The following is a 56,346-nucleotide window of genomic DNA, read 5'->3' on the forward strand; positions in this document are numbered from 1 at the left end:
GCCTGTGCGCGTCCAATGTAGGAGCGGGTTTACCCGCGAATACGGTAGCGGCGGCAACGCTGAACGGCTGGTGAAATTGGCCAGCAGGGCCGGCCCTTTCGCGGGTGAACCCGCTCCTACGGGGGGCGCGCCAACCCTTGAGGAACGGCAGAGCTGTTGCTTCTCAAGGGATTAATAGCGGCGATCTTCGATTACAAACGGTTTGGCTGTCGGCCTGTTGCGCACTGCCGCCGGTGTACCATCCAGCACCAGCGCATAATCGTTCTGCTTGTCCATCCCCTCCGGATCGGTCCATTGCTCGTCTCTGGCCGCAACCTGGGCAACCACATGGCCGTTCTTGATGATGGTCAGATAACCCTTGGCGTTACTGTTCCAGCGTAGCCGTCCTTTGTTTTCGTCGGCCCGCGCCTTGCGCACGCCGGTATCACCCACTAAAGGCGTGCCGTCCAATAGCCATTCCGGCTGCAGCTTGAGGCCCATGTGGCGCAACACCGTGGGCGCTACGGAGGTCTGCGCGGGAAGCCCGTACAGACCTCCGGGCCCAGGCATTTCCACAGGAATGCTCAGCTCGGTCAGTTCCTGATTCAACGGTTTGTTGCTGGCTATGAAGATGCTCTTTTCCTGCTCCGAAGCGCCACCATGGCCTTTTCCCCAATAGTCCCGGCCATGGTTGGTACTGACGAGTACCAGCCAGTCTTCCTGTGGGAACATGCGACGCCGCTGGTCGACCTTGTCCAATAGCCGCCCGATCTCATTGTCGGCCTTGCGTAACGACTGCGCATAGTGCTCACCATAACCCCTTTGATGTCCGATCTGGTCAGGTTCGTCCAGTTGAATGAACGTGAAGTCAGCGGGTGTGTCACCAAGGGTCTGCAACGTACGCTCAATCACCTGTTCATCTGGCAAACCACTTTCGCGTACATCGGCGTCATGAGCGTCCTCCAGCAGAAACGCCGTGTTGATGGGCGACCAGCTGACGATGCTGGAGAGGTAGGCATTGGGGTAGGCCAGGCGTAGCCGCTTGAACAGGCTAGGAAACGCCCGGTTGACCCGTTGGGAGTCGTCGTCCGATTCAACGCCATGCTTGTCGCTCCACACGCCAGTCAGCAAAGTGATCCAGCCAGGGCCTTTCAAGGTGGGTTGCTCGCTGGCTTTACCATTGATCCCCCCGGCGTAAGCCCTTCCATAGTGCAGCCGCTGTTTCAGGTTGGTCGCATCGCCCAGTTGCAGGTACTGCTGCAATTGCACGCCATCAAGGCCGATGAGCAAGGTCTTAGGGCGGCTCGGGTGTCGGGCCGGGTCACAGCCCGGCTGAAGGGCCAGGAACAGCAATAACAGCAAACTTGCCAGTCGCATGGGGGCGCATCCTTGAAAGCACGCAACGAGCGTTGCAACAAAGTGGCATGCCCACAACTGGCAGAAATACCAGGTGGTTTACCTCTTTGCCTGCAATCCAGTAAGCTGCAGCAATTCGTCGGATGATTGGTTGAGTGGCATGAATACTGAGCTGACCAAGCGCTCCCTGGTGGAGTTGGCGGTAGAGCGCATGCGCGAATGCATCGTGCTGGGCGATTGGCAGGTCGGTCAGCGCCTGCCTACCGAGCCAGAGCTTGCCTTGCAGCTGGGCATCAGCCGCAACACCGTGCGTGAGGCCATGCGCGTGCTGGCGTTCAGTGGCCTGGTGGAAATTCGCCAGGGCGACGGCAGCTACCTGCGCACTGCCCAGGACCCGCTGCAGGCGGTGCACGCGATGTCCCGGTGTACGCCCGAGCAGGCCCGTGAAACCCGCCATATCCTCGAGGCGGAGGCCGTCGGGCTGGCGGCCTTGCGCCGTACCGATGCCGACCTGCAAGCGCTACGGGATGCCCTGGAAGGCAGTGCCGGGCATTTTCACGGCGATGTCGATGCCTATGTGGCCTGCGACCTGGTGTTTCATCAGCGGTTGGTCGATGCCGCCCATAATCCGGCATTAAGCGAACTGTACCGTTACTTTTCCGGGGTCGTGGCTGCCGCTCTGCAACACAATATGGCCACCGTTCCGCGCTGCCAGGCCACGTTCGACTTGCACGGGCAAATCCTCGACGCCATCGAGCAACGTGACGCTGAACGGGCCAAGCGCCTGAGCCGTACCCTCATTGAATCCTGACACCGAGAAGGCCATGGCTGAATCCATCACCCGTAATACCCCATCGAACGAGCGGGATCTCGATGAGCTGCTGATCGACGCTGAAGCTGACGACGAACAGGTCCAGCAGCAGGCTGTGGTGTTGCGGCGGCCCTGGCTGTTGCTGCTGGGCCTGGTGCTGGTGGCCTTGAACCTGCGCCCGGCATTATCGAGCATGGCGCCGGTGCTGGGCCAAGTATCTGAAGGCTTGGGGCTGAATGCTTCACAGGCTGGCTTGCTGACCACCTTGCCGGTGCTCTGCCTGGGCCTGTTTGCGCCCTTGGCGCCGTTGCTGGCTCGGCGCTTTGGCAGCGAGCGGGTGATTCTTGGCATCCTCCTCACCCTGGCACTTGGCCTCGTGGTACGAAGTACTTTTGGGGCTATCGGGGTGTTCCTCGGCAGCCTGATGGCGGGGGCCAGCATCGGCATTATCGGCGTATTGTTGCCAGGTATCGTCAAGCGCGACTTTCCACAGCATGCTGGCACGCTCACCGGTGTATACACCATGGCATTATGCCTGGGCGCGGCCATGGCCGCAGGTGCCACCGTACCTTTGGCCCAGCATTTCGACGGCAGCTGGGCACTGGGGTTGGGCTTCTGGGTGCTGCCGGCTTTGCTGGCCATGCTGGTGTGGCTGCCACAGGCCCGTCAGGGGCATGGCCTGCACAAGGTGGCCTATCGCGTGCGAGGCTTGTGGCGTGACCCACTGGCCTGGCAGGTGACCCTGTATATGGGCCTGCAGTCATCACTGGCTTACATCGTGTTCGGTTGGTTGCCATCGATCCTGATCGGCCGCGGCCTCACCCCGACCGAGGCAGGGTTGGTGCTGTCAGGGTCGGTAATCGTGCAGTTGATCAGCTCGCTCAGCGCCCCCTGGCTGGCCACCCGCGGCAAGGACCAGCGGCTGGCAATCGTGGTGGTCATGTCGGGTACGCTGGCGGGGCTGTTCGGTTGCCTGTATGCGCCACTTTCCGGACTGTGGGGGTGGGCCATTGTGCTGGGCCTGGGGCAGGGCGGTACCTTTGCCCTGGCGCTGACCTTGATCGTGCTGCGCTCGAAGGACGCCCACGTGGCGGCGAACTTGTCGAGCATGGCCCAAGGGGTGGGTTATACCCTGGCCTCGATGGGGCCTTTTGCGGTGGGGCTGGTGCATGACCTGACCGGCGGCTGGGCGGCACTGGGTTGGATTTTTGCGGTGCTGGGCGTTGGTGCCGTCGTATTTGGGCTGGGTGCCGGGCGGGCGCTGCATGTGCAGGCGACCTGCGAAAAAGTCTGAGGCCTGTTTTAGCAGTCCTGTCCTCGTGCCTGCCAAGAGGGCGGGACTGGCATAAGCCACCGGGGCAGATTATCGTGCAGTTTTCGAACCTAGGACGGACCAGCCCCCAATGAGCGATGCCAACCGCGCCCTGATTACCCGTTTCTACCAGGCTTTCCAGCGCCTGGATGCCGACGCCATGCTGGCCTGCTACAGCAACGATATCGTTTTCAGCGACCCGGTGTTCGGCACCCTGCGCGGCAAGGACGCAGGCGATATGTGGCGGATGCTCACCACCCGCGCCAAGAACTTCACCCTGACATTCGACAGCATACGCGCAGATGAGCACAGTGGCAGCGCGCACTGGGTGGCTACCTACCTGTTCAGCCAGACCGGCCGTGTTGTGGTCAACGATATCCAGGCACGCTTTGTCATTCGTGATGGCCTGATTTGCCAGCATGACGACACCTTTGACCTGTGGCGCTGGTCGCGGCAAGCGTTGGGTGTTCCTGGAATGCTGCTGGGGTGGTCGCCGCTGATGCAGAACAAGGTCCGCCTGCAGGCATTCAAGGGGTTGCGCGCATTCCAGCAGGCCCAGGGTGAGTGAAGTCGTCGAACCTGCCGTTGGTAAGCCCTGGTTTGTCTATCTGGTAAGGGCAGCCAATGGCTCGTTGTATTGCGGCATCAGCGATGACCCGCAGCGTCGGTTCGCCGCGCATCAGAAAGGGCAGGGCGCCCGCTATTTCAAGACCAGCCCGGCCCAGGCGCTGGTGTATGTGGAGCAGTGGCCGGACAAGGGCGCGGCGCTGCGCCAGGAGCGGTTGGTGAAGCGGCTGCGCAAGTCGGCGAAGGAGGCACTGGTGGCCTCCTTTGGCGGCTTGGGGGAAATCAGTCCTTGCGGCGCTTCAGCTGATCCACCAAGGTTGTCGGCAGCCCCTTGATGATCAAGGTCCCCGCTGCTTCGTCATACTCTACCTTGTCCCCCAGCAGATGTGCCTCGAAGCTGATCGACAGCCCCTCGGCACGCCCGGTGAAACGGCGGAACTGATTGAGGGTGCGTTTGTCAGCAGGAATTTCCGGCGACAGGCCGTAGTCCTTGTTGCGGATGTGGTCGTAGAACGCTTTGGGGCGGTCCTCGTCGATCAGGCTGGACAGCTCTTCGAGCGTCACCGGCTCGCCCAGCTTGGTCTGGGTGGTGGCGTACTCGACCAGGGTCTGGGTCTTTTCGCGGGCGGATTCTTCCGGCAGGTCTTCGCTTTCGACGAAATCGCTGAAGGCCTTGAGCAGGGTGCGGGTTTCGCCCGGGCCGTCGACGCCTTCCTGGCAGCCGATGAAGTCGCGGAAGTAATCCGACACCTTCTTGCCGTTCTTGCCCTTGATGAACGAAATATACTGCCTGGAGTTCTGGTTGTTCTTCCACTCCGACAGGTTGATGCGTGCTGCCAGGTGCAGCTGGCCAAGGTCGAGGTGACGGGAAGGGGTCACGTCGAGCTGGGCATTCACCGCCACGCCTTCGCTATGGTGCAGCAGGGCGATTGCCAGGTACTCGGTCATGCCTTGCTGATAGTGGGCAAACAGGATGTGGCCGCCGGTGGACAGGTTGGACTCTTCCATCAGCTTCTGCAGATGCTCGACAGCCACGCGGCTGAAGGCGGTGAAGTCTTTTTCTTCATCCAGGTACTGCTTCAGCCAGCCGCTCAGCGGGTAGGCGCCCGATTCGCCGTGGAAAAAGCCCCAGGCCTTGCCTTGCTTGGCGTTGTAGCTGTCATTGAGGTCGGCCAGGAGGTTTTCGATGGCATCGGAGGCAGCCAGTTCGGAGTCGCGAGCATGCAGCACGGCGGGGCTGCCATCGGGCTTTTTGTCGATCAGGTGAACGATGCAATGACGGATTGGCATGGAATTCTCGGCGAGCTGCAAAAGTTGCCAAGTTTAACCTAGACCTGAGGTGATGCAGTGGCCGTATGTTGGCAGATATGTCGGTTGTTCGTTTTTTGTTCAATTTTGTGTGTTTTCAGCTGAAACCCCCGAAAAACCTGCATTTAATCAAAGTGCGAAGCGGATATTTATCCATTCATGTGGTAGTTTTGCGCGGTCTTGCGCCCCTCGTGTGGCGCATTGCTGGCAGCATGCTTTCGTCGTGTCGAACCAAACGCCGATTTTCGTATCTACATACGCAATTGGCGCGGCCCTCCATTTCAAGGGGCTGGCCCGATAACGTCGTAGTCCGCTGCTTAACCATCGAATTTGATAGGGAAGGAACACCACCATGGCATTGACCAAAGACCAACTGATTGCCGACATCGCCGAATCGATCGCCGCGCCAAAAGCCACCGCCAAGAACGCTCTGGAGCAACTGGGCCAGATCGTTGCTGACCAACTGGAAAACGGCGCTGAAATCACTCTGCCAGGCATCGGCAAGCTGAAAGTCTCCGAGCGTCCTGCCCGTACCGGCCGCAACCCTTCGACTGGCGCTGCCATCGAAATCGCTGCCAAGAAAGTCGTCAAGTTCGTTCCAGCCAAAGTGCTGACCGACGCCATCAACAAGTAATTGTTGCTTTGACGAAACCGCGCCCGGCTTGCCTGGGCGCGGTTTTTTCATGCCTGTGATTTACGCTGGGCGTGCCAGGCCTGGCGTGCGGCGTCGTCATGGAAGCTCCAGGCGACCATGCGGCTCTGTTTCTGCCCCTGGCCCATCTCAATGATGCGTACGGCCTTGGCGCCGGACTTCTTCAACGCGGCCTCGATGCCCGGCAGGTTGCTGGCCTTGGATACCAGGCTGGTGAACCAAAGTACCCGTTCGGCGTACTGCACGCTTTCGCCAATCAGCTGGGTGACAAAGCGGATTTCGCCACCTTCGCACCACAGTTCATTGTTCTGACCACCGAAGTTCAGCACGGGCAGCTTGCGTTTGGGGTCCTGTTTGCCGAGGTTCTTCCATTTGCGCTGGCTGCCGCGGGTGGCTTCGTCGCGTGAGGCGTGGAAGGGCGGGTTGCACAGGGTCAGGTCGAAGCGTTCGCCCTCCTGCAGCAGGCCGCTGAGGATGTGCGCTCGGTTGGCCTGCTGGCGCAGGTTAATGGCTTTGCCCAGGCCATTGGCCTGGACGATAGCCTTGGCCGAGGCCAGAGCCACCGGGTCGATGTCCGAGCCGAGGAAGCGCCAGCGGTAGTCGCTGTAGCCCAGCAGTGGATAGATGCAGTTGGCCCCCACGCCGATGTCCAGCGCGCGCACTTGGGCGCCCCTTGGGACGTCGCCGGCATTGTCATCGGCCAACAGATCGGCGGCTACGTGGATGTAGTCGGCACGGCCAGGAATGGGCGGGCACAGGTAATCGGCCGGGATGTCCCAATGCTGGATGCCGTACTGGGCCTTGAGCAGTGCACGGTTGAACACGCGGACGGCTTCGGGGTTGGCAAAGTCGATGCTGGGCTTGCCGTGGGGGTTGGTGATGGTGAAACGGGCCAGATCAGGGTGTGCCTTGATCAGGCTGGGGAAGTCGTAGCGACCCTGGTGGCGGTTGCGAGGGTGCAGGGTGGGTTTGTTCGGGGTCATGGCAGTGTCCAGCCCTATACGAGCGGTGGCTTGAAGAACCTGGGGCTGCTACGCAGCCCTTTCGCAACACAAGGCCGCTCCCACAGGGTGGTGGCGCCTTGAAGGTTGGCGCCGTCCTGTGGGAGCGGCCTTGTGTCGCGAAAGGGCCGTGCAGCGACCCCAACGGTCTCTCTAGTGATTACAGCGCTGCAATCCGCGCATGCTGCTCGGTGAAGTTGGCCAGGGCCTGTTCGGACTCGGCCAGCTTGGCGCGTTCCTTCTCGATCACCGCAGGCGGGGCCTTGTCGACGAAGGCTGCGTTGGACAGCTTGCCGCCAACACGTTGCACTTCACCTTGCAGACGCTGGATTTCCTTGTTCAGGCGCGCCAGCTCGGCATCCTTGTCGATCAGCCCGGCCATTGGCACCAGCACCTGCAGGTCACCGACCAGGGCGGTAGCGGACAGCGGCGCTTCGTCGGCATCACCCAGTACGGTGAACGACTCGACCTTGGCCAGCTTCTTCAGCAGCGCTTCGTTTTCCTGCAGGCGGCGCTGGTCGTCGGCGTTGGCGTTCTTCAGGAACAGCGGCAGCGGCTTGCCCGGGCCGATGTTCATTTCGGCGCGGATATTGCGCAGGCCGACCATCAACTCTTTCAGCCACTCGATGTCGCCTTCGGCAGCGGCGTCAATGCGTGCTTCGTTGGCCACTGGCCATGGCTGCAGCATGATGGTCTTGCCGTCGATGCCGGCCAGCGGCGCGATGCGCTGCCAGATTTCTTCGGTGATGAACGGCATGAACGGATGTGCAAGACGCAGTGCCACTTCCAGTACGCGCACCAGGGTGCGGCGAGTGCCGCGAGCGCGCTCTACCGGGGCATTTTCGTCCCACAGTACCGGTTTGGACAGCTCCAGGTACCAGTCGCAGTACTGGTTCCAGATGAATTCGTACAGCGCCTGGCTGGCCAGGTCGAAGCGGAACTGCTCCAGCTGGCGGGTTACTTCAGCTTCGGTACGCTGAAGCTGCGAGATGATCCAGCGGTCGGCCAGCGACAGCTCGTAAGCTTCGCCGTTCTGGCCGCAGTCTTCGCCCTTGTCCAGGACGTAGCGGGCAGCGTTCCAGATCTTGTTGCAGAAGTTGCGGTAGCCTTCGACGCGGCCCATGTCGAACTTGATGTCGCGGCCTGTCGAAGCCAGCGAGCAGAAGGTGAAGCGCAGGGCGTCGGTGCCGTAGCTGGCAATACCTTCGGGGAACTCGGCCTTGGTCTGCTTGGCGATCTTCTCGGCAAGCTTGGGCTGCATCATGCCGCTGGTGCGTTTTTCCAGCAGGGCGTCGAGGGTAATACCGTCGACGATGTCCAGCGGGTCCAGCACGTTGCCTTTGGACTTGGACATCTTCTGGCCCTGGCCGTCCCGTACCAGGCCGTGTACGTACACGGTCTTGAACGGTACCTGCGGGGTGCCGTCTTCGTTCTTGATCAGGTGCATGGTCAGCATGATCATGCGCGCAACCCAGAAGAAGATGATGTCGAAGCCAGTCACCAGCACGTCGGTGGAGTGGAACTTCTTGAGGAATTCGGTCTGTTCCGGCCAGCCCAGGGTGGAGAATGTCCACAGGCCCGAGCTGAACCAGGTGTCGAGTACGTCGTCATCCTGACGCAGGACCACGTCGGCGCCCAGCTTGTGTTTGGCGCGCACTTCTTCCTCGTTGCGGCCAACGTAGACCTGGCCGGCCTCGTCGTACCACGCTGGAATGCGGTGGCCCCACCACAGTTGGCGGCTGATGCACCAGTCCTGGATATCGCGCATCCAGGAGAAGTACATGTTCTCGTATTGCTTGGGCACGAACTGGATGCGGCCATCTTCTACGGCGGCGATGGCAGGCTCTGCCAGCGGCTTGGTGGAAACGTACCACTGGTCGGTCAGCCACGGCTCGATGACCGTGCCGGAGCGGTCGCCTTTCGGCACTTTCAGGGCGTGGTCGTCGATGCTGACCAGCAGGCCCTGGGCGTCCAGGTCGGCGACGATCTGCTTGCGCGCGACAAAGCGGTCAAGGTTGGCGTACTGGGCCGGCAGTTGGGTGTCGACCTGCTCGTTAACGCTGCCGTCGAGGTTGAAGGCCTGGGCGCTGGCCAGCACGAAGGCGTTCTTGTCGAAGATGTTCAGCAGCGGCAGGTTGTGACGCTTGCCGACTTCGTAGTCGTTGAAGTCGTGGGCCGGGGTGATCTTCACGCAACCGGTACCGAACTCGGGGTCGCAGTAGTCATCGGCGATGATCGGGATGCGGCGGCCGACCAATGGCAGTTCGACGAATTTGCCAATCAGTGCCTGATAGCGTTCGTCGTTCGGGTTGACGGCCACGGCAGCGTCACCCAGCAGGGTTTCCGGGCGCGTGGTGGCAACTACCAGGTAGTCCTGGCCTTCGGCGGTCTTGGCGCCGTCGGCCAGCGGGTAGCGCAGGTTCCACAGGTGGCCTTTCTCATCGTGGTTTTCCACTTCGAGGTCGGAGATGGCTGTGTGCAGCTTGGTGTCCCAGTTGACCAGGCGCTTGCCACGGTAGATAAGGCCGTCTTCATGCAGGCGCACGAACGCTTCCTTTACCGCTTCGGAGAGGCCGTCGTCCATCGTGAAGCGCTCGCGGCTCCAGTCTACTGACGAGCCCAGGCGGCGAATCTGGCGGCTGATGTTGCCACCGGACTGATCCTTCCATTCCCAGACTTTTTCCAGGAACTTTTCGCGGCCCAGGTCATGACGGTTCTGGCCTTTGGCTTCAAGTTGGCGCTCGACCAGCATCTGCGTGGCGATACCCGCGTGATCGGTACCCGGCTGCCACAGGGTGTCGCGGCCTTGCATGCGGCGGAAACGGATCAGGGCGTCCATGATCGCGTTGTTGAACCCGTGGCCCATGTGCAGGCTGCCGGTTACGTTCGGCGGCGGGATCATGATGGTGTAGGACTCGCCTGCACCTTGTGGAGCGAAATAGTTCTCGGACTCCCAGGTGTTGTACCAGGAAGTTTCGATTGCGTGCGGCTGGTAGGTCTTATCCATGCGCGGCGGGACCCTGTGCATTTATTCGGGAAAGCCGGGAAGTATAACCAAGCTGGGGGCCGCAGGCGACAAGCTGCTGACAACTGTCGGAACAGAGTCGCCTGCTTCGCGGGCAAAGCGCAGGCTTCGAACCTGTGGGAGCGGGCGCGCCCGCGAAGCAGGCGACACCGTTGCCGGTTCTACTCGGAACGCTTGATCAGCCGCTCGATCCGCGCATCCAGCCGGCGCTTGATTTCGTTCTCGATATGCGGGGTAAAGTCGTTGATCACGTCCTGCATGATCATCTGTGCTGCGGCGCGCAGCTCGCTTTCCAGGTGCAGCAGGGTGTCCTGGCGGCGGGTCTGCGGGTCGTCCTCGGGCTCGGCAGCTACCGGCTCGGCGGGCGCCGCGGGGTCGCTGGCGGCTTCGTCCAGCAGCAACGGAATCTGCTCTACCGTCTCGGTGAGCAGTGGCGGTTGCAGGTCGGCGTCGCCAAGCAGCTGACGGATCGACTCGAGGTCATCGAGCAGATGGGCGGAATCGGGCAAAGGGGAGGGCTTGTCCATCGTCGTCAAAGTCGCTGTAAGCGGTGGTCTTGCAGAGCATAGCCCTGTTCGCGGTAGAAACGGAATCGCTCACGGGCTGATTGGCGGATAGCCGGCTCTTCAACAACGATTTCGGCCACCCGCTCGAACTGCCCGACAAAGCCCGGCACGCTGGCGCCGAGGTTGATCAGCAGACCGTGGTGCTCGCCGGCGTTGTCAGTCAGGCCCAGAACCACGTCAGCATCGGCATGCACCTCGGCGAGGTCGTGGGGCACGAAGGCCTCGCCCTTGAAGCGCCACAAGCGTTGGTCCAGTTCAATGCGCTGTTCTGCATCCTGGCAGTGCAGATAGACCCGGTGGCCGAGGCGCCAGGCCTTCTCGCACAGCTTGCAGGCGAAATCGAGCCGCGCCGATAGCGAGTCGGTGGGCAGAATGTAGAAGTCGACTTTGCTCATGGTGGGAATCGCCGGCCGGTGGCGCGCAAGGCACCACCGGCTTCACGGCTTCAGGCGCCAGCGCGGTCCAGCAGGTACTGGGTCAGCAGAGGTACCGGGCGGCCAGTGGCGCCTTTGTCCTTGCCGCCACTGACCCAGGCGGTACCGGCAATGTCCATGTGCGCCCAGTTGTACGCTTTGGCGAAGCGCGACAGGAAGCAACCCGCGGTGATCGTACCGGCCTTCGGCCCACCGATGTTGCCCATGTCGGCGAACGGGCTGTCCAGTTGCTCCTGGTATTCCTCGAACAGCGGCAATTGCCAGGCACGGTCGTCGGCGCGCTTGCCGGCATCGAGCAACTGCCCGACCAGGTCGTCGTTATTGCCCATCAGGCCGGAGGTGTGGCTGCCCAGGGCGACGATGCATGCGCCCGTCAGGGTGGCGATGTCGATGACCGCCTGCGGCTTGAAGCGCTCGGCGTAGGTCAGGGTGTCGCACAGCACCAGACGGCCTTCAGCGTCGGTGTTGAGGATTTCCACGGTCTGGCCGCTCATGGTGGTGACGATGTCACCTGGGCGGGTGGCACCGCCGCTTGGCATGTTCTCGGCGCAGGCCAGCAGGCACACCAGGTTGATCGGCAGTTGCAGCTCGAGCACTGCACGCAGGGTGCCGAACACGCTGGCGGCGCCGCACATGTCGTACTTCATTTCATCCATGCCGGCGCCTGGCTTGAGGCTGATGCCGCCGGTGTCGAAGGTAATGCCTTTACCCACCAGCACGAATGGCTTGTCGGCCTTTTTGCCGCCCTGGTAATTGAGCACGATCAGGCGTGGCGGCTGGTCGCTGCCCTGGCCCACGGCGTAGAACGCGCCCATGCCCAGGTCCTTGATCTTTTTCTCGTCCAGTACTTCAACCTTGAGGGCCTTGTGCGCCTTGCCCAGCTCTCTCGCCTGTTCGGCCAGGAAGCTTGGGTGGCAAAGGTTGGGCGGCAGGTTGCCGAGGTCGCGGGTGAAGGCCATACCGCTGGCGATGGCGCTGGCATGCTTGACCGCACGCTCGACTTCGGCCTGGCCGGCTTTGTCGGCCAGCAGGGTGACCTTTTTCAGCGCACGCGGCTCGGCTTTCTGGCTTTTGAAACGGTCGAACACATATTCGCCGTCCAGCAGGGTTTCGGCCAGCAGGCGGTACTTGCCGTAATGGGCGTCGCGGTTGCTGACCGCGATATCGTCCAGGGCCAGTACTGCGTCAGCGCCGTTCAGGCCCTTGAGCACGCCAGCGACACTGGCCACCAGTTTGCGCCAGGCGCGGTCGCCAAGGGCTTCTTCCTTGCCGCTGCCCACCAGCAGCACGCGCTCGGCCTTCAGGCCCGGAAGGTTCTGTAGCAGCAGGGTCTGGCCCGGTTTGCCGGCCAGGTCGCCGCGTTTGAGCACGGCGCTGATGGCGCCTTCGCAGGCCTGGTCGACAGCCTGGGCAACAGCGCCGAGCTTGCGTTTTTCACCGATTGGAAGGACCAGGGTGGCGGTTTTTACAGATGCAGCAGCTACGCTTTTTACAACCAGTTCCATGTCAGGATCCCCGAATGATCGATACGAATGGCGCTGTGTGTTCCAGCGCTCTGGACGGGCCTGGCCGCGTCGTCGCGCACCAGCGGAAAAGCTGCCAGTTTGAGCCTGTGGCAAGCGTGCTGACAACCCCGATGTGCGCCTTCGTACGCGGCCAAGTGACAGGGGCGGTCAATCACAGGATAATGCGCGCACTTTACATGGAGGTTCGCCTTTGGCGAACCGGCATTGGTCTTGGATGTACTAAGTCATTGTTTGGCGCCATTGCATGGCAGTCCGCCCTGACAACCCAGGAGTGTCTGGTTTGATCGTCTTTCGTTATCTGTCCCGCGAGGTCCTGGTCACCTTGAGCGCCGTCAGCGCTGTGCTGTTGGTGATCATCATGAGCGGGCGCTTCATCAAGTACCTGGCCCAGGCTGCCCAGGGCGTGCTCGACCCTGGCGTGTTGTTCCTGATCATGGGCTTCCGCTTGCCAGGCTTCCTGCAACTGATCCTGCCTCTGGGGCTGTTCCTCGGCATCCTCCTGGCTTACGGGCGCCTGTACCTGGAAAGCGAGATGACCGTGCTGTCGGCCACTGGCATGAGCCAGCAGCGCCTGCTGGGCATGACCATGGCGCCGGCTGCCCTGGTTGCCCTGCTGGTGGCCTGGCTGAGCCTGAGCCTGGCCCCCCTGGGCGTTGCCCAGGTGCAGCAGATCATCAGCCAGCAGGATGCCCTGACCGAGTTCGACACCTTGGTCCCGGGCCGCTTCCAGACCTTGCGTGATGGCTCGCGGGTAACCTATACCGAGCAACTGTCGGATGACCGCATCAACCTGGGCGGGGTGTTCATCTCCGAGAAGCGCTTCAACCAGGACAAGACCAAGGATCGCGCCCCGTCGGTGTTGGTCGCCGAGAAAGGCCACCAGGAAATCCAGGCCGACGGCAACCGCTACCTGGTGCTGGAAAACGGTTACCGCTACGACGGTAACCCGGGCCAGGCCGACTATCGCGCCATCAAGTACGACACCTACGGTGTGCTGCTGCCCAAGCCGGAAGTCGCCGAGGAAGTGACCGAGCGCGAAGCGCTTCCCACCTCCGAACTGATCGGCAAGGAGGGCCTGCGTGAGCGCGCCGAGCTGCAATGGCGGCTGTCGCTGCCGATCCTGGTGTTCGTCGTCACCCTGCTGGCGGTGCCACTGTCGCGGGTCAACCCGCGCCAGGGCCGCTTCCTCAAGCTGCTGCCGGCAATTCTTCTGTACATGGCCTACCTGACAATGCTGATTTCCGTACGCGGCGCCCTCGAGAAGGGCAAACTGCCGATCGCCCTGGGCATGTGGTGGGTCCACGGCCTGTTCCTGCTGATCGGCCTTGGCCTGATGTACTGGGAGCCGCTGCGCCTGAAACGTGCCGCCCGCCGTGCGGAGGTGGCCCATGGCTAAGCTCGATCGCTACATCGGCCAGAGCGTGCTGCTGGCCATCCTGGCGGTGCTGGGGATCATCCTCGGCCTGGCTTCGCTTTTCGCCTTCATCGATGAAATGGGCGACCTGAGTGACACCTACACGGTGATGGAAGCGGGCAACTTCGTCCTGCTTACCGCACCTCGGCGGCTGTATGAAATGCTGCCAATGGCCGCCCTGATCGGTTGCCTGATCGGCCTGGGCAGTCTGGCCAGCAGCAGCGAGCTGACCATCATGCGTGCGGCCGGCGTGTCCATCGGCCGTATCGTCTGGGCGGTGATGAAGCCGATGCTGGTGCTGATGCTGGTGGGGCTGCTGATTGGCGAATATGTGGCACCGGTGACCGAGAACAAGGCCCAGGCCGACCGTTCCCTGGCCCAGGGTGGTGGTGAAGCACAAAGCTCAAAACGTGGCATGTGGCACCGCCAGGGCGAGGAGTACGTGCACATCAACGCCGTACAGCCCGATGGCCTGCTGCTGGGCGTGACCCGCTACCGCTTCGACAGCGAGCGCAAGATTGTCACCTCGAGCTTTGCCCGCCGTGCGCAGTACCAGAACGACCACTGGCTGCTCGCCGATGTGCGTACCACCTACTTCCGCGGCGACCACACCGAGGTGGTCAACGCGCCGGAGGAGCGCTGGGATGTTTCGCTCACGCCAGAACTGCTCAATACCGTGATCCTCGCGCCGGAGTCGCTTTCGATTACCGGGTTGTGGGATTACATCCACTACTTGTCTGATCAGGGGCTGAACAACTCCCGCTACTGGCTGGCGTTCTGGACCAAGGTGCTGCAGCCGATGGTAACGGCGGCCCTGGTGCTGATGGCGATCTCGTTCATCTTTGGCCCGCTGCGTTCGGTAACCCTTGGTCAGCGCGTGTTCACGGGTGTACTGGTGGGCTTCGTGTTTCGCATTGGCCAGGACCTGCTTGGGCCGTCGAGCCAGGTATTCGGCTTCCCGCCACTGCTGGCGGTGGTGATACCAGCGGGCATCTGTGCCTTGGCCGGTGTGTGGTTGTTGCGCCGGGCAGGTTAATAGCCTGAGCTGCACAAGAAAGCCGACCTCAGGGTCGGCTTTTTCATGGGTGTTAATCTGGCCCGGCCTCTTCGCGGGTAAACCCGCTCCTACAGGTATCGCGCAGGCATCAGGAAACGGCCCGAACCGGCAACTCCAATCCTCTGGCTCATTTCTTCTGTTTAGGCACTCGCACCAGCTGGCTTTCCGAATAGATGTCATGCCAACCACGCTTGCGCTTGTCGATCAGCACCCAGAAAAAACCCAGCCCCAGGCACAGCCATGAGGCGATCGACACGACGAACCGCAACAGCGCCTGCCACAGGCTGATGGCCGAGCCATCGGCATTCTGCACCCGAACGCCCCATACCTGCATACCCAGCGTCTGCCCGCCGTGGGTCCAGAACTTGGCAAAGAAGCCGAACAGGGCAAACAGCAATACCGTAGACAGCAATGGGTCGCCATCCAGTGCGCCGGCCTCGGTCAGCTCGCGCATGCGTGCTTCGCCGATGATCGACATCTGAATCATCTTGTAGGCGCCGGCGGTCACGATCAGCAGTGCGGTGCACAGTAAAAAGTCATAGAACATCGCTGCCAGGCGCCGGCCCAGGCCGACCGGCGGAAAATCTCCCTGGGGAGTGAGTAGAGGCTTGGACATGCAGGACGCTCCAAAAGACGAGCCCACTATTCTACGGGCAAAAAAAAGCCCCTGCACTTGGCAGGGGCTTTTCAAAGTCTGGCGCTGGATCAGACAGGTTGAACCTTGTCAGCCTGCATGCCTTTCTGGCCCTGGACTGCTTCGAAGGTGACTTGCTGGCCTTCTTTCAGGCTCTTGAAGCCGTTGCCTTCGATAGCGCGGAAGTGAACGAAGAGATCCGGACCGCTTTCTGGGGTGATGAAGCCGTAACCTTTTTCGTCATTGAACCACTTGACGGTACCCTTCTGACGCTCAGCCATTGTCTTATTTCCTATGAAACTTAAATTTTGATGACAGTTACTTTCGCACTTTTTTGTAAGCGAAAGATTACTGGGCTGGGTTGCAGGAAGTAAGAGACGTCGAACGGGTTGTAGCAAATCTCGGCTACTGGCCCAGGTCACGAACTGTTGCGACCCATGCAAACACAGTGCAGTGACTCTACGCCAACTCCCGAGCGAAAAACAAGCCCTTGGTCGTATGGAAAACTGGCGGCTTGCCGATAACCGACCGATTTGTCGGAAACGGCATGGCGCCTGGCCTGGCGCCATGTTCAAAAGTTATTGTGCAGGTTCGAAAACGAATATGTCTACGCTGCCCAAAACCCTCACAAAGCCGTTTCAGCCACGGTAGTAACGTGGTGTCACGAAAGGCATTTTACTGACTTTCAAGGCCACCTTCTTGCCGCGCACGACAGCAAAAAGTGGCGTGTCGAGGGCGCTATGTTCACTATCGATATAACCCATTGCAACCGGTGCGCCGAGTGTCGGGCCAAATCCGCCGCTGCACACTTTGCCTACCGGTTTGTCGTTGGCATCTACTATATCCGCACCCTCACGTACTGGCGTGCGCTCTTGCGGCAACAGGCCGACACGTTTGCGCGCCACGCCATCGCGCTGTTGGGTGAAGATCGCCTCGGCGCCCGGGAAACCCGCTGCGCGTGCACCATCGGCACGGCGCACTTTGGAAATCGCCCACAGCAGGCTGGCTTCGATCGGCGTAGTCTCGCTGTTCATGTCATGGCCATACAGGCACAGGCCAGCTTCCAGGCGCAGCGAGTCGCGTGCGCCCAAGCCGATCGGCTGTACTTCCGGCTCGGCCAGCAGGCGGCGAGCCAGGGCGTCGGCAGCGTTGACCGGTACCGAGATCTCGTAGCCGTCTTCGCCGGTGTAGCCCGAGCGGCTGACGAAGCAGTCCACCTCCAGCAGTGTTACTCGGCGGAACTGCATGAAGGTCATGCCGGCCACTTCTGGGGCCAGGCGTTCCAGCACCTTGACTGCAGCCGGGCCTTGCAGGGCGAGCAGGGCACGCTCCTCGAACAGCGGCTGCACCTCGCAACGGTTGCCAATGTGGGATTGCAGGTGAGCCAGGTCCTGGTCCTTGCAGGCAGCGTTGACCACCAGGAACAGCGTGTCGTCGCCCAGGTTGGCCACCATCAGGTCATCGAGAATGCCGCCTTGCTCATTGGTGAACATGGCATAGCGCTGCATGCCCACCGGCAGGTCGATGATGTCCACCGGTACCAGGCTTTCCAGCGCCTTGGCGGCGTCAGCGCCTCGCAGAATGATCTGGCCCATGTGCGAGACGTCGAACAGGCCGGCCTGCTCGCGGGTGTGCAGGTGCTCCTTGAGCACGCCCAGCGGGTACTGCACCGGCATGTCGTAGCCGGCGAACGGCACCATGCGCGCACCCAATTCCAGGTGCAGGGCGTGCAGTGGGGTCTTGAGCAGTGTTTCGGACATCGGTGACTCCTTGGTGTTGTTGTCGGGTCAACATTCGATGATGTTGACGGCCAGGCCGCCACGGGCGGTCTCTTTGTATTTGCTTTTCATGTCGGCGCCGGTCTGGCGCATGGTGCGGATGACCTTGTCCAGCGACACGTAGTGCTGCCCGTCGCCGCGCAGGGCCATGCGGACCGCGTTGATGGCCTTCACCGAGCCCATCGCATTGCGCTCGATACAGGGCACCTGCACGAGGCCGCCGATCGGGTCGCAGGTCAGGCCCAGGTTGTGTTCCATGCCTATTTCGGCGGCGTTCTCCACCTGCTGCACGCTGCCGCCCATCACTTCGCACAGCGCCCCGGCGGCCATCGAGCAGGCGACGCCGACCTCGCCCTGGCAGCCCACTTCGGCCCCGGAGATGGAGGCGTTTTCCTTGTACAGGATGCCGATGGCTGCGGCAGTGAGCAGAAAGCGCACCACCCCGTCCTCGCTGGCACCGGGGACGAAGCGCATGTAGTAGTGAAGGACTGCCGGGACGATGCCCGCTGCGCCGTTGGTAGGGGCGGTGACCACACGACCGCCATTGGCGTTTTCCTCGTTCACCGCCAAGGCGTAGAGGTTGACCCAGTCGAGCACAGACAGGGCGTCACGCAGGCTGGCTTCCGGGTGGCCGCTCAGTTGGCGGTACAGGGCCGGCGCGCGGCGTTTGACCTTGAGCCCTCCTGGCAATATGCCCTCATGCTGGCAACCTGCCGTGACGCAATCTTGCATCACCTGCCAGATGCGCAGCAGCCCGGCTCGGGTTTCTGCTTCAGGGCGCCAGGCGGACTCGTTGGCCAGCATCACCTGGCTCACCGACAGGTCATGCGCGGTGCAGTGGCCGAGGAGCGCCTTGGCGGTCTTGAACGGATAGGCCAGCACCGTTGTGTCCTCGACGATGCGGTCGTGGCCGGCAGCGTCCTCGTCGACCACGAAACCACCGCCAACCGAGTAGTACTCGCGGCTTCGGATTTGCAGGCCTGCGTCGTCGAACGCGCGGAAGATCATGCCATTGGGGTGGTAGTCCAAGGGCTTGCGGATCATCGCCAGGTGCTGCTTTTCGATGAACGCAATGCTTTGCTCGCCCAGCAGGTTGATGCGTCCGCTGTCGCGGATGACCTGAAGGCGGGCGGGAATGCTGTCGGTGTCGATAATGTCCGGGTGTTCGCCTTCAAGGCCCAGCAGCACGGCTTTGTCACTGCCGTGGCCTTTGCCTGTGGCGCCCAGTGAGCCATACAGCTCGGCTTTGACGCTGGCGGTGCGGGCCAGCAGGCCGTCACGGCGCAGCCCTTCGGCAAACCGCGCAGCGGCGCGCATCGGGCCGACCGTGTGGGAGCTGGAGGGACCGATGCCGATCTTGAACAGGTCGAAGACGCTCAGTGACATGTTGACCTCCTGCCAGTTTGTTGGGCGGACGTTGAGCCCTGTAGGAGCGGTTTACCCGCGAATGCGGCGGTATAGACACCATCGCATTCGCGGGTGAACCCGCTCCTACACAGAGCCCGCCACCCAAGCCAGGTGGCGGGGTGGGGCTATCAGACGTCCTGATAGCTCTCGATCGACGGGCAGGCGCACACCAGGTTGCGGTCGCCGAACACGTTGTCGACCCGGCCGACCGGCGGCCAGTACTTGCCTTCCACCAGGCTCGCCAGGGGGTATACCGCCTGCTCGCGGCTGTAGCCATGGGTCCATTCGCCAACCAACTCAGCCGCAGTATGCGGTGCGTTTTTCAGCGGGTTGTCGTCCTTGTCCAGGCTACCGTTCTCCACCGCGCGGATTTCTTCGCGGATCTGGATCATGGCGTTGCAGAAGCGGTCCAGTTCTTCTTTGGACTCACTCTCGGTCGGTTCGATCATCAGCGTGCCAGCCACCGGGAAGGACATGGTCGGAGCGTGGAAGCCGAAGTCGATCAACCGCTTGGCCACGTCGTCGACACTGATGCCGCTGGTGTCCTTCAGTGGGCGCAGGTCGAGAATGCACTCGTGAGCCACCAGGCCGTTACCGCCGGTATACAGAACAGGATAGTGCTCTTCCAGGCGGCGGGCGATGTAGTTGGCGTTGAGGATTGCCATCTGCGAGGCACGTTTGAGGCCGGCACCGCCCATCATGCGGATATACATCCATGTGATTGGCAGGATGCTGGCGCTACCGAAGGGCGCAGCGCATACCGCGCCCTGGGTGTTTTCCAGCTGGGCATGGCCTGGCAGGAACGGCGCCAGGTGCGACTTGACGCCAATCGGGCCAACGCCCGGGCCACCACCACCGTGCGGGATGCAGAAGGTCTTGTGCAGGTTCAGGTGGGAAACGTCGCCGCCGAACTTGCCGGGTGCGCACAGTCCGACCATGGCGTTCATGTTGGCGCCATCGATATACACCTGGCCACCGTTGTCGTGGATGATCGCGCAGATTTCGCCGATCGCTTCCTCGAACACGCCGTGGGTCGACGGGTAGGTGATCATGATTGCAGCCAGGCGCTCGCGGTGCTCGATGGCTTTGGCGCGCAGGTCCTCGACATCGACGTTGCCACGGGCGTCACAGGCGGTAACCACAACACGCATGCCAGCCATGTGTGCGGTGGCCGGGTTGGTGCCATGGGCCGACGACGGGATCAGGCAGATATCGCGGTGGCCTTCACCACGGCTGCGGTGGTAGGCGCGGATCGCCAACAGCCCGGCGTATTCGCCCTGCGAACCGGCGTTGGGCTGCAGCGACACGGCATCATAGCCAGTGGCCGCGCATAGCATGGCCTCCAGTTCGGTGGTCATCTGCACGTAGCCCTGGCTCTGCTCGGCCGGGGCGAATGGGTGCAGGTTGCCGAACTCGGCCCAGGTGACCGGGATCATTTCGCTCGCGGCGTTCAGCTTCATGGTGCACGAGCCCAGCGGGATCATGCTGCGGTCCAGCGCCAGGTCCTTGTCGGCCAGGCGGCGCAGGTAGCGCATCAGCTCGGTTTCGCTGTGGTAGCGGTTGAACACCGGGTGTTCGAGAATGGCCGACTGGCGCAGCAGGGCAGCAGGCAGCAGGGAACCGGTGCTGGCGGCCAGTGCGGTGAAGTCAGGCTGTGCCTGCTCGCCACCCAACAGCTGCCACAGCGACTCGACGTCAGCCTGAGTGCTGGTTTCGTCCAGAGACAGGCCCACATGGGCGGCATCGATCTGGCGCAGGTTGATGCCCTGGGCGCGTGCCTTGTCATGCAGGCTGGCGGTGGCAGTGCCGGTGGCCAGGGTCAGGGTATCGAAGGCGCTGGCGCCCACCACTTGTACGCCCAGCGCCTTCAGGCCGGCGGCGAGGATCGCGGTCAGGGCGTGGGTGCGCTCGGCAATGCGCTTGAGGCCGGCAGGGCCGTGGTACACGGCGAACATGCTGGCAATGTTGGCCAGCAGCACCTGGGCGGTGCAGATGTTGCTGGTGGCCTTTTCGCGGCGAATGTGCTGCTCGCGGGTCTGCATGGCCAGACGCAGGGCGGTTTTGCCGAAGCGGTCGATCGACACGCCGACCAGGCGGCCAGGCATGTCGCGTTTGAACGCGTCGCGGGTGGCGAAGTAAGCCGCGTGCGGGCCACCGAAGCCCAGTGGCACGCCGAAGCGCTGGGCGCTGCCGATGGCCACGTCGGCGTCGAATTCGCCCGGTGGGGTCAGCAGGGTCAGGGCCAGCAGGTCTGCCGCTACGGCGACCAGGGCGTTGGCAGCATGGAAGCGCTGTACGACCTCGCGGTAGTCGAACACTTCACCGTTGCTGGCCGGGTATTGCAGCAGGGCGCCGAAGAAGGCGCTGACATCGCCCAGCTCGCGTTCGTCGCCAACCACAACCTCGATACCCAGCGGCTCGGCACGGGTGCGCAGCACGTCGAGGGTTTGCGGGTGACAGTGCACGGAGGCGAAGAAGGCATGGCTGGACTTGTTCTTCGACAGGCGCTTGCAGAAGGTCATGGCCTCGGCCGCAGCAGTGGCTTCGTCGAGCAAGGAGGCGTTGGCGATCGGCAGGCCGGTGAGGTCGCTGATCAGGGTCTGGAAGTTCAGCAGCGCTTCCAGGCGGCCCTGGGAAATTTCTGGCTGATACGGGGTGTAGGCGGTGTACCAGGCCGGGTTTTCCAGCAGGTTGCGCAGAATCGGCGCCGGAGTGTGGGTGTTGTAGTAGCCTTGGCCGATGTAGCTTTTGAACAGCTGGTTCTTGCCGGCGATGGCCTTGAGTGCGGCGAGTGCGTCGGCCTCGCTCTGGCCGTCGTGCGAGCCAAGCACGCTGGTGCCTTTGATGCTGTCGGGGATGACCGCAGCGGTCATGGCGTCCAGCGAGTCGAAGCCCAGTGCAGTGAGCATGGCCTGTTCGTCAGCGGCGCGCGGGCCTATGTGACGGGCGATGAATTCGTTGGCGGTGCCGAGGTTGATGGTCATGGCGGGATTCCTCAGGCGTCGTCGTTGGCTTTGAGCAGGCGATCGTAGGCGTCCTGGTCGAGCAGAGCGGTTACCGCTTCTGCATCGGCAGGGATGAAGCGGAAGAACCAGCCTTCGCCCATCGGGTCTTCGTTGACCAGTTCCGGGCTGTCTTCGAGCTGGCCGTTGACCTCGACCACTTCACCCGTCAGTGGCATGTACACGCCGCTGGCGGCCTTGACCGATTCGACGGTGGACGCTTCGCTGCCTTTCTCATACTGCTGCAACTCTGGCAGTTGCACGAAAACCACGTCGCCAAGGGCATTCTGGGCGTAGGCGGTGATGCCCACGGTGACGCTGCCATCGGCTTCGACGCGCAGCCATTCGTGATCTTCAGTGAAACGCAACTCGCTCATGGGGAATCCTCGGGAAGCAGGGCGTTGGGGGCGCGGTGGCGCCGCGCTCTTAGGGTAGGATTCCCTTAGCAATAATGCGGCCAACCAATAAAACGTCTTATTTATCAATGGATTACGTAAATAGAGGTGAAGGCCGTATTTTTCGTGTGGAATGATATCGTTACAGATACTCATGGGAGGAAAAGGGTTTGAGCATCAAACCCTTGTGCACCCACGGCGAGGAGGGTGTGTATCGTTTTCGCTACGACGTAGCGAAAACGATACATGTGGTGCCTGGACTGGCGAGGTGCCAATGGCCTTCGGTCATCTCACTTTCAGCAGATGATCCAGCGAAAACGCGCCGGCGCCACGGGCGACCAGGAGCAGCAAGAGCCCTGCCCAGGTCAGGTGGGTGGGCCACGCATCGGGGTAGACGAACACTTCGATCACCAGAGTCATGCCCAGCAGTGCCAGCGCCGATAGCCGGGTCATCAGCCCGAGCACCAGCAATAGCGGGAACAAGTGCTCAGCGTAGGCGGCCAGGTGCGCTGCAAGCCAGGGCGAGAGTAGCGGCAGCGCGTACTCGGTGCGGAACAGCTCATAGGTGCCGGGTGTAAGGGTGAGGAAACCCTCCACTTTGGTGCGTCCTGAAAGAAAGAATATCGAGGCGATCCCGAACCGGGCGACCAGGCACAACAGGTCATCGCTCAAACGGCGCTCGAGGCTCTGTGCAACGTGGTTCCAGGCGCGCCGCAGGCTGCTGGCCGGGGGCGTGAAATCGGCACTAGCCATGATGGTGTTCTCCTGTGAAAGCGAGTGGGCGAAAAGCCTGGGCCGTCATCAGGTGCCCGAGCATCTCGGTGAAATCCAGGTCGGTTTCAGCGTGTCGCGCCAGGTCCGAGGCCTGCATCAGCGACTGTCCGGCAGCACAGGCCTTGAGAAACGCATGGCCACCTTTTCCCAGTGGTTGGTGGCATACGCCATCAGCGGAGCCGACAAACAGCACCCCTTCGCCCACCCATGGCTGGTCATCGGGCCAGGCAACCTGCTCGCGGGCGCAGCGCCACAGGCTGTAAACAGGGTGCGCCTCGCACCAGTACCAGCGAGCACTGGCACGGGGGTGCAAGCAACCGTGATCAAGATCGCTGGGGGTCATGCCTGCCAGCTCGACAAGGTTCAGGCACGTTTCGTACGGCGCACTGAAGGCTTCTGTCCAACGCAGGTCCAGGCGGGCGACTTCCGCCAAATACGGCACAGCGTGCTGTGACTGAATGTCTTCGAGGAAATCCGGGAAGGTCGCGCCGTAGCAGATCAGCCGGGGATCGCTGGGGGGGAATTGCCGCGCATAGACTGCCGCGGTCTCATCCATCCAGGCGCGCCCGACGAGTGTGCACACGCTCGGAAAGTTTGCGCGCAGCGCATCCACGCAGCCGGCCAACACCGTGTTGCGATAAACCGCGAACGCCGCTTGTTCGGTCACTCCCGAAAGCTGAGGAGCGGGACGGGAATAGAGAGCCTCGATGAACGCTTGCTGGAACTGACCAAGGGAAAGGTTCATGGCAATACACCTGGGCGAGTCATGATCGACTGTGCGATGGACCGTTCAGCAAGCAGTTCGGTGAACGGGGGAAGCTTGTCGTCACGTTCAATGAGGGTCGGGCGCGGGCCGACACGGGAAACCAGTTTGCGGTACAGCGCCCATACAGGCTCGACCACCTGCGCATCATGAGAGTCGATCAACAGGCTGCCTTGGTCATCGTCGCTGTGCCCGGCCAGATGAATTTCTGTGATGGCTTGCGCTGGAAAGCGGTCCAGGTAGGCAGTTGCCGAGAACCCCAGATTGTGAGCACTCACATAGACGTTGTTGATGTCCAGCAGCAGACCACAACCGGTGCGACGTGTCAGTTCGTCAAGAAAGTCGATCTCGTCCCAGTCATGGCCCTGCAGCTGCAAGTAATGACTGGGGTTTTCGATGGATATCCGCCGGCCCAATACCTCCTGGCATCGCTGGATGTTTTCAGCGATGCGCCGCAGGGCTTCGTTGCTGCGCGGAAATGGCAGCAGGTCTGGATGGTAGTGTCCCTGCCAGGTTGACCAGGCCAGGTGCTCTGATACAAGTACCGGTTTGGTCTGATCGCACAGTGCGCGCAGACGCTGCAGATGGTCCTGATCGGGGGCCGCGTCAGCCGCAAGCGAAAGTGCCACACCGTGCAATGAAACCGGGTGCCGTTCTGCGATTCGGTTCAGCCAGGCAAGGCGAGGGCCTCCGACCATGTAGTTCTCCGGGTGAACTTCAAACCAGAGCCCTTCGAGATTGCACGCCAGCGCCTGGTCGTAGTGCTCGGCCTTCAGGCTGACTCCGGCGCCCATTCGTGCGTCTGCGTTCATGGTCGGTTTCCCCTGATCAAGACTTGATAGGTGTCAGCGAGCCCATGCCGGCGGGTGTCTTGATCGATGTGCAGGTGCCGGCGGGGACGTTTTTCCAGTGCATGCCGTCGTAGTCCTTCTTCGCACTGCCAGCGCAGCTGGTGCCGGCGCCGGCCTTGCAATCGTTCTTTCCTGCCATGGCGACGCCGTAGCATTTTTCCATGGCAGCGCCATTGCCTGCGGGTTGCGTGCTGTCGGCCGCCATGGCGGCGCCTGCAAGCGTGGCAAGCGCGAGCGCTGCGGTGGTGAGGGCGAGGGTTTTCATGGTCAATCTCCTGAGAGTGTGGCCGTGGTCTATACCGGCGGCTCATGGAGTAATTCGTGCCTCGCGTAAAAAGGGTTACAGCCTTGGGAGAATTTTTTTCAGGGCCTGTCTTCACAAGCTGATGTCGAGGCCAAGGGCATGGCATATTTGCAGCACCTGCGTGCCACACGCCGGGAGCGGATGAATCAAGTCAATTGTATTCAGGGTGTAACCCAGGCGACCCATGCAGCGAACTAACTCACAGGATGAGCTCGAGGCTCGCGAGGCCCGATTGAAAGCACTGTTGCTTCGGGGGCTGACAGGCGACCAGCTGGCCTATCAGGATTTTCTTGGCATGCTTGCGCTGCATGTACGTGCGTTTCTGCGCAGCCGTCTGAGCAGGCGCCCGGCCGAGATAGAGGACATGGTGCAGGATGTGCTGCTGGCGGTACATAACGCGCGCCACACTTACCTGCCGCAGCAGCCTTTGACTGCTTGGGTGCAGGCGATCGCCCGTTACAAGCTGGCGGATCATCTGCGAAGTGTTTCACGTCGCGACGCCCGGCATGATGTGCTGGATGATGATGCGCAACTGTTTGCCGTCTCGGAGGTTGAATCAACCGAGGCCAGCCGAGACCTGACCAAGTTGCTCAAGCAACTGCCAGAGCGGCAACGACTGCCGATTGTTCATGTCAAGCTGGAGGGGTTGTCTGTCGAAGAGACGGCACAACTTACCGGGCTTTCCAGTTCAGCGGTAAAGGTTGGGATACATCGAGGTCTGAAAGCGCTATCCAGGCTGATTGGAGGAGCCAACAACCATGAAGACTGACGATTTGATTGCCTTGCTGGCCGCAGGCGAAGGGCCAGTGCCGCGCCACGCCGTTAGCAGGCGGATGGCAGTGGCTGTGCTGGGCGGGCTGACCGCAGCACTGCTGCTGACTATTACCCTTTACGGTGTACGCAGTGATATCACAGAGGTCGCACAAACCCCGCTGTTCTGGGGCAAAGTCGCCTTTCCAACCAGCTTGGCGTTGATCGGGCTGTGGTTGACGAGCCGCTTGGCCAGGCCAGGAGGGAAGGGCGCTGCAGGCTGGAAAATGCTTGGCTTGCCACTGCTGCTGGTTTGGTGCGGGGCGGCGGTCAGTATCGCCGGGGCGCCTGTGGATGCGCGCGCCGAACTGTTGTTCGGGCGCACATGGCGTACCTGCGCACTGAATATCGCGTTGTTGTCGGTGCCGGCCTTTGTCACCGTGTTCTGGGCGCTGAAAGGCCTGGCGCCCACCCGCTTGCGGCTGGCAGGTGCTGCCGGTGGCCTGCTGGCGGGCTCGAGCGCAACGGTGGCCTACTGCCTGCATTGCCCGGAAATGGGCGTGCCGTTCTGGGGTGTGTGGTATGTCCTCGGCATGCTCGTGCCGACGGTGTTTGGTACCTGGTGGGGCCCCCGTATGCTGCGTTGGTAGGCTGTGCCGGCAGGCCCCACGCAACTCAGAACGACGTTCTGATTGCCTGCCCTGTCTTCAAAGGCTAGTGACCTCGTTTAACCCGCAACAAACCAGGGCAATGCCAGGTACAGCTTGATCACGATGACATTGATGATGTCGATGAAGAACGCCCCCACCATCGGCACCACCAGGAAGGCGAGGTGCGAGGCCCCATAGCGTTGTGTCACCGCTTGCATGTTGGCGATGGCTGTCGGTGTAGCACCCAGGCCGAAGCCACAGTGGCCGGCAGCCAGGACTGCTGCATCGTAGTTGCGCCCCATTACCTTGAACGTCACGAAGATTGCGAACAGCGCCATGACCAGTGTCTGTGCGGCCAACAAAGTAAAGAAGGGTAATGCCAGGGCTGCCAGGTCCCACAACTTGAGCGACATCAAGGCAATGGCCAGAAACAGGGACAAACTCACATTGCCCAGTACCGACACTTCCCGTTCGAATACTTTGTAAACGCCTAAAGCCCGAAGCCCATTGCGTAACAGCACGCCGACGAAGAGTACGCAAACAAATGTCGGCAGTTCGAATGCTGTGCCTTTCAACAAGCCATTAAGTAATGTACCGGTCAGTAAGCTGACAGCAATAAGTGCCAGAGTTTCTATAAATGAAAACGAGGTGATCAGGCGCTCTCTGTCCGGTTGTTCAAAGCCCTTGGGTAACTGCGGTGCTTCTTCTTGCACCCCAGGCGTTTCGACCCGTTTGATCAGCAACCGGGCGACTGGACCACCAATCAAACCGCCCAACACCAGGCCGAAAGTGGCAGAGGCCATTGCCAGTTCCGAAGCCGAAGCCAGGCCGAACCGCTCGGTGAAAGTCGCGCCCCAGGCAGCGCCTGTGCCGTGGCCACCCGACAAGCTGATCGAACCGGCCAGCAGGCCCATCAGCGGGTCGAGCCCCAATGCTGTTGCCAGGCCGATGCCCATGGCGTTCTGAACCATTAGCAAACCCGTCACCACCAGAAGGAATACGGCGACCACCCGTCCACCCTTCTTCAGGCTTGCGAAGTCTGCACTCAAGCCGATGGTAGCGAAGAATGCCAGCATCAACGGTGTTTGCAACGAGGTATCAAATTGGACGTGTACATCGAAACTGCGCAATGCCAGGAGTGACAAGGCAACGACCAGGCCGCCTGCAACAGGCTCCGGGATATTGTATGCGCGCAGGAAACCAATGCGTGCGACCAGGCCGCGTCCCAGTAGCAGTACCAAAGAGGCGGCTACAAGTGTCCCGTAAAAATCGAGTTCGAACATCAGGGTACTCTTCGTTCAAGGTGACAAGCAAAATTACAATGTCGCCATTCTACGGGGAGCACTCCAGTCAAATGTGGCTGAGCGGCTAGGAAAAGTCCGATTCAATTATGGGTTTTGACCACAGTCGTTATGGTTTCCCGGGTATTCCATATTTACGCAGCCTCTGCGCGATAGCCGTGTGCGAAGTTTGCAAGCGCCCGGCCAGTTGCCGTGTTGACGGGTAGCTGGCGTATAAGCGCTGTAACAGTTCGCGCTCGAAATCACCTACAGCCTGTTCCAGGCTGGCCACTTCGCCATCTTGCCCGCGTGCCACCGAGGTGCCGGCGATGTCCAGGTCGCCGATATCCACCAGGTTGCCCTCGCAGATCGCCGCAGCGCGGAAGATCACGTTCTGCAACTGGCGCACATTGCCCGGCCAAGGGTTGGCCAGCAGTGCCGAATGAGTGGAGGGGGTCAGCCGACAGGCTGGGCGCTGGATCTGCGTGCACGCCTGCTGCATGAAGAAGTGCGCCAGCATCAGGATGTCCTGGCCACGGTCGCGAAGCGGCGGTACCTCCAGGTTAAGCACGTTCAGACGGTAGAACAGGTCTTCGCGGAAGCTGCCTTCGGCGACCATGCGCTCCAGATCGCGGTGGGTGGCGCTGATGATGCGCACATCCACCTTCACTTCGCGGTCGCCACCCACCCGGCGGAAGCTGCCATCGCTGAGAAAACGCAGCAGCTTGGCCTGCAGGTATGGCGACATTTCACCAATTTCATCGAGAAACACGGTGCCCTGGTTGGCCAGTTCCATCAGCCCAGGCTTGCCACCTCGTTGCGCACCGGTAAAGGCCCCCGGCGCGTAGCCGAACAGCTCGCTTTCGGCCAGGCTCTCGGGCAGCGCTGCGCAGTTCAGGGCCAGGAACGGGGCCGCGTGGCGGCTGCTGACGGCATGGCAGGCGCGGGCTACCAGTTCTTTGCCGGTGCCGGTCTCGCCGTGCACCAGCAGCGGTGCATCGAGCGCAGCCACGCGTAAGGCACGGGCTTTGAGGGTGCGGATGGCCGGCGACTCGCCCAGCAAGGCATCGAAGCCTTCAGCGTGGTCGTGGTGCAGGGCCGACAGGCGTTCGCCCATACGCGAGGGGGGGTACAGCGTCAGCAGGCCACCGGCGTTGGTAATCGGCATGGCGTCCAGCAGCAGGCTATGGCCGTTCAGCTGCATTTCGCGCATGGGCAGGTGGAAGTTGTTGTCCAGCAGCGCTTGCAGCAGCGCGGGGTCGCCAAACAGCTCACCTACCGAGCGCCCGGCAGATTCGCGGCCGCACAGTTCGATCAGCGCCGGGTTGGCCAACAGCACCAGGCCTGCGCTGTCTACCGCCAGCACTGGGTCGCTCATGGCGGCCAGCAGGGCATCGAGCTGTAGGTGGCGGCGCTGGCCGGGGAGGATGTCGACCACGTCCACCGATTGCACGCCGTGTACTTCGAACAGCGCGTCGTGCAGTTCTTCAAGTACGGCGGGGCTGAGGGTGGGGGCGTCGATGTAGACGTTCGGCGGGACCATCTCCACGGCGTCCAGGTTGAGGTTGCGCGCACCAAGCAGGGCGAGAACTTCCTGGGTGATGCCGACGCGGTCGATGAAGCTGACGTGGATGCGCATGGGGTTCGAACAGTTGGCAATGGAGGCCGCCAGTATGCCCTGAGACGGGTGTCAGGCCCAAGGTTGGCGGTGGCGCATTCGCGGGCGTGCCCGCTCCCACAGGGTTGCTGCTGTAGGGGCAGGCTTGCTCGCGAAAAGGGTCACTCCAGATGTTCAGGTTTGATCGGGTCGCCCGATTTCACATCGAGCTTTTCGCGAATGTCCGCGAACATATGGTCATAGAGCTTGTGCGGCGAACTCAGGGTCTCGAATTTCTTCGGCGGCGCCAGATACGACTGCGCCTTGCGGGTCAGTAGCATGAGGAAGCTGGGCAGGACCTGGTCCTTGGCCAGGAAGAACTTTTCTTCCACTGGCTTGCCTTCAATGCTTCCATGCATGTGGAACTGAATACCTCTGCCTTCCTTGGGGTCCGACACGGCCTCGTACTCGATATTCAGGTCATAGCTGTGGTCGGCGTTGTTCAGCGCAGTGCGCTCGATGTGTACATGACCGGAGTGATACTGGGCCATGGCTATCTCCTTTGGAAGGTCGAAAATGGCGGGCCGCGTAAGCCCGCCGACTGCATTCAACGGTAGCTGATCCCCGGCTTCGCGGTGGAAACCCGAGTGCCGGCAGTGCCTTTGACGATGTCTTCGATGTTCTCCAGCGAACTGATCACCGCCACCTTACCGGTGTTGCGGGCAAAGTCGCAGGCGGCCTGCACCTTCGGCCCCATGGAGCCGGCGGCAAACCCCAGCGTTTCCAGCGCGTCCGGGTGGGCCTGGGCGATAGCCTTCTGCGTCGGTTTGCCCCAGTCAATGTAGGCTGCATCGACGTCAGTGGCGATAATCAGAAGGTCGGCTTCCAATTGCTCGGCCAGCAGCGCCGAGCACAGGTCTTTGTCGATCACCGCCTCGATGCCTTTGAGCTTGCGGTTTTCATCGTACATGGTGGGGATGCCGCCACCGCCTGCGCAAATCACGATGCTGCTTTTTTCCAGCAGCCACTTGATAGGGCGAATTTCGAAGATGCGCTTGGGTTTCGGGCTGGCTACCACGCGGCGGTACTTGTCGCCGTCGGCCTTGACCACCCAGCCCTTCTCCTTGGCCAGGCGCTCGGCCTCTTCCTTGCTGTAGACCGGGCCGATGAATTTGGTCGGATCCTTGAAGGCCGGGTCGTTGGCATCCACTTCCACTTGGGTGAGCAAGGTGGCGAATGGCACCTCGAAGGCCAGCAGGTTGCCCAGTTCCTGTTCGATCATGTAACCGATCATGCCCTCGGTCTCGGCACCCAGCACGTCCAGCGGGTAGGCCTCGTCTGGCTTGTACGACAGGGCCTGAAGCGACAGCAGACCCACTTGCGGGCCGTTGCCGTGGGCGATGACCAGCTCGTTGCCAGGGTGAATCTTGGCGATCTGTTCGGTGGCGGTGCGGATATTGGCGCGCTGGTTGTCAGCGGTCATGGGCTCGCCGCGACGAAGCAGGGCGTTGCCGCCCAATGCAACAACGATACGCATGGTAATGTCCTTTGGTGAAAGAGGGGACGCTGCTCTCGGACCGTACCGCTCCCAGGTGTAGGAGCGGGTTTACCCGCGAATGCGTCAGCCCAGGTAAAGCTGTTGGAGCTGCCGACGCCTTCGCGGGTGAACCCGCTCCTACACACACAAGGGCGGGGTGGCCGCGCTGTCGAGACAGCCCTTACAGATCAGCCAGGGTCGATACCAGGATCGCCTTGATCGTGTGCATGCGGTTTTCCGCCTGCTCGAAGGCGATGCACGCTGGCGATTCGAACACGTCATCGGTCACTTCGATGCCGTTGGCCAGGTCCGGGTATTGTTCGGCGATCTGCTTGCCTACCTTGGTGTCGGAGTTGTGGAATGCCGGCAGGCAGTGCATGAACTTGGTCCGTGGGTTACCGGTGGACTTCATCAGTTCGGCATTCACCTGATAAGGCTTGAGCTGCTTGATGCGCTCACCCCAGGCTTCGATCGGCTCGCCCATCGATACCCACACGTCGGTATGGACAAAGTCGACACCCTTGACCGCGGCTTTCGGGTCTTCGGTGAGGGTAATGCGTGCGCCGCTTTCTTCAGCGTACTGCTTGCAGCGCTCGACCAGGTCGTCATGTGGCCACAGTGCCTTGGGCGCGGCGATGCGCACATCCATGCCCAGCTTGGCGCCGATCAGCAGCAGCGAGTTGCCCATGTTGTTGCGCGCATCGCCCAGGTAGGCGTAGCTGATGTCGTGCAGTGGCTTGTCGCTGTGCTCACGCATGGTCAGCACGTCGGCGATCATCTGGGTCGGGTGGTATTCGTCGGTCAGGCCGTTGAACACCGGTACGCCGGCGAACTTGGCCAACTCTTCGACGATTTCCTGCTTGAAGCCACGGTACTCGATGGCGTCATACATGCGCCCGAGCACACGGGCGGTGTCCTTCATGCTTTCCTTGTGGCCAATCTGCGAGGAGTTGGGGTCGATGTAGGTGACGTTGGCGCCTTGGTCATAGGCTGCTACTTCGAAGGCACAACGGGTACGGGTGGAGGTTTTTTCGAAGATCAGGGCGATGTTGTTGCCCTTCAGGTGCTGCTGCTCGGTGCCCGTGTACTTGGCGCGCTTGAGGTCGCGGGACAGGTCCAGCAGGTAGCGCAACTCACGGGTGGTGTGGTGTTCCAGGCTGAGCAAGTTGCGGTTGTGAATGTTGAACGCCATGACAGTTTCTCCTTGAGTTCGGTGATGTCCCGGCCGCCACTTCATGGGTGCGGCCGGGCGTAATGGTCGTTAGTAGTCGATCGGGTCGCGCACGATAGGGCAGGTCATGCAGTGGCCGCCGCCACGGCCCCGGCCCAGTTCGCCGGCGCTGATGGTGATGACTTCGATGCCGGCCTTGCGCAGCAGGGTGTTGGTGTAGGTGTTGCGGTCGTAGCCAATGACCACGCCCGGCTCGATGGCCACCACGTTGTTACCGTCATCCCACTGTTCGCGCTCGGCGGCGAAGCTGTTGCCGCCGGTCTCGACCACGCGCAGCTGGACGCCCAGTTGCTCGCCCACCACTTCGATGAACGACTTGTTGATGCGGCGTACATCCATGCCGTAAGGCTTGCTTTCGTCCGGGCGGATGATGAATGGCACAATCTCTTTCACCACTTCCGGGAAGACCGTGACCAGGTCGCGGTCGCAGAAGCTGAATACAGTGTCCAGGTGCATGGCGGCGCGGGACTTTGGCAGGCCTGCGACGATCACTTCCTTGACGGCGCCCTTGGCGAACAGGTTTTGCGCCAGCTGGCCGATGGCCTGGCGTGAGGTGCGCTCGCCCATGCCGATCAGCACGATGCCATTGCCGATCGGCATCACATCACCGCCTTCGAGCGTGGCATTGCCATGGTCCTTGTCCGGGTCGCCATACCACACCTGGAAGTCGGCCTCGGTGAACTCCTTGTGGAACTTGTAGATGGCGGTGGTCAACAGGGTTTCCTGGCGACGTGCCGGCCAGTACATCGGGTTCAACGTCACGCCGCCGTAGATCCAGCAGGTGGTGTCGCGTGTGAACTGGGTGTTGGGCAGTGGTGGCAGGATGAAGCTGGAGTGGCCCAGGTAGTCGTTGTACATCTTCACGACATCGGCGCCTTCGCTCTGTGGCAGGTCCTGGCCCGCCACGCCGCCGATCAGGAATTCGGCCAGGTGGCGTGGCTCCAGGCCTTCGAGCCAGCTGCGCACTTCGTTGGTCAGGCCTACGCCGACGGTGTCAGGGGTGATCTTGCGGTCGAGGATCCACTTGAGGGCCTCTTTGTTCTGCACGATATCGGTCAGCAGGTTGTGCATCTCCAGCACATCCACACCACGCTCGCGCATCTTGGTGACGAAGTCGAAATGGTCACGCTTGGCCTGGTCGACCCAGATCACGTCGTCGAACAGCAGTTCGTCACAGTTGCTCGGCGTCAGGCGCTTGTGCGCCAGGCCTGGGGCGCAAACCATCACTTTGCGCAGTTTGCCGGCTTCGGAGTGGACACCGTACTTCTGTTTTTCAGCGGACATGGTTTCATTCCTCCAATTGAGCGAAGACGTGGGTCAAAGGGTCAGGAAGCCGTCATACAGGCCAAAGGCTGCCACCAGGGCGCCAATGACCACGGCTGCGAAGATCAGTTTTTCCACGTTGGTGAAGACCGGTTTGCCCACCTCACGCTTGGCCTTGGCGAACAGGATGGCGCCAGGTGCGTAGAGCAGGGCAGAGAGCAGCAGGTATTTCACGCCGCCGGCGTACAGCAGCCAGATGGCGTACAGCAGGGCGATACCACCAATGATCAGGTCCTTCTTGCGTTCGGCCAGGGCCTGCTCGTAGGTTTCGCTGCGCAGTGCCAGCAGGAACGCATAGGCTGCCGACCACAGGTAGGGCACCAGGATCATCGAGGTGGCCAGGTAGATCAGGGACAGGTAGGTGCTGCTTGAGAACAGCGTGATTACCAGAAAGATCTGCACCATGGCGTTGGTCAGCCACAGGGCGTTGGCCGGTACCTGGTTGGCATTTTCGCGGCGCAGGAACTCCGGCATGGTGTGGTCCTTGGCGGCGGCGAACATGATCTCGGCGCACAGCAGCACCCATGACAACAGGGCTCCCAGCAGCGAGATGATCAAGCCGACGCTGATCAGCACCGCGCCCCAGTGGCCGACCACATGTTCCAGCACGGCAGCCATCGACGGGTTCTGCAGTTTGGCCAGCTCCGGTTGGGTCATGATGCCCAGCGACAGCACGTTGACCAGCACCAGGAACAGCAGCACGGTAATGAAGCCGATGACCGTGGCCTTGCCCACGTCAGAGCGCTTTTCCGCACGGGACGAGAAGATGCTTGCGCCCTCGATGCCAATGAACACCCACACGGTGACCAGCATCATGTTGCGCACCTGGTTCATGACACTGCCAAGCTCTGGCGTGCCTACGGCCCAGATATCGGCGGTGAAGATGTCGAGCCTGAAGGCGAACAGGCAGATCAGGGCGAACAGCACCAGCGGCACCACTTTGGCCACAGTGGTGACCAGGTTGATGAACGCCGCTTCCTTGATGCCGCGCAGTACCAGGAAGTGCACCGCCCACAACAGGATCGATGCGCCAATGATGGCGGCTGGGGTGTTGCCTTCACCGAAGATCGGGAAGAAGTAACCCAGGGTGCTGAACAGCAGCACGAAGTAGCCGACGTTGCCCAGCCAGGCACTGATCCAGTAGCCCCAGGCCGAGGAAAAGCCCATGTAGTCGCCGAAGCCAGCCTTGGCATAGGCATACACCCCGCCATCCAGGTCGGGCTTGCGGTTGGCCAGGGTCTGAAACACGAAGGCCAGGGTCAGCATGCCGACGGCAGTGATCCCCCAGCCGATCAGCACGGCCCCAACCCCTGCGCTGGCGGCCATGTTTTGTGGCAGCGAGAAGATACCGCCGCCAATCATCGAGCCGACGACAAGTGCAACTAACGCGCCGAGCTTTAGTTTTCCGGATGAATCAGACATTTAACAACTCCTGCCAGGAGAAAGTTGACGACAGAATAGATCCGACGCCTTTGCCTTGACCTGACTTGCGTCAGTTTAAGGCGACGTGAAGGTAGGAAATTTCCTTCACGGGTGCTCCTGGAGAATGCCGACAGCTTGAGCTGCAGGCCTTGCGTACTGGCACCTCCATGTCCTTCTAGAGCAAACGCTCTGTTCAGCCTGCGATGCTTGAAACTAGCTGCTTTTGCCGCTTTCGCAAATTTTCCACAAGAATTTCGAGTTTTATCCGTTTCTTTTCTAGTTGCCGGACTGCTGCTAGTTTTGAGAGAGCAGGCACATAGACAAAGCAGTTATGAGTGATATAGGTTGAACGCACGGCTTCAGTATAAGTAACGCTATTCATATAGCCCGCAAGGCTGTTTCAAACGCATGACAGGGCTCGAAGAAAGGGAGGCTCATGAGCGAACCGGGACAGAAGCTGCGCCTGGGCGCGCTGATCGCACTGGTGGTCGGGTCGATGATTGGCGGCGGTATCTTCTCGCTGCCGCAGAACATGGCCGCGCGTGCCGATGTGGGTGCAGTGCTGATCGGCTGGGGGATCACCGCCGTCGGCATGTTGGCCCTGGCCTTCGTGTTCCAGACCCTGGCCAACCGCAAGCCGGAACTGGACTCAGGGGTATATGCCTACGCCAAGGCCGGCTTTGGCGAGTACATGGGCTTTTCCTCGGCTTGGGGCTATTGGATCAGCGCCTGGTTGGGCAACGTCGGCTACTTCGTACTGCTGTTCAGCACGCTGGGTTTCTACTTCCCGGTGTTTGGCGAAGGCAATACACCCATCGCCATCGGTTGTGCCTCGCTGCTGCTGTGGTCGGTGCACTTCCTGGTACTGCGCGGCATCAAGGAGGCGGCCTTCATCAACCAGGTCACCACCGTCGCCAAAGTGGTGCCTTTGCTCATTTTCGTGGTGATCGCTGCATTTGCCTTCCGCGCCGATATCTTCACCCGGGATATCTGGGGCTTGAGCAACCCACAATTCGGCAGCGTGCTGGAGCAGGTGCGCAACATGATGCTGGTGACCGTGTTCGTGTTCATCGGCATAGAGGGTGCCAGCGTGTATTCCGGGCGCGCCCAGCGTCGGTCAGACGTGGGCAAGGCCACGGTCATCGGTTTTCTGGGTGTGCTGGCGCTGCTGGTGCTGGTCAACGTGTTGTCGCTGGGCATCATGACCCAACCGGAACTGGCCGGGCTGCAGAACCCCTCGCTGGCCTCGGTGCTGGAGCATATCGTCGGTCCCTGGGGCGCCTTGCTGATCAGCCTCGGCCTGGCGGTCTCGCTGCTTGGCGCTTTGCTTTCATGGGCGCTGCTGTGTGCCGAAATCCTTTACGCCACGGCGCGGGACAAGACCATGCCGCGCTTTCTGGCCAAGGAAAACGCCAACCATGTGCCGGCTAACGCCCTGTGGCTGACCAACTGCATGATTCAGGGTTTCCTGCTGATTACGCTGTTCTCCGCCGGTACGTACACCAGTCTGATCTACCTGGCCTCGTCGATGATCCTGGTGCCCTACCTGTGGTCTGCGGCGTATGCCGTGTTGCTGGCGATGCGCGCAGAAACCTATGCCGGGCAGCCGAGGTTGCGGCGCAAGGACTTGCTGGTGGCGCTGGTTGCCCTGCTGTATGCCGTGTGGCTGCTGTATGCCGGCGGGCTCAAGTACCTGCTGCTTTCGGCGCTGCTGTACGCCCCCGGCGTCATCTTGTTCGCGAGGGCCAAGCATGAGCAGGGGCAGACGTTGTTCACGGCCTGGGAAAAGCTGATTTTCGCCGCCGTGCTGGTGGGTGCCGCGCTGGCGGCCTACGCCTTGTATTCAGGGCTGCTGAGCTTGTGACGGGGCAGGGCAGGCGTGTTCCGGGCGTGACCAGATCCACAGGTTGCCCAGGGTCATGCCGGCGATTGCCAGGAATACCGGCCAGTGGTGTTCCAGAAAGGTCAGCATCAAGCCCGCGCACAGCAGCATGCTGATGGTTGCGCTGACCTTGGCGCGGCGCTGGATCACCTTGCCGTTGCGCCAGTTATGCAGAATTGGCCCGAACAGCCGGTGGTTCTCCAGCCATGCCGACAGGCGCGGTGAGCTGCGCGTGGCGGCCCAGGCGGCCAGCAGGATGAACTCGGTGGTCGGCAAGCCAGGAATCACAATGGCGACCAGGCCCACCCCGAGGCTCACGTAAGCCAGGATTGCATACAACAGGCGGGCGAGTTTCGAGCGGGCTGGTAGGGTCATGTTCTCACTGCATAAAACGGTTCGGCCACCGGAGGGGTGGCCGGCTACGGCGTATCAGACCAGCGCGGCATCCGCAGCGTAGGCGTGCTTGAGCAACTGGGTGAAGCGCTCAAAGGCAGCCACTGCACCGCGTTCGGCAGCCGCTTCCTCTTCAGGCGAGAGCGCCAGGCCATCGAGGATGCGGGTGAACTGCTTCCAGCCTTCGGCACGGCCACCGGCGGGCTCCCCCAGGTGACGGGCGCCGAAGCTGTCGGACAGTTCCAGGGCCACGGCACGCTTGATCAGAAACGCAGCGCCCAGTTTGGAGCCTTCGGAGACGAAGATCCAGCCCATTGCCTCGCCCAGGCTCGGCTTGCCCACGGCACCCGGTACGGCGGCCGGTACTTCGGTGTCGAGGTCGGCGAGGTCCAGGCGGGCCTGCTCGGCACGGCAGCGCTCAGCCAGATCAGGGACGATGGCGATCAGCTGAGGGTCGTTGTACAGGGCCTGCAGCTCGGACTGGAACAGGTACTGTGCGACGACGAAGCGGGCGAAACTTTCGCGGCTGTCGAAAGGCGCGTGGGATTTGACCAGGGCATCCAGCTCGGCGTGCGGGGCGTGGGTGATCTGGTTCAAGCGCTGGGAGCGCAGGGCTGGGCGTTCGGTCATGGGGGAGTCCTTGGAAAGAGGGCGTCTAGATACAAGACGAAACAGCGGGAGCGGGACAGTAAAAAAAGCCGGTATTTGTGTTGCCAGTACCGGCCTCTTCGCGGGTAAACCCGCCCCTGCAGGAACATCACAGGTCCAAGACCTGTGTTGAACCTGTGGGCGCGGGCGTGCCCGCAAAGAGGCCGGTACAGACGTAACGCCTCAGATATCCCAAACCACATTGATACCGAAGTTGCGCCCCGGCATGGTCAGGCGGTCGATGTTGGCTGGCTGGGTCACAGCCGCCTCACCCTGGCCGTCGTAGCTGCGCACCGAATCCCACTGCCAGTATTTCTTGTCGGTAAGGTTGTACAGCCCGGCATTGATGGTGACGTCGTCGGTGACCTTGTAGTAGCCGGTCAGGTCCAGCACACCATAGCCCGGGGTGCGGAACTTCGAGGTAGAACCGTCAGGCGAATAGAAGGTGCTGTCGTCGACACGGGTCTTGCGCTTGACCAGCGTCCAGCTCAGCAAGCCACCGTAGTTCTGTTGCTCGTAGCCCAGGCCGAATACGCCCTTGAGCGGGTTGACACTGTTCAGCGGTTGACCGGTGTCATCGTTACGACCATAGGTGTAGGCAATCGAGGTTTGGGTATAGAGGCCCTGCGGTGCGCCGAAGTGGTCGAGGTTCAGGCGGCCCTTGAATTCGGCACCCTTGATCGTGGCGTGCTTGATGTTGTTGGCCTGGAAGGTCTGTTCCAGGTTGGCGCTTTGCACGGCATCTTCGTCGATGAAATCACGGTACTTGTTGTAGAACACTGCCACGTCGAAGTTGCCGGCGTCGAAGTTGCCACGCAGGCCGGTTTCGTAGCTTTTGCTCTTTTCAGGCTCAAGGTTCGGGTTGCCCTCCACGCGGTAGCCTTGGTCCAGGTTCTGGAAGCGGCCATACATGGCTTTGGCGGTCGGCGTGCGGAAGCCCTCTGCATATTGGCCGTACCAGGTGTAATTGTCGTTGAAGGCGTAGGTCAGGCCGAACTTGGGCGAGACGCGGTGCCACTTCTTGTCCGAATCGTCCTGGGCGGTAGGCGCCGTACCGCTGGACTCCAGACCACGCAGGAATTCCTCGGTGAATTTGGGCTCCATGCGGGTGTAGTCGTAGCGCGCGCCGGGCATGAAGGTCCAGTTGTTCCAGCGGATTTCATCCTGCGCGAACAGGCTGTAGGTATTCACGGTCGGGTCCGGGAAGTCGCTGACCAAGGCCTGCCCGTCACGCGCGCTGTCCTGTCCGATGGCTGTACAGGTACCACCGATGTTCAGGCAAGTGCCGGTGCCGCTACGTGAACCCGTGACTTTCTCCTGTTTGAGTGTGGTGCCGTAGGTAAACAGGTGGTCGGTTTGGCCAATGCTGAAGGCCTTGTCCAATTGGGCGTCGAATACCCACTGGCGATCCTTGTAGGTAGTCTGCCGGTCCCGAAACACTTGGCGTCCCGAGGCGACATACAGCTCATCGGTACGTTGGTCGGTCTTCGCGATCTGGTAGTTGAGGCTCCATTTGACGTGATCCGCGACCACGCTATCGAGGTCGAATTCATGATTGAGGCCGAAGCGCTCACGGGTGATCGTGTCGTTGCCTTGGCGCATGCGGTACGAGTTCATGCCACCGAAGCCCGGAATGAACGGCCCACCCACCGCGCTGAGGATGTTCTGGTCACGGTCATCCTTGTAGCGCTCATAGGTGAACCCCAGGCGTGCGTCGTCGGCGTAGTTCCAGCCCAGCTTGGCCAGCACGTTGGTGGTGCGCGCATCCATCGGGTTGGCTTCGGTGCGCGACAGGCCGTCGCCACTGTGGCTGCCGTGGGTTTCGGTCTCGTGGCCGTTGCGCTGGCTCAGGTGCAGCAGGCCGTCGAAGTCACCCTGGCGGCCGGCGACGGTGGCGGAGGTCAGCCAGCTTTCGTCGGCTGAGCTGTAGCCGGTTTTCAGGCGTGCACCCACGTCTTTGCCGGGCTTGATGATGTCGTCCGGGTCGAGGGTGAAGTAGCTCACCGCACCGCCGATGGCGTTGCTGCCATACAACACCGAGGCCGGGCCGCGGAGGATTTCCACACGCTTGACGATTTCCGGGTCGACATAGTTGCGCTGGGTCTGGGCGTAGGGGCCGTAGAAGAAGCTGTCGGGGATCGACACGCCGTCGACTTGGGTGAGGATCCGCTCGCCGTCGATACCACGGATGTTGTAGCCGTTCAGCCCGCTGCGCTGGCCGGTTCCGGATACCGAAACCCCCGGCTCGTAGCGCACCAGATCCTGGATATTGTTCACGTTCTGCCGGTCCAGTTGCTCACGGGTCTGCACGCTGACAGTGCTCGGCACCTGGCTGACGTCCTGTGCGCTGCGGGTGGCGCTGACGGTCACCTGCTGCAGGGCGATCACGTTGCTTGCGGTTTGGCGCTCCAGTACCACATTGCCGTTGCTGATCTTGCGAAAACTCAGCCCGGTACCCCGCAACAGGCGCTTGAGGGCAGCATCTGGCGGCAGCGAACCCTGTACGCCTGGCGAAGCCACGCCGTCGGCCAGCTCGGCGCTGAAGCCGACCTGCCAGCCGGTGACCTGGCTGAAGGCGTTGATCGCCGACACCAGTGGCTGCTGGCCGATGCTGAAGCGGTAGTCGCCCATGCGCGGGCTGCTGGCCTGGGCCGGCTCGGCGGCCAGCGCCGGCAGGCTGCAGGCGCCGCTGGCGAGCAGGGCAAGGGTCAACAGGGACAGTTGTCCTGTACGGCGGGGAAGGTTGGACGAGCGGGTAGGACCAGTGGACATCGGAAGCGCTCCCAGACGCGCGGGCTGTTATAGGTGATGGCTGTTCTCGTTCTCAAACAAGAATCAGTTGCATTGGCTATAACGAGACGGGCGGGCGAGTGCGATCGCGTAAAAATAATTCAGGGGTCAGTTCAGGATGACCAGCGCCGGGTACTCATGCAGTTGTGCCGAGGTGATGTGGGCCAGTGCGCGCAGGGTTTCCAGTGGCTGGTCGAGGCGGTAGTTACCGGTGACGGCAACGTGCTCCAACTGCGCATTGCGGTTGATGATCCAGCCCGGGTAGTAGCGCTGCACTTCGGCCAGCACCTGGCTCAACGGGCAGTTCTCGAACACCAGGCGGCCGTCGATCCAGGCCAGGTCCTTGTGCATGTCGGGGCGCTGGCGCTGGCCAAAGCCCTGGGGGCCGACGCTGATGCTGTCGCCGGCACTCAGGCGGATGCGCTGGTCACGCTCCCCCTGCAGGTCGACATCGCCGCGTTGCACCCGTACCTGGGCCTCGCCGTCAAGGTAGCGCACGGCAAAGTCGGTGTCGCGCACCTGTGCGCGCAACGGCCCGGCTTCCACCTCCAGCGGCAGCTGCGCGCCCTCGGGGACCTGGAAGTAAGCTTCGCCCTGTAGCAGGCGGGCGACCTGGCGGCCGTCCTGGCGTTCGCTGGCGAATGCCGAATTGGTGTTGAGCAGCACTTTTGCGCCGTCTTCCAGTTGCAGGCGCTGGCGCTCGCCGACCACCGTAAGGTGGTCGGCCTGCAGGCGCATGGGCAGGTTACCGACGGTGAACAGCCCGACCAGCAGCAGCGCTGCAGTGGCCAGGGGTTTCCAGTGACTGCGCAGGCGCCCGCGCCATGAGCGGCGTTGCTGCTGGTGCATGTGCGTGGCCACCTTGTGCAACGGCGTACCGTTCCACAGCGCCTCGGCTTCGACATAGGCCTCGGCGTTTTCTGGCGCGGCGCTCAGCCAGGCTTCAAAGGCCTGGGTGTCTGCGGCATCTGCGCATTGCAGGCGCACCAGCCAGTCCAGCGCCTCGTCCATGGCACGAGCACGGGCATCAGGCCTGGCAGGTGACGGGCGAGGGGCAGGGCTGTCGGTCACGGTGAATCCTTGAATGGTTTTTTTGCGAATGATCAAGGCTAAGGCGGGGTGTGGCAAGGGCTTTGCGTTGCCGTTCGCCTGGGGGCAGCTTACTTGAGTCGTTCGGCAACACCCATGCAGATTGCCATGATCAGTTTCAGTTCCTTTTGTACTGTGCTGGGCGAAACACTCAGTTGTTCGGCGATTTCCAGATAGGTGGCGCCATGCAGGCGGCTGAGGATGAAAATGCGTTGTTGGCGTTCGCTCAGTTGATTGAGGCTGACGCTGAGGTGCTTGAGCAACTGCTCGGCGTGGGCGGCATCCTCGCTGCTGGTGGCGGGCGCGGCGACACTGTGCAGCACTTCGTCGGGCACGTCGTCGACCAGCATGCGTGCCTGCACCCGGCGTGCACGCAGGTGGTCCAGCGCCAGGTTGCGCGCGGTCTGAAACACGAACGGCTCGATGTGCTCGATGGGCCGCTCGCCCAGCGCGCGAGACACCCGCAGGTAGGTTTCCTGCAGCAGGTCTTCGGCCGTGCTGGGGTTACCGACCATGCGCTGCAGGGTACGCAGCAGGGTGAGGCGCTGAACGAGGAAGACGGAATTGAACCGGGACTGACTCACGGGGGGACCTGGCCGACGAAAGGTTAATGATAATGCTTATCATCCGTGCGGCAGGTCAAGTGTGGAATTATCAGGAAAAGGTAAAGATTGTAGTCGCTGGATGTCGTTTGCTTTTTTGTGGGAGCGGCCTTGCGTCGCGAAAGGACCGCAAAGCGGTCCCAGCGATATCTGCAGCAAAGCTCAAATTCCGGGGCTGCTTTGCAGCCCTTTCGCGACGCAAGGCCGCTCCCACACGGGGCGCGTCAGCCAGCCCGGTGCAGCGCCAGGCAGTTATCCAGCATCCGGTTGCTGAACCCCCACTCGTTGTCATACCAGGCCAGCACCTTGAGCATCCGCCCGTTGGCCCGGGTATGGTTGGCATCGAAGATCGACGACAGCGGGTTGTGGTTGAAATCGCAGGAAACCAATGGCAGGGCGTTGTAGCCCAATACCTTGGAATGCTTGCTGGCCTCGAGGAACAGCTGGTTCACTTGCTCGGCCGTGGCCTCGCGCTTGAGGTTGACGGTGAGGTCCACCAACGACACGTTGATGACGGGCACCCGCACCGCCATACCGGTCAGCTTGCCGGCCAGCTCCGGCAGCACCAGGCCCACGGCCTCGGCGGCACCGGTCTTGCTCGGGATCATCGACTGGGTGGCTGAACGCGCGCGGTACGGGTCGCTGTGGTAAACGTCAGTCAGCACCTGGTCGTTGGTGTAGGCGTGGATGGTGGTCATCAAGCCTTGCTCGATGCCGAACTCCCGGTGCAGCACCTGGGCGATCGGCGCCAGGCAGTTGGTGGTGCAGGAGGCATTGGAAATGACCTGGTGCGAGGCCCGCAGGATGTCGTGGTTGACCCCGTATACCACGGTGGCATCGGCACCCTTGGCCGGCGCCGAGACAATCACCTTGCCCGCCCCGGCGGCCAGGTGCGCAGCGGCTTTGGCGCGGTCGGTGAACAGCCCGGTGCACTCGAACACCACGTCGATCGCCTCGGCCTTCCAGGGCAGTTCGGCCGGATTGCGAATGGCACTGACCGCGATACGGTCACCGTTGACAGTCAGGCTTTCGTGGTCGGCCTCGACGGTCGCGTCGAAGGTGCCGTGGACACTGTCGTACTTGAGCAGGTGGGCATTCATGGTGCTGTCGCCCAGGTCGTTGATGGCGACGACCTGCAGGTCCTGGCGGTAGCCTTGGGTATACAGTGCGCGCAGGACGTTGCGCCCGATTCGGCCGAATCCATTGATGGCGATGCGAAGGGTCATGGCAGTACCTCTGGCAGTTCGAGTGAAACCTGTGGCACAAAGGAGCTTCACTGAAACGGTTTTGTTGTTGGAATTACAAGATTATTCACTGGATGATAGAAAACAAGCCTTTTTAGTGGCAGTATTTTGTTTAAATATACAACGAGTGGTTGGGCGTCGTGCCTCCACCGATGCAGCGGGCTCCTAACCATGAGCCTAGGCCGCAATCGTTTGGAGGGGAAATGCCCGGTAAACCGCCCTTACAATTAGCCTGGAGTCCAGTACATGCATCCGCGCATCCTTGAGGTCACCCAGCGGCTGATCGAACGCAGCCGCGCCACCCGCGAACGCTACCTGCAACTGATTCGCGGCGCGGCCAGTGAAGGCCCCATGCGTGCCAGCCTGCAGTGCGCCAACTTCGCCCACGGCGTGGCCGGTTGCGGCAGCGAAGACAAGCAGACTCTGCGCCTGATGAACGCGGCCAACGTGGCCATCGTCTCGGCCTACAACGACATGTTGTCTGCCCACCAGCCTTACTTGCACTTCCCCGAGCAGATCAAGCAGGCCCTGCGCGAGGTCGGCTCGGTCGGCCAGTTCGCCGGTGGCGTGCCGGCCATGTGCGACGGGGTGACCCAGGGCGAGCCGGGCATGGAGCTGGCGATCGCCAGCCGTGAAGTGATCGCGATGTCCACGGCGGTAGCGCTGTCGCACAACATGTTCGACGCGGCACTCATGCTGGGCATCTGCGACAAGATCGTCCCCGGCCTGATGATGGGCGCGTTGCGCTTCGGCCACCTGCCGACCATCTTCGTCCCGGGTGGGCCAATGGTTTCCGGCATCTCCAACAAGCAGAAGGCCGACGTGCGCCAGCGCTATGCCGAAGGCAAGGCCAGCCGCGAAGAGCTGTTGGAGTCTGAGATGAATTCCTACCACAGCCCCGGAACCTGCACCTTCTACGGCACCGCCAACACCAACCAGTTGGTGATGGAGGTGATGGGGCTGCACCTGCCGGGCGCCTCGTTCGTCAACCCGTACACGCCGCTGCGTGATGCACTCACCGCCGAGGCTGCGCAGCAGGTGACGCGCATGACCAAGGCCAGCGGCAGTTTCATGCCGCTGGGCGAAATCGTCGACGAGAAGGCGCTGGTCAACTCCATCGTCGCGCTGCACGCTACCGGCGGCTCGACCAACCACACCCTGCACATCCCGGCGATCGCCCAGGCTGCGGGTATCCAGCTGACCTGGCAGGACATGGCCGACCTCTCCGAAGTGGTGCCGACCCTGTCGCACGTCTACCCCAACGGCAAGGCCGACATCAATCACTTCCAGGCTGCCGGCGGCATGGCTTTCCTGATTCGTGAACTGCTCGACGCCGGCCTGCTGCACGAAGATGTCAACACCGTGGCCGGCCATGGCCTGCGCCGCTACACCCAGGAACCCTTCCTCGACAATGGCAAGCTGGTGTGGCGCGAAGGGCCGCAACAAAGCCTGGACGAAAGCATCCTGCGCCCGGTGTCTCGACCATTCTCGGCCGAAGGCGGCCTGCGGGTGATGGAAGGCAACCTGGGCCGTGGCGTGATGAAAGTCTCTGCCGTCGCCCCCGAGCACCAAGTGGTCGAGGCCCCGGCGCGGGTGTTCCAGGACCAGCAGTCGCTGGCCGACGCGTTCAAGGCCGGTGAGCTGGAGCGTGACTTTGTCGCGGTGGTGCGCTTCCAGGGCCCGCGCTGCAATGGCATGCCGGAACTGCACAAGCTGACCCCGTTCCTCGGTGTATTGCAGGACCGTGGCTACAAGGTTGCGTTGGTCACCGACGGGCGCATGTCCGGTGCCTCGGGCAAGATCCCCGCGGCCATTCACGTTTGCCCGGAGGCATACGACGGCGGCCCGCTGGCGCGGGTGCGCGATGGTGATATCGTGCGGGTCGATGGAGTCGAAGGCACGTTGCGGATCATGGTGTCGGCCGAAGAACTGGCCAGCCGTGAGCTGCCGCCGGCCCCCCAGGGCAACGACCTGGGTTGTGGGCGCGAGCTGTTCGGCTTCATGCGCATGGCGTTCAGCCCGGCAGAGCAGGGCGCCAGTGCCTTTACTTCGGCCCTGGAGCACCTCAAATGAAGCACCTGCTGGTTGGTGATATTGGCGGCACCAATGCCCGTTTTGCGTTGTGGCGTGACAACCAGCTGCATGAGGTAAACGTTTTCGCCACTGCGGACTACACCAACCCGGAGCAGGCCATCGAGGCCTACCTGGAAAGCCAAGGTATCGCCCGTGGTGGCCTGGCGGCGGTGTGCCTGGCGGTGGCCGGCCCGGTCGATGGCGATGAATTTCGCTTCACCAACAACCACTGGCGCCTGAGCCGCACGGCATTTTGCAAGACCTTGCAGGTCGAGCGACTGTTGCTGATCAATGATTTCACCGCAATGGCGCTGGGCATGACGCGTCTGCGCGAAGGCGAGTTCCGCGAGGCGTGCCCCGGCCAGGCCGACCCCTCGAGGCCGGCACTGGTGATCGGGCCAGGTACTGGCCTGGGTGTGGGCTCGCTGCTGCGCCTGGGCGAACAGCTCTGGAAGGCCCTGCCGGGTGAAGGCGGGCATGTTGACCTGCCGGTAGGCAATGCTCGCGAAGCGGCAATCCACCAGCAGATCCACAGTCAGATCGGCCATGTCAGCGCCGAGGCCGTGCTCAGTGGGGGTGGCCTGGTGCGGCTGTACCAGGCGATCTGTGCGCTGGACGGCGACACGCCCAGGCACAAGACCCCGGCGCATATCACCGATGCCGCACTGGGCGGTGAGCCTCGTGCGCTGGCGGTGGTCGAGCAATTCTGTCGTTTCCTTGGGCGAGTGGCGGGTAACAATGTGCTGACGCTGGGCGCGCGAGGCGGGGTCTATATTGTGGGCGGTGTGATTCCGCGCTTTGCCGAGCTGTTCCTGCGTAGCGGGTTTGCTGCGAGTTTTGCCGACAAGGGGTGTATGAGTGGCTATTTCACCGGGGTTCCGGTGTGGCTGGTGACGGCGGAATATTCCGGGTTGGAGGGGGCAGGGGTAGCGTTGCAGCAGGCGTTGGATCACTGAGGGGGCCGCTTTGCGGCCCCGATGGCAATACCCGACAGCAGGCAAAAAGACCTGTAATCAACAAGAGGAAGGACCACCTTGAGCACTGCCGGCAAATCGATCCTGATGGTCGACGACGACCAGGAAATTCGTGAACTGCTGCAAACCTACCTGAGCCGCTCCGGCTTCCAGGTGCATGCCGAGGCTGACGGCAAGGGCTTTCGCCACGCGCTGGAAACCACGCCCTGCGACCTGGTCATTCTTGACGTCATGTTGCCCGACGAGGACGGCTTCAGCTTGTGCCGCTGGGTACGCCAGCACCCACGCCAGGCGCGCGTACCTATCATCATGCTCACCGCCAGTTCGGACGAGGCCGACCGTGTCATCGGCCTGGAGCTGGGCGCTGACGACTATCTGGGCAAGCCGTTCAGCCCCCGCGAACTGCAAGCGCGAATCAAGGCTTTGTTGCGCCGCACCGAGTTCGGCCAGACGGCGCCGGGTAGCGCCGTGCTGGCCTTCGACGACTGGCGCCTGGACACGGTCAGCCACCGCCTGTTCCACCGTGATGGAGAGGAGGTGATCCTCTCTGGCGCCGACTTTGCCCTGCTCAAACTGTTCCTCGATCACCCGCAGCAAATCCTCGACCGCGACACCATCGGCAACGCTACCCGTGGCCGCGAACCGATGCCGCTGGACCGTATCGTCGACATGGCGGTCAGCCGTCTGCGCCAGCGCCTGCGCGATACCGACAAACCTCCCCGGCTGATCCGCACCGTGCGTGGCAGTGGCTACTTGTTGGCGGCGCATGTCTGCTGTGCGCCCTGAGCGGCCCTGGCGCCTGCTGCCGCGCTCCTTGCTGGGGCGCATGCTGCTGCTGACCTTGCTGGTTGTCCTGCTGGCCCAGGGCTTGTCCAGCATTATCTGGGTTTCCCAGCTGCGCGCCAGCCAGCTTCAGGGGCTGCGTGCCAGCGCCAGCAGCCTGGCCCATTCCATGAGTGCCAGCGTCAGTTACTTCCGCTCGCTGCCGGTGGCCTATCGGCCGCTGGTGCTCGACCAATTGCGCAGCATGGGCGGCACGCGTTTCTTTGTTTCGCTCAACGCCACGCCGCTAGACATGCAGGCACTGCCCGTCACCCCTCGCAAGCAGGCGGTGATCGATGTGTTCCAGCAGGTGCTGCACGAGCGCCTGGGTTCACAGATGGAAATTTCCGTGGAGTTTGTCGGGCCTGACGATCTGCGCATCTTCAACAGCGGCCTCAAACTCGACGAACTACCGCGCTCGTGGGCCCATTATTCGCTGACCCTGGAACCGCTGAAACCCCCGGTACTGGTCACGCAGATCCGCTTGGGCGAGGGCGAGTGGTTGTACATCGCCTCGCTGTTGCCCGAACCGTACACGGGGCTGGAAGCCGAACGCCTGCCGCGCCAGCAGATCGGCTTCATCGTGCTGACCACGGCCTTGCTGTTGCTGTTCATCGGCTTGCTGGTGCATTGGCAAAGCTGGCCACTGAAGCGCCTGGCGCGGGCCGCCCGAGAGATGTCGCTGGGTGCCGATGTGGCGCCAGTGCCTGAAGCGGGCGGCAGTGAAGTGGTCGAGGTGAGCCGGGCATTCAACAGCATGCGCGAGCGTATCAGCCGTTACCTGACCGAACGCAGCCAGCTGTTCAGCGCCATTTCCCACGACCTGCGCACGCCGATCACCCGCCTGCGCCTGCGTGTCGAACTGCTGGAGGATGAGCGCCTGCAGGCCAAGTTCAGCCAGGACCTGGACGAACTGGAGTTGCTGGTCAAAGGCGCGTTGCAGTGCGTAAAGGACACCGACATCCACGAAAACATCGAGCCGGTCGACCTTAACCAGGTGCTGGAGATTCTGGCCGAGCCTTACCTGGGCGATGGTCGCATCACCGTCGAGGGCCAGGCGCTGGCGCCATACCCGGGCAAGCCGCTGGCGTTGCGTCGATGCATCGGCAACCTGATCGACAACGCCATCAAGTACGGCGAACGGGCGCGGCTGCGCATCATCGACGGGGCAGAGGGCTTTGTGCTGCAGGTGGATGACCAGGGGCCCGGGGTGCCGCAACAGCAGCTGGAACAGGTGTTCGAGCCGCATTTCCGTCTGGCCGGGCAGCAGCAGGGGTATGGGCTGGGGTTGGGCATTGCGCGCAACATCGCCCATAGCCATGGGGGCGAGGTGAGCTTGCTGAACCTGCGGGAGGGAGGGCTGCGGGTGACCCTGTATTTGCCGCGGGGTATGGATTGAATTTTTGGGGGGCCCGCACAGGCACCCAAAATGTCACTGCCCGGTGACAATCCCGTCGTCCTTCGTGACATCCGCCCTGACCCCGCTGGCTAGAATTTGCAAACGACTGGCAAGGATCAAGCTGGCCCATGACCCCCCTCAACCTGTCCGTTAACAGCTGGCTCAATGCCCCGGCCCACACCGCCTGGCGCCTGGCCGAAGCGCAGCGCCTGCTGGCATTCGCCAAAGCCGCGAAACTGCCCGACGGCTTTGGCAACCTGGATGCCAAAGGCCAGCTCACTCCCGGCGCCTGCGCCGAAACCTTGAATACCGCGCGAATGACCCACTGCTTCGCCCTGGCCCATCTGCAGGGCATTCCCGGCAGCCTGGCCTATGCCGAACACGGTGTGGCTGCCCTGCGCGGGGTTATGCAGGACGCCAGCTACGGTGGCTGGTTAGCCCACCCCGGCGGCCAGGAAGACAGCGGCAAGGCCGCCTACCTGCATGCCTTCGTCGCCCTTGCCGGCAGCTCTGCAGTGGTGGCCGGCTCAGCCGATGCCCAGTTGTTGCTGGCCGATGCAACCGAGGTGATCGAAACGCACTTCTGGAGCGAAGCCAAGGGTGCCCTTCGAGAGACCTTCTCTCGTGCATGGCAACTGCCTGAGCCGTACCGTGGCGCCAACAGCAACATGCACGCGACCGAGGCATTCCTGGCCCTGGCCGATGTCACAGGCAACAGCCTTTGGCTGCAACGCGCCTTGCGCATTGCTGAGCGCATTATCCATACCCATGCCGCCGCCAACGGTTATCGGGTCATCGAACATTTCGACGCCAATTGGCAGCCGCTGCCGGATTACAACCTCGAACACCCCGCCGACCCCTTCCGGCCTTATGGCACTACACCCGGGCACGCCCTGGAGTGGGCGCGGTTGCTGTTGCACCTGGAAGCAAGCCTTGAACGGGCCGGCCTGTACGCCCCGCAATGGCTGCCGGACAGTGCCCGCGCATTGTTCGACACAGCCTGTCAACAGGCCTGGAACGTCGATGGCGAACCGGGTTTCGTCTATACGCTGGACTGGGCTGATCGCCCGGTGGTGCATGCGCGATTGCACTGGGTGCACGCTGAGGCTTGCGCGGCTGCGGCAGCCCTGTTGCAACGCACCGGCGAGGCGCATTACGAACAGTGGTACCGCTGCTGCTGGGGCTTTATCGCCAACCATTTCATCGACCCCATTGGCGGCAGCTGGCACCACGAACTCGATGCGCACAACCAGCCGGCCGGGTCCCTCTGGCCGGGCAAGCCCGACCTCTATCACGCCTACCAGGCGCTGCTACTGCCAGGTTTGCCCCTGGCACCCAGCCTGGCCAGCAACCTGGCCGGCAATGTAACCAAACGATGACATTCACGCATCGCTTCGTTACCTGACGAGGCGGGCACGCTGTTTAGACTTCATGCTACGCAAGCGATCGACTTGCACGGCATAACAACAAGAAAGGTGCTCCGATGAATTCCACGCTCCGTCTCGCTGCCGCAATTTCCTTTGCCTCGTTAATCCCCTTGGGTGCCCAGGCTGCTGACGCCAAAGGCAGCGTCGAAGTGGTGCACTGGTGGACCTCCGGTGGTGAAAAAGCGGCGGTCGATGTGCTCAAGGCCCAGGTCGAAAAAGACGGCTTCATCTGGAAGGACGGCGCCGTCGCCGGCGGCGGTGGTGCAACGGCCATGACCGTGCTCAAAAGCCGCGCAGTGGCCGGCAACCCGCCGGGCGTCGCACAAATCAAAGGCCCGGACATCCAGGACTGGGCGGCCACCGGCCTGCTCGACGCCGATGTGCTCAAGGATGTGGCCAAGGAAGAAAAGTGGGACTCCCTGCTGGACAAGAAAGTCGCCGACACCGTGAAATACGACGGTGATTATGTCGCCGTACCGGTGAATATCCACCGCATCAACTGGCTGTGGATCAACCCCGAGGTGTTCAAAAAAGCCGGCATCGACAAGGCGCCCACCACCCTCGACGAATTCTACGCCGCCGCCGACAAGCTCAAGGCTGCCGGTTTCATCCCGCTCGCCCATGGTGGCCAACCCTGGCAGGACAGCACCGTATTCGAAAGCGTGGTGCTGTCGGTGATGGGCGTCGATGGCTACAAGAAGGCCTTGGTCGACCTCGACAGTGCAACGCTGACCGGGCCGCAGATGGTCAAGGCGCTGACCGAGCTGAAGAAGGTCGCCACCTACATGGACCCGGACGGCAAGGGCCAGGACTGGAACCTGGAAGCCGCCAAGGTCATCAACGGCAAGGCCGGCATGCAGATCATGGGCGACTGGGCCAAGAGCGAATGGACCCTGGCGAAGAAAACTGCTGGCAAGGATTACCAGTGCGTGCCGTTCCCCGGTACTGACAAGTCCTTCCTGTACAACATCGACTCGTTGGTGGTGTTCAAGCAGAACAACGCTGGCACCTCTGCTGGTCAGCAGGACATCGCCCGCAAGGTGTTGGGTGAGGACTTCCAGAAGGTCTTCAGCATCAACAAGGGTTCGATCCCGGTACGCAACGACATGCTTGCCGACATGGGCAAGTATGGTTTCGATGCCTGTGCTCAAACCTCCGCCAAGGACTTCCTGGCCGACGCCAAAACGGGCGGCCTGCAACCGAGCATGGCGCACAACATGGCCACCACGCTGGCCGTGCAGGGCGCGTTCTTCGATGTGGTGACCAACTACATCAACGACCCCAAGGCCGACCCGGCCGATGCGGCGAAGAAGCTGGCGGCGGCTATCAAGGCTGCCCAGTAACGGCTGTTCGCGGGCACGCCCGCTCCCAGATGGGCCCTGCTCCCCACTGTTCCTGGTCATGACGCCGGACCTGTGGGAGCGAGCTTGCCCGCGAAGCGGTGCGTAGCACCGCCACTACCTCGGGATCCAATACATGACTACGACCACCGCCCAATTGCGGGCCTCACCCCTGGACGCGCTTCAGCGCTGGCTGCCCAAGCTGGTGCTGGCGCCCAGCATGTTCATCGTCCTGGTGGGCTTCTACGGCTACATCCTCTGGACCTTCGTGCTGTCCTTCACCACCTCGACCTTTCTGCCCACCTACAAGTGGGCGGGCCTTGCGCAATACGCCCGTCTGTTCGACAACGACCGCTGGTGGGTGGCGAGCAAGAACCTGCTTCTGTTCGGCGGCCTGTTCATCGCCATCAGCCTGGCCATCGGTGTGTTGCTGGCGGTGCTGCTGGACCAGCGTATCCGTCGCGAGGGCTTCATTCGCACCATTTACCTGTACCCCATGGCACTGTCGATGATCGTCACCGGCACGGCCTGGAAGTGGCTGCTCAACCCCGGCATGGGCCTGGACAAGCTGCTGCGCGACTGGGGCTGGGAGGGTTTTCGCCTGGACTGGCTGATCGACCCTGACCGGGTCGTGTACTGCCTGGTGATCGCCGCCGTGTGGCAGGCCTCGGGCTTTATCATGGCGATGTTCCTCGCCGGCCTGCGCGGCGTTGACCAGTCGATCATCCGCGCCGCACAGATCGACGGTGCCAGCTTGCCGCGCATCTACTGGACTGTAGTGCTGCCCAGCCTGCGCCCAGTGTTCTTCAGCGCGCTGATGATCCTTTCGCACATCGCCATCAAGAGCTTCGACCTGGTGGCGGCAATGACGGCCGGCGGCCCGGGTTACTCCTCCGACTTGCCGGCAATGTTCATGTACTCGTTCACCTTCAGCCGCGGCCAGATGGGCATGGGCTCGGCCAGCGCCATCCTGATGCTCGGGGCAATCCTGGCGATCCTCGTGCCTTACCTGTACTCGGAGCTGCGGAGCAAACGCCATGCATAGTCCTGTCGACAAGCCGGTGCTCAGCCTCAGCCGTATGGTCATCCATGGCGTATTGCTGATTGCCGTGCTGCTGTATCTGGTACCGCTGGTGGTGATGCTGCTGACCAGCTTCAAGACCCCCGAAGACATCACCACCGGCAACCTGCTGAGCTGGCCTGCAGTGATTACCGGCATAGGCTGGGTCAAGGCCTGGGGAGCGGTCAGCGGTTACTTCTGGAACTCGATCATGATCACCGTGCCCGCGGTACTGATCTCCACCGCTATTGGTGCACTGAACGGCTATGTGCTGTCGATGTGGCGCTTCCGAGGTTCGCAACTGTTCTTCGGCCTGCTGCTGTTCGGCTGTTTCCTGCCGTTCCAGACCGTGCTGCTGCCGGCCTCGTTCACCCTCGGCAAGCTTGGCCTGGCCAGTACCACTAGCGGCCTGGTGCTGGTGCATGTGGTCTACGGCCTGGCCTTCACCACGCTGTTCTTCCGCAACTTCTACGTGAGCATCCCCGACGCATTGGTCAAGGCCGCGCGGTTGGACGGTGCCGGGTTCTTCACCATCTTCCGCCGCATCATCCTGCCGATGTCCACGCCGATCATCATGGTCTGCCTGATCTGGCAGTTCACCCAGATCTGGAACGATTTCCTGTTCGGCGTGGTGTTCTCCAGCGGCGACTCGCAACCGATTACCGTAGCCCTGAACAATCTGGTCAATACCAGCACCGGGGCCAAGGAATACAACGTCGACATGGCGGCAGCAATGATCGCTGGCCTGCCAACCCTGCTGGTCTACGTGGTGGCAGGCAAATATTTCGTGCGCGGGCTGACGGCCGGCGCGGTCAAGGGGTAAGCCATGGCAACGCTCGAACTTCGCAATGTGAACAAGACCTACGGCAGCGGCCTGCCGGACACCCTCAAGGACATCCAGCTGTCGATCAAGGACGGCGAGTTCCTGATCTTGGTGGGCCCGTCGGGCTGCGGCAAGTCGACCTTGATGAACTGTATCGCCGGCCTGGAGCAGATCACCGGCGGCGCCATCCTCATCGACGAGCAGGACGTCAGTGGCATGAGCCCCAAGGACCGCGATATCGCCATGGTGTTCCAGTCCTATGCGCTGTACCCCACCATGAGCGTGCGCGAGAACATCGAGTTCGGCCTGAAGATCCGCAAGCTGCCCCAGGCCGCCATCGACGAGGAAGTGGCGCGGGTAGCCAAGTTGCTGCAGATCGAACACTTGCTGGCGCGCAAGCCGGCGCAGCTGTCCGGCGGCCAGCAGCAGCGTGTGGCCATGGGCCGGGCGCTGGCGCGGCGACCCAAGATCTACCTGTTCGATGAACCCCTGTCCAACCTCGACGCCAAGCTGCGGGTCGAAATGCGCACTGAAATGAAGTTGATGCACCAGCGCCTGAAGACCACCACGGTGTACGTCACCCATGACCAGATCGAGGCCATGACCCTGGGCGACAAGGTGGCGGTGATGAAGGACGGCATCATCCAGCAGTTCGGCACCCCGCAGCAGATCTACAACGACCCGGCCAACCAGTTCGTGGCCAGCTTTATCGGTTCGCCGCCAATGAACTTCATTCCGGTGCGTCTGGCCAGGCAGGATGGCCGCTTGCTGGCGCTGCTCGACAGCGGCCAGGCGCGCTGCGAACTGCCCTTGGGGGAAGCTGCTGACGCGCTTGAGGGGCGCGAGATCATCCTCGGCATCCGCCCTGAGCAGATCGCCCTGGGCGCTGCTGACGGCAATGGTTTGCCGGCTATCCGCGCCGAGGTGCAGGTGACAGAGCCCACCGGGCCGGACCTGCTGGTGTTCGTCACGCTCAACCAGACCAAAGTGTGCTGCCGCCTGGCGCCAGATGTGGCGTGCCGGGTGGGTGACACCCTCAACCTGCAATTCGACCCGGCCCGGGTGCTGCTGTTCGACGCTGCCAATGGCGAGCGCCTGCACCTGGCCAGCACTGGCGCAACTACAAAGGACAACGTGGCTCACTTCAAAGGCCGTTGACTCGTCTACACCATCAATAAGAAAAAGAGGACGCAAAGGGATGGAACAGCGCAAACGCATCAAGACACTGGGATCGCTGGCCTTGCTTGCACTTGTAGGCAGCAGCGGTACACAGGCTGCCGAGGCTTTTTCCAGTGAATCCAAATGGATGACCGGCGACTGGGGCGGCACCCGGACCGAGCTGCTGGACAAGGGCTATGACTTCACGCTCGATTATGTGGGTGAGGTGGCTGGCAACCTGCACGGCGGCTACAACGACGACAAGACTGCACGCTACAGCGACCAGTTCGCCCTCGGCGCGCATCTGGACTTGCAGAAGATACTGGGCTGGCATGATGCCGAGTTCAAATTGGCGATCACCGAGCGAAGCGGCCGCAACCTGTCCAACGACCGCATCAGCGACCCGCGCGCGGGGCAGTTCAGCTCGGTGCAGGAGGTGTGGGGCCGTGGCCAGACCTGGCGCCTGACCCAGATGTGGATCAAGCAGAAGTACTTCGACGGCGCGCTGGACGTGAAATTTGGCCGTTTTGGCGAGGGCGAGGACTTCAACAGCTTCCCTTGCGACTTCCAGAACCTGGCCTTCTGCGGCTCGCAGGTGGGCAACTGGGTGGGCGGCATCTGGTACAACTGGCCGGTCAGCCAGTGGGCGCTGCGGGTGAAGTACAACATCACCCCGGCGTTCTTCGTGCAGGTCGGGGCCTTCGAGCAGAACCCTTCCAACCTGGAAACCGGCAACGGCTTCAAGCTCAGCGGCAGTGGTACCAAGGGTGCGATCTTGCCGGTGGAAGCGGTGTGGTCGCCCAAGGTCAATGGCCTGCCGGGCGAGTACCGCCTGGGTTACTACTACAGCACGGCCAAGGCTGACGATGTGTACGACGACGTCAACGGCAACCCGCAGGCGCTGACAGGTGAAGCCTTCAAGTCGCACTCCAGCAAGCACGGATGGTGGGTGGTGGCGCAGCAGCAGGTCACTGCCCACGGTGGCGACGTCAACCGGGGCCTCAGCCTGTTCGCCAACTTCACCGTGCACGACAAGGCCACCAACGTGGTCGACAACTACCAGCAGGTGGGGTTGGTCTACAAAGGCGCTTTCGACGCCCGGCCCAAGGATGACATCGGCTTCGGCGTGGCGCGTATTCATGTGAATGACGACGTGAAGAAGCGTGCCGAACTGCTTAACGCACAGAGCGGCATCAACGATTACGACAACCCAGGTTTCGTGCCGCTGCAGCGCACCGAATACAACGCAGAGCTCTACTACGGCTTCCACGTTACCAACTGGCTGACCGTGAGGCCCAACCTGCAGTACATCAAGAGCCCTGGCGGGGTGGACGAGGTGGATAACGCGCTGGTCGCTGGCTTGAAGATTCAGTCGTCATTCTGAGGCAACTTGTTGTAAATTTACGCCAATCCATTTTCGGTCCCCGGCACCCACTGGTCTGCAGTGGGTGTTGGGGATAGGCCGAGACAGCGCTATCTCAAACAACAAGAGCTCTGAACCATGCCCGAACATCCGCTCCATCGCTTCTTTTCCTCGCAGCGGCCCCGGCCGACATTCGAGTGGGAGCGTTATCAGCAGCGCGATGTCCTGATCATCGATCACCCCCGTTGCCAGGCGGTGTTCAGCCGCCAGGGCGCGCAGTTGTTGCACTTTCAACCAGCGGGTGAACGGCCGTGGCTGTGGTGCGCCGAACAGTGGCCGCAGGTGGGGGCGATCCGCGGTGGTGTGCCGGTGTGCTGGCCCTGGTATGGCCGTCATCCCAGCGAAGACCTGTGGCCGGCCCACGGTTGGGCGCGGCTGCTGGACTGGAAGCTGGTGGACAGCCGTGAGGACGAGGAGGGCGTGACCCTGAAATGGCGGCTGGACCTGTGCGACTGGCAGGTCGACCTGCATGCCCGGCTGGGTAGCCGCATGG

General features: G+C 62.1%; 51 protein-coding genes (1 of these 51 only partly in view). 21 read left to right on the forward strand and 30 right to left on the reverse strand.

Annotation, left to right across the window (positions count from 1 at the left end; translation table 11 throughout):
* Positions 1 to 171: 171 nt before the first annotated feature.
* Positions 172 to 1,356: an alkaline phosphatase family protein gene (locus tag ACF8FG_RS19940; RefSeq protein ID WP_134697358.1), complete on the reverse strand. Its 1,185-nt coding sequence runs from the start codon at positions 1,354 to 1,356 to the stop codon at positions 172 to 174.
* A 139-nt stretch (positions 1,357 to 1,495) separates the two neighbouring features.
* Between ACF8FG_RS19940 and ACF8FG_RS19945 the strand changes: the two genes are divergently transcribed.
* The 4 genes from ACF8FG_RS19945 to ACF8FG_RS19960 all read left to right on the forward strand — a co-directional run bounded on the left by ACF8FG_RS19945 (position 1,496) and on the right by ACF8FG_RS19960 (position 4,360).
* The gene (locus ACF8FG_RS19945) at positions 1,496 to 2,146 is read left to right on the forward strand and encodes a FadR/GntR family transcriptional regulator (RefSeq protein ID WP_134697357.1); all 651 of its coding nucleotides are present in this window, start codon (positions 1,496 to 1,498) and stop codon (positions 2,144 to 2,146) included.
* Positions 2,147 to 2,159: 13 nt separating this feature from the next.
* The gene (locus ACF8FG_RS19950; RefSeq protein WP_041166849.1) at positions 2,160 to 3,440 is read left to right on the forward strand and encodes an MFS transporter; all 1,281 of its coding nucleotides are present in this window, start codon (positions 2,160 to 2,162) and stop codon (positions 3,438 to 3,440) included.
* 109 nt (positions 3,441 to 3,549) lie between these two features.
* Positions 3,550 to 4,026, forward strand: coding sequence for a nuclear transport factor 2 family protein (locus ACF8FG_RS19955; RefSeq protein WP_014589835.1), 477 nt, complete (start codon positions 3,550 to 3,552; stop codon positions 4,024 to 4,026).
* Complete coding sequence (locus ACF8FG_RS19960) at positions 4,019 to 4,360, forward strand: GIY-YIG nuclease family protein (protein ID WP_003255109.1); 342 nt, start codon at positions 4,019 to 4,021, stop codon at positions 4,358 to 4,360. Before ACF8FG_RS19955 ends, ACF8FG_RS19960 begins: the two co-directional genes overlap by 8 nt.
* On the opposite strand, the gene yejK is transcribed toward ACF8FG_RS19960, so the two are convergent.
* Positions 4,308 to 5,315: a nucleoid-associated protein YejK gene (gene yejK / locus ACF8FG_RS19965; RefSeq protein WP_010952163.1), complete on the reverse strand. Its 1,008-nt coding sequence runs from the start codon at positions 5,313 to 5,315 to the stop codon at positions 4,308 to 4,310. The two genes, ACF8FG_RS19960 and yejK, sit on opposite strands and share 53 nt — an antisense overlap.
* A gap of 370 nt (positions 5,316 to 5,685) precedes the next feature.
* Between yejK and ACF8FG_RS19970 the strand changes: the two genes are divergently transcribed.
* Positions 5,686 to 5,967, forward strand: coding sequence for an HU family DNA-binding protein (locus ACF8FG_RS19970; protein ID WP_003255106.1), 282 nt, complete (start codon positions 5,686 to 5,688; stop codon positions 5,965 to 5,967).
* Positions 5,968 to 6,014: 47 nt separating this feature from the next.
* Here the strand turns inward: ACF8FG_RS19970 and rlmF are convergent, their stop codons facing one another.
* The 5 genes from rlmF to ACF8FG_RS19995 all read right to left on the reverse strand — a co-directional run bounded on the left by rlmF (position 6,015) and on the right by ACF8FG_RS19995 (position 12,516).
* A complete protein-coding gene (gene rlmF, locus ACF8FG_RS19975; RefSeq protein ID WP_070383502.1) occupies positions 6,015 to 6,968 on the reverse strand; it encodes a 23S rRNA (adenine(1618)-N(6))-methyltransferase RlmF in 954 nt (317 codons plus the stop codon).
* A 178-nt stretch (positions 6,969 to 7,146) separates the two neighbouring features.
* Positions 7,147 to 9,993 carry a valine--tRNA ligase gene (locus ACF8FG_RS19980; protein ID WP_003255103.1) on the reverse strand — a complete coding sequence of 949 codons (2,847 nt, stop codon included), beginning with the start codon at positions 9,991 to 9,993 and terminating at the stop codon, positions 7,147 to 7,149.
* 179 nt (positions 9,994 to 10,172) lie between these two features.
* The gene (locus ACF8FG_RS19985) at positions 10,173 to 10,538 is read right to left on the reverse strand and encodes a hypothetical protein (protein WP_003255102.1); all 366 of its coding nucleotides are present in this window, start codon (positions 10,536 to 10,538) and stop codon (positions 10,173 to 10,175) included.
* Positions 10,539 to 10,543: 5 nt separating this feature from the next.
* Positions 10,544 to 10,972, reverse strand: a complete 429-nt coding sequence (locus ACF8FG_RS19990; protein WP_014589838.1) for a DNA polymerase III subunit chi — start codon at positions 10,970 to 10,972, stop codon at positions 10,544 to 10,546.
* 50 nt (positions 10,973 to 11,022) lie between these two features.
* Positions 11,023 to 12,516 carry a leucyl aminopeptidase gene (locus tag ACF8FG_RS19995; RefSeq protein ID WP_014589839.1) on the reverse strand — a complete coding sequence of 498 codons (1,494 nt, stop codon included), beginning with the start codon at positions 12,514 to 12,516 and terminating at the stop codon, positions 11,023 to 11,025.
* Between the two features lie 301 nt (positions 12,517 to 12,817).
* Here ACF8FG_RS19995 and lptF point away from each other — a divergent pair, with 301 nt between their 5' ends.
* The gene (gene lptF, locus ACF8FG_RS20000; protein ID WP_004575655.1) at positions 12,818 to 13,933 is read left to right on the forward strand and encodes an LPS export ABC transporter permease LptF; all 1,116 of its coding nucleotides are present in this window, start codon (positions 12,818 to 12,820) and stop codon (positions 13,931 to 13,933) included.
* Positions 13,926 to 14,987, forward strand: coding sequence for an LPS export ABC transporter permease LptG (gene lptG / locus ACF8FG_RS20005; protein WP_010952171.1), 1,062 nt, complete (start codon positions 13,926 to 13,928; stop codon positions 14,985 to 14,987). Before lptF ends, lptG begins: the two co-directional genes overlap by 8 nt.
* Positions 14,988 to 15,135: 148 nt before the next feature.
* On the opposite strand, the gene ACF8FG_RS20010 is transcribed toward lptG, so the two are convergent.
* The 10 genes from ACF8FG_RS20010 to ACF8FG_RS20055 all read right to left on the reverse strand — a co-directional run bounded on the left by ACF8FG_RS20010 (position 15,136) and on the right by ACF8FG_RS20055 (position 24,877).
* Positions 15,136 to 15,624, reverse strand: a complete 489-nt coding sequence (locus tag ACF8FG_RS20010) for an RDD family protein (protein ID WP_003255094.1) — start codon at positions 15,622 to 15,624, stop codon at positions 15,136 to 15,138.
* An 89-nt stretch (positions 15,625 to 15,713) separates the two neighbouring features.
* Positions 15,714 to 15,923, reverse strand: coding sequence for a cold-shock protein (locus tag ACF8FG_RS20015; protein ID WP_014589840.1), 210 nt, complete (start codon positions 15,921 to 15,923; stop codon positions 15,714 to 15,716).
* A 357-nt stretch (positions 15,924 to 16,280) separates the two neighbouring features.
* Positions 16,281 to 17,402: a glycine cleavage system aminomethyltransferase GcvT gene (gene gcvT / locus ACF8FG_RS20020; protein ID WP_014589841.1), complete on the reverse strand. Its 1,122-nt coding sequence runs from the start codon at positions 17,400 to 17,402 to the stop codon at positions 16,281 to 16,283.
* Between the two features lie 27 nt (positions 17,403 to 17,429).
* Positions 17,430 to 18,806 carry an L-serine ammonia-lyase gene (locus tag ACF8FG_RS20025; RefSeq protein ID WP_070383504.1) on the reverse strand — a complete coding sequence of 459 codons (1,377 nt, stop codon included), beginning with the start codon at positions 18,804 to 18,806 and terminating at the stop codon, positions 17,430 to 17,432.
* Positions 18,807 to 18,955: 149 nt separating this feature from the next.
* Positions 18,956 to 21,811 (reverse strand): aminomethyl-transferring glycine dehydrogenase, encoded by a 2,856-nt coding sequence (gene gcvP / locus ACF8FG_RS20030; protein WP_318081815.1) that lies wholly within the window; start codon positions 21,809 to 21,811, stop codon positions 18,956 to 18,958.
* A gap of 11 nt (positions 21,812 to 21,822) precedes the next feature.
* Entirely contained in the window at positions 21,823 to 22,206 is a 384-nt protein-coding gene (gene gcvH / locus ACF8FG_RS20035; RefSeq protein ID WP_003255087.1) for a glycine cleavage system protein GcvH, read from the reverse strand.
* Positions 22,207 to 22,509: 303 nt separating this feature from the next.
* Positions 22,510 to 22,977 (reverse strand): DoxX family protein, encoded by a 468-nt coding sequence (locus ACF8FG_RS20040; RefSeq protein ID WP_014589844.1) that lies wholly within the window; start codon positions 22,975 to 22,977, stop codon positions 22,510 to 22,512.
* Entirely contained in the window at positions 22,970 to 23,743 is a 774-nt protein-coding gene (locus ACF8FG_RS20045) for a DNA-binding domain-containing protein (protein ID WP_267273392.1), read from the reverse strand. Before ACF8FG_RS20045 ends, ACF8FG_RS20040 begins: the two co-directional genes overlap by 8 nt.
* Entirely contained in the window at positions 23,740 to 24,573 is an 834-nt protein-coding gene (locus ACF8FG_RS20050) for a DUF692 domain-containing protein (protein ID WP_023389722.1), read from the reverse strand. Before ACF8FG_RS20050 ends, ACF8FG_RS20045 begins: the two co-directional genes overlap by 4 nt.
* A 16-nt stretch (positions 24,574 to 24,589) precedes the next feature.
* Entirely contained in the window at positions 24,590 to 24,877 is a 288-nt protein-coding gene (locus ACF8FG_RS20055) for a DUF2282 domain-containing protein (RefSeq protein WP_010952179.1), read from the reverse strand.
* A 223-nt stretch (positions 24,878 to 25,100) separates the two neighbouring features.
* On the opposite strand from ACF8FG_RS20055, the gene ACF8FG_RS20060 reads away from it, so the two are divergent.
* Complete coding sequence (locus ACF8FG_RS20060) at positions 25,101 to 25,685, forward strand: sigma-70 family RNA polymerase sigma factor (protein WP_318081814.1); 585 nt, start codon at positions 25,101 to 25,103, stop codon at positions 25,683 to 25,685.
* Positions 25,675 to 26,316, forward strand: coding sequence for a DUF1109 domain-containing protein (locus ACF8FG_RS20065; protein WP_318081813.1), 642 nt, complete (start codon positions 25,675 to 25,677; stop codon positions 26,314 to 26,316). Before ACF8FG_RS20060 ends, ACF8FG_RS20065 begins: the two co-directional genes overlap by 11 nt.
* Before the next feature lie 77 nt (positions 26,317 to 26,393).
* Here the strand turns inward: ACF8FG_RS20065 and gltS are convergent, their stop codons facing one another.
* The 7 genes from gltS to arcD (ACF8FG_RS20100) form a co-directional block, all read right to left on the reverse strand.
* Positions 26,394 to 27,599 carry a sodium/glutamate symporter gene (gene gltS / locus ACF8FG_RS20070; RefSeq protein WP_014589849.1) on the reverse strand — a complete coding sequence of 402 codons (1,206 nt, stop codon included), beginning with the start codon at positions 27,597 to 27,599 and terminating at the stop codon, positions 26,394 to 26,396.
* Between the two features lie 127 nt (positions 27,600 to 27,726).
* Positions 27,727 to 29,235 carry a sigma-54-dependent transcriptional regulator gene (locus ACF8FG_RS20075; protein ID WP_003255078.1) on the reverse strand — a complete coding sequence of 503 codons (1,509 nt, stop codon included), beginning with the start codon at positions 29,233 to 29,235 and terminating at the stop codon, positions 27,727 to 27,729.
* Positions 29,236 to 29,375: 140 nt separating this feature from the next.
* Positions 29,376 to 29,744 carry a DUF5064 family protein gene (locus tag ACF8FG_RS20080; RefSeq protein WP_014589850.1) on the reverse strand — a complete coding sequence of 123 codons (369 nt, stop codon included), beginning with the start codon at positions 29,742 to 29,744 and terminating at the stop codon, positions 29,376 to 29,378.
* A 56-nt stretch (positions 29,745 to 29,800) separates the two neighbouring features.
* On the reverse strand, positions 29,801 to 30,730 hold the full coding sequence (gene arcC / locus ACF8FG_RS20085) for a carbamate kinase (protein ID WP_014589851.1): 930 nt from the start codon (positions 30,728 to 30,730) through the stop codon (positions 29,801 to 29,803).
* Between the two features lie 181 nt (positions 30,731 to 30,911).
* Positions 30,912 to 31,922, reverse strand: coding sequence for an ornithine carbamoyltransferase (locus tag ACF8FG_RS20090; protein ID WP_003255074.1), 1,011 nt, complete (start codon positions 31,920 to 31,922; stop codon positions 30,912 to 30,914).
* A 69-nt stretch (positions 31,923 to 31,991) separates the two neighbouring features.
* Positions 31,992 to 33,245 (reverse strand): arginine deiminase, encoded by a 1,254-nt coding sequence (arcA, locus tag ACF8FG_RS20095; protein WP_014589852.1) that lies wholly within the window; start codon positions 33,243 to 33,245, stop codon positions 31,992 to 31,994.
* Positions 33,246 to 33,278: 33 nt separating this feature from the next.
* Positions 33,279 to 34,706, reverse strand: a complete 1,428-nt coding sequence (arcD, locus tag ACF8FG_RS20100; RefSeq protein WP_014589853.1) for an arginine-ornithine antiporter — start codon at positions 34,704 to 34,706, stop codon at positions 33,279 to 33,281.
* Positions 34,707 to 35,142: 436 nt separating this feature from the next.
* Between arcD (ACF8FG_RS20100) and arcD (ACF8FG_RS20105) the strand changes: the two genes are divergently transcribed.
* Positions 35,143 to 36,570: an arginine-ornithine antiporter gene (gene arcD, locus ACF8FG_RS20105; protein ID WP_003255067.1), complete on the forward strand. Its 1,428-nt coding sequence runs from the start codon at positions 35,143 to 35,145 to the stop codon at positions 36,568 to 36,570.
* On the opposite strand, the gene ACF8FG_RS20110 is transcribed toward arcD (ACF8FG_RS20105), so the two are convergent.
* The 6 genes from ACF8FG_RS20110 to gap form a co-directional block, all read right to left on the reverse strand.
* Complete coding sequence (locus ACF8FG_RS20110) at positions 36,550 to 36,963, reverse strand: YbaN family protein (protein ID WP_014589854.1); 414 nt, start codon at positions 36,961 to 36,963, stop codon at positions 36,550 to 36,552. The two genes, arcD (ACF8FG_RS20105) and ACF8FG_RS20110, sit on opposite strands and share 21 nt — an antisense overlap.
* 54 nt (positions 36,964 to 37,017) lie before the next feature.
* A complete protein-coding gene (locus ACF8FG_RS20115; protein WP_014589855.1) occupies positions 37,018 to 37,611 on the reverse strand; it encodes a biliverdin-producing heme oxygenase in 594 nt (197 codons plus the stop codon).
* Positions 37,612 to 37,812: 201 nt separating this feature from the next.
* On the reverse strand, positions 37,813 to 40,401 hold the full coding sequence (locus ACF8FG_RS20120; RefSeq protein ID WP_019438107.1) for a TonB-dependent receptor: 2,589 nt from the start codon (positions 40,399 to 40,401) through the stop codon (positions 37,813 to 37,815).
* A 126-nt stretch (positions 40,402 to 40,527) separates the two neighbouring features.
* Complete coding sequence (locus ACF8FG_RS20125; protein ID WP_041166852.1) at positions 40,528 to 41,490, reverse strand: FecR domain-containing protein; 963 nt, start codon at positions 41,488 to 41,490, stop codon at positions 40,528 to 40,530.
* A gap of 89 nt (positions 41,491 to 41,579) precedes the next feature.
* Positions 41,580 to 42,092 carry an RNA polymerase sigma factor gene (locus tag ACF8FG_RS20130; protein ID WP_003255059.1) on the reverse strand — a complete coding sequence of 171 codons (513 nt, stop codon included), beginning with the start codon at positions 42,090 to 42,092 and terminating at the stop codon, positions 41,580 to 41,582.
* Positions 42,093 to 42,334: 242 nt separating this feature from the next.
* Entirely contained in the window at positions 42,335 to 43,336 is a 1,002-nt protein-coding gene (gene gap / locus ACF8FG_RS20135; protein ID WP_014589858.1) for a type I glyceraldehyde-3-phosphate dehydrogenase, read from the reverse strand.
* A gap of 264 nt (positions 43,337 to 43,600) precedes the next feature.
* On the opposite strand from gap, the gene edd reads away from it, so the two are divergent.
* The 11 genes from edd to ACF8FG_RS20190 all read left to right on the forward strand — a co-directional run.
* Complete coding sequence (gene edd / locus ACF8FG_RS20140; RefSeq protein WP_076402608.1) at positions 43,601 to 45,427, forward strand: phosphogluconate dehydratase; 1,827 nt, start codon at positions 43,601 to 43,603, stop codon at positions 45,425 to 45,427.
* Positions 45,424 to 46,383 (forward strand): glucokinase, encoded by a 960-nt coding sequence (locus ACF8FG_RS20145; protein ID WP_392519159.1) that lies wholly within the window; start codon positions 45,424 to 45,426, stop codon positions 46,381 to 46,383. Before edd ends, ACF8FG_RS20145 begins: the two co-directional genes overlap by 4 nt.
* Positions 46,384 to 46,461: 78 nt before the next feature.
* Positions 46,462 to 47,187 (forward strand): two-component system response regulator GltR, encoded by a 726-nt coding sequence (gene gltR, locus ACF8FG_RS20150; protein WP_014589861.1) that lies wholly within the window; start codon positions 46,462 to 46,464, stop codon positions 47,185 to 47,187.
* Complete coding sequence (locus ACF8FG_RS20155) at positions 47,168 to 48,622, forward strand: ATP-binding protein (RefSeq protein WP_019438110.1); 1,455 nt, start codon at positions 47,168 to 47,170, stop codon at positions 48,620 to 48,622. The genes gltR and ACF8FG_RS20155 overlap by 20 nt, the downstream gene beginning before the upstream one ends.
* 128 nt (positions 48,623 to 48,750) lie before the next feature.
* Positions 48,751 to 50,001: an AGE family epimerase/isomerase gene (locus ACF8FG_RS20160; RefSeq protein ID WP_318080657.1), complete on the forward strand. Its 1,251-nt coding sequence runs from the start codon at positions 48,751 to 48,753 to the stop codon at positions 49,999 to 50,001.
* Between the two features lie 104 nt (positions 50,002 to 50,105).
* Positions 50,106 to 51,392: an ABC transporter substrate-binding protein gene (locus tag ACF8FG_RS20165; RefSeq protein WP_064493191.1), complete on the forward strand. Its 1,287-nt coding sequence runs from the start codon at positions 50,106 to 50,108 to the stop codon at positions 51,390 to 51,392.
* A gap of 133 nt (positions 51,393 to 51,525) precedes the next feature.
* Entirely contained in the window at positions 51,526 to 52,434 is a 909-nt protein-coding gene (locus ACF8FG_RS20170) for a carbohydrate ABC transporter permease (RefSeq protein WP_009683405.1), read from the forward strand.
* Positions 52,427 to 53,272, forward strand: coding sequence for a carbohydrate ABC transporter permease (locus ACF8FG_RS20175; RefSeq protein ID WP_019438113.1), 846 nt, complete (start codon positions 52,427 to 52,429; stop codon positions 53,270 to 53,272). The genes ACF8FG_RS20170 and ACF8FG_RS20175 overlap by 8 nt, the downstream gene beginning before the upstream one ends.
* A gap of 3 nt (positions 53,273 to 53,275) precedes the next feature.
* The gene (locus ACF8FG_RS20180; RefSeq protein WP_014589866.1) at positions 53,276 to 54,430 is read left to right on the forward strand and encodes an ABC transporter ATP-binding protein; all 1,155 of its coding nucleotides are present in this window, start codon (positions 53,276 to 53,278) and stop codon (positions 54,428 to 54,430) included.
* A gap of 40 nt (positions 54,431 to 54,470) precedes the next feature.
* Positions 54,471 to 55,814, forward strand: coding sequence for a carbohydrate porin (locus ACF8FG_RS20185; protein WP_004575641.1), 1,344 nt, complete (start codon positions 54,471 to 54,473; stop codon positions 55,812 to 55,814).
* Between the two features lie 117 nt (positions 55,815 to 55,931).
* Positions 55,932 to 56,346, forward strand: partial view of a D-hexose-6-phosphate mutarotase gene (locus ACF8FG_RS20190; RefSeq protein ID WP_003255044.1) — the start only. It continues 440 nt past the right edge of the window; 415 of the gene's 855 nt are visible here — the first part of the coding sequence; its start codon is at positions 55,932 to 55,934; its stop codon lies off the right edge, out of view.

Source organism: Pseudomonas sp. YQ_6 (assembly GCF_043103245.1).
Lineage (GTDB): Bacteria > Pseudomonadota > Gammaproteobacteria > Pseudomonadales > Pseudomonadaceae > Aquipseudomonas > Aquipseudomonas alloputida.

What these genes read in the sequence shown, in the direction of transcription:
- arcD (WP_014589853.1), bottom strand. Translation starts at nt 34,706, where the DNA reads ATGTCTGATTCATCCGGAAAACTAAAGCTCGGCGCGTTAGTTGCACTT.
- ACF8FG_RS19955 (WP_014589835.1), top strand. Translation starts at nt 3,550, where the DNA reads ATGAGCGATGCCAACCGCGCCCTGATTACCCGTTTCTACCAGGCTTTC.
- ACF8FG_RS19940 (WP_134697358.1), bottom strand. Translation starts at nt 1,356, where the DNA reads ATGCGACTGGCAAGTTTGCTGTTATTGCTGTTCCTGGCCCTTCAGCCG.
- ACF8FG_RS20160 (WP_318080657.1), top strand. Translation starts at nt 48,751, where the DNA reads ATGACCCCCCTCAACCTGTCCGTTAACAGCTGGCTCAATGCCCCGGCC.
- ACF8FG_RS20110 (WP_014589854.1), bottom strand. Translation starts at nt 36,963, where the DNA reads ATGACCCTACCAGCCCGCTCGAAACTCGCCCGCCTGTTGTATGCAATC.
- ACF8FG_RS20165 (WP_064493191.1), top strand. Translation starts at nt 50,106, where the DNA reads ATGAATTCCACGCTCCGTCTCGCTGCCGCAATTTCCTTTGCCTCGTTA.
- ACF8FG_RS20010 (WP_003255094.1), bottom strand. Translation starts at nt 15,624, where the DNA reads ATGTCCAAGCCTCTACTCACTCCCCAGGGAGATTTTCCGCCGGTCGGC.
- gcvP (WP_318081815.1), bottom strand. Translation starts at nt 21,811, where the DNA reads ATGACCATCAACCTCGGCACCGCCAACGAATTCATCGCCCGTCACATA.
- gcvT (WP_014589841.1), bottom strand. Translation starts at nt 17,402, where the DNA reads ATGTCCGAAACACTGCTCAAGACCCCACTGCACGCCCTGCACCTGGAA.
- ACF8FG_RS20050 (WP_023389722.1), bottom strand. Translation starts at nt 24,573, where the DNA reads ATGAACGCAGACGCACGAATGGGCGCCGGAGTCAGCCTGAAGGCCGAG.
- ACF8FG_RS19945 (WP_134697357.1), top strand. Translation starts at nt 1,496, where the DNA reads ATGAATACTGAGCTGACCAAGCGCTCCCTGGTGGAGTTGGCGGTAGAG.
- ACF8FG_RS19970 (WP_003255106.1), top strand. Translation starts at nt 5,686, where the DNA reads ATGGCATTGACCAAAGACCAACTGATTGCCGACATCGCCGAATCGATC.
- rlmF (WP_070383502.1), bottom strand. Translation starts at nt 6,968, where the DNA reads ATGACCCCGAACAAACCCACCCTGCACCCTCGCAACCGCCACCAGGGT.
- ACF8FG_RS20075 (WP_003255078.1), bottom strand. Translation starts at nt 29,235, where the DNA reads ATGCGCATCCACGTCAGCTTCATCGACCGCGTCGGCATCACCCAGGAA.
- arcC (WP_014589851.1), bottom strand. Translation starts at nt 30,730, where the DNA reads ATGCGTATCGTTGTTGCATTGGGCGGCAACGCCCTGCTTCGTCGCGGC.
- ACF8FG_RS20185 (WP_004575641.1), top strand. Translation starts at nt 54,471, where the DNA reads ATGGAACAGCGCAAACGCATCAAGACACTGGGATCGCTGGCCTTGCTT.
- ACF8FG_RS19980 (WP_003255103.1), bottom strand. Translation starts at nt 9,993, where the DNA reads ATGGATAAGACCTACCAGCCGCACGCAATCGAAACTTCCTGGTACAAC.
- ACF8FG_RS19950 (WP_041166849.1), top strand. Translation starts at nt 2,160, where the DNA reads ATGGCTGAATCCATCACCCGTAATACCCCATCGAACGAGCGGGATCTC.
- ACF8FG_RS20025 (WP_070383504.1), bottom strand. Translation starts at nt 18,806, where the DNA reads ATGTCACTGAGCGTCTTCGACCTGTTCAAGATCGGCATCGGTCCCTCC.
- ACF8FG_RS20180 (WP_014589866.1), top strand. Translation starts at nt 53,276, where the DNA reads ATGGCAACGCTCGAACTTCGCAATGTGAACAAGACCTACGGCAGCGGC.
- arcD (WP_003255067.1), top strand. Translation starts at nt 35,143, where the DNA reads ATGAGCGAACCGGGACAGAAGCTGCGCCTGGGCGCGCTGATCGCACTG.
- ACF8FG_RS20065 (WP_318081813.1), top strand. Translation starts at nt 25,675, where the DNA reads ATGAAGACTGACGATTTGATTGCCTTGCTGGCCGCAGGCGAAGGGCCA.
- edd (WP_076402608.1), top strand. Translation starts at nt 43,601, where the DNA reads ATGCATCCGCGCATCCTTGAGGTCACCCAGCGGCTGATCGAACGCAGC.
- ACF8FG_RS20080 (WP_014589850.1), bottom strand. Translation starts at nt 29,744, where the DNA reads ATGGCCCAGTATCACTCCGGTCATGTACACATCGAGCGCACTGCGCTG.
- arcA (WP_014589852.1), bottom strand. Translation starts at nt 33,245, where the DNA reads ATGTCCGCTGAAAAACAGAAGTACGGTGTCCACTCCGAAGCCGGCAAA.
- ACF8FG_RS20145 (WP_392519159.1), top strand. Translation starts at nt 45,424, where the DNA reads ATGAAGCACCTGCTGGTTGGTGATATTGGCGGCACCAATGCCCGTTTT.
- ACF8FG_RS20170 (WP_009683405.1), top strand. Translation starts at nt 51,526, where the DNA reads ATGACTACGACCACCGCCCAATTGCGGGCCTCACCCCTGGACGCGCTT.
- ACF8FG_RS20045 (WP_267273392.1), bottom strand. Translation starts at nt 23,743, where the DNA reads ATGAACCTTTCCCTTGGTCAGTTCCAGCAAGCGTTCATCGAGGCTCTC.
- ACF8FG_RS20155 (WP_019438110.1), top strand. Translation starts at nt 47,168, where the DNA reads ATGTCTGCTGTGCGCCCTGAGCGGCCCTGGCGCCTGCTGCCGCGCTCC.
- ACF8FG_RS20060 (WP_318081814.1), top strand. Translation starts at nt 25,101, where the DNA reads ATGCAGCGAACTAACTCACAGGATGAGCTCGAGGCTCGCGAGGCCCGA.
- ACF8FG_RS20055 (WP_010952179.1), bottom strand. Translation starts at nt 24,877, where the DNA reads ATGAAAACCCTCGCCCTCACCACCGCAGCGCTCGCGCTTGCCACGCTT.
- ACF8FG_RS19995 (WP_014589839.1), bottom strand. Translation starts at nt 12,516, where the DNA reads ATGGAACTGGTTGTAAAAAGCGTAGCTGCTGCATCTGTAAAAACCGCC.
- ACF8FG_RS20040 (WP_014589844.1), bottom strand. Translation starts at nt 22,977, where the DNA reads ATGGCTAGTGCCGATTTCACGCCCCCGGCCAGCAGCCTGCGGCGCGCC.
- gap (WP_014589858.1), bottom strand. Translation starts at nt 43,336, where the DNA reads ATGACCCTTCGCATCGCCATCAATGGATTCGGCCGAATCGGGCGCAAC.
- ACF8FG_RS19985 (WP_003255102.1), bottom strand. Translation starts at nt 10,538, where the DNA reads ATGGACAAGCCCTCCCCTTTGCCCGATTCCGCCCATCTGCTCGATGAC.
- lptG (WP_010952171.1), top strand. Translation starts at nt 13,926, where the DNA reads ATGGCTAAGCTCGATCGCTACATCGGCCAGAGCGTGCTGCTGGCCATC.
- gltS (WP_014589849.1), bottom strand. Translation starts at nt 27,599, where the DNA reads ATGTTCGAACTCGATTTTTACGGGACACTTGTAGCCGCCTCTTTGGTA.
- ACF8FG_RS20090 (WP_003255074.1), bottom strand. Translation starts at nt 31,922, where the DNA reads ATGGCGTTCAACATTCACAACCGCAACTTGCTCAGCCTGGAACACCAC.
- gcvH (WP_003255087.1), bottom strand. Translation starts at nt 22,206, where the DNA reads ATGAGCGAGTTGCGTTTCACTGAAGATCACGAATGGCTGCGCGTCGAA.
- ACF8FG_RS20115 (WP_014589855.1), bottom strand. Translation starts at nt 37,611, where the DNA reads ATGACCGAACGCCCAGCCCTGCGCTCCCAGCGCTTGAACCAGATCACC.
- yejK (WP_010952163.1), bottom strand. Translation starts at nt 5,315, where the DNA reads ATGCCAATCCGTCATTGCATCGTTCACCTGATCGACAAAAAGCCCGAT.
- ACF8FG_RS20120 (WP_019438107.1), bottom strand. Translation starts at nt 40,401, where the DNA reads ATGTCCACTGGTCCTACCCGCTCGTCCAACCTTCCCCGCCGTACAGGA.
- ACF8FG_RS19990 (WP_014589838.1), bottom strand. Translation starts at nt 10,972, where the DNA reads ATGAGCAAAGTCGACTTCTACATTCTGCCCACCGACTCGCTATCGGCG.
- ACF8FG_RS20015 (WP_014589840.1), bottom strand. Translation starts at nt 15,923, where the DNA reads ATGGCTGAGCGTCAGAAGGGTACCGTCAAGTGGTTCAATGACGAAAAA.
- ACF8FG_RS20175 (WP_019438113.1), top strand. Translation starts at nt 52,427, where the DNA reads ATGCATAGTCCTGTCGACAAGCCGGTGCTCAGCCTCAGCCGTATGGTC.